General features: G+C 56.3%; 56 protein-coding genes and 2 pseudogenes (1 of these 58 running past the window's edge). 25 read left to right on the top strand and 33 right to left on the bottom strand.

Annotation, left to right across the window (positions count from 1 at the left end; genetic code table 11):
* The 9 genes from ACR0AP_RS17335 to ACR0AP_RS17295 all read left to right on the top strand — a co-directional run.
* A protein-coding gene (locus tag ACR0AP_RS17335) for a ParB/RepB/Spo0J family partition protein (protein ID WP_480508191.1) crosses the window boundary here: on the top strand, window positions 1-1,655 show its 3' portion. It extends 211 nt beyond the left edge of the window; 1,655 of the gene's 1,866 nt are visible here — the last part of the coding sequence; its start codon lies off the left edge, out of view; its stop codon occupies window positions 1,653-1,655.
* A gap of 114 nt (window positions 1,656-1,769) precedes the next feature.
* The gene (locus ACR0AP_RS17330; RefSeq protein ID WP_299664613.1) at window positions 1,770-2,063 is read left to right on the top strand and encodes a type II toxin-antitoxin system RelE/ParE family toxin; all 294 of its coding nucleotides are present in this window, start codon (window positions 1,770-1,772) and stop codon (window positions 2,061-2,063) included.
* A gap of 5 nt (window positions 2,064-2,068) precedes the next feature.
* Window positions 2,069-2,359 carry an addiction module antidote protein gene (locus ACR0AP_RS17325; protein WP_480508189.1) on the top strand — a complete coding sequence of 97 codons (291 nt, stop codon included), beginning with the start codon at window positions 2,069-2,071 and terminating at the stop codon, window positions 2,357-2,359.
* Between the two features lie 22 nt (window positions 2,360-2,381).
* Complete coding sequence (locus tag ACR0AP_RS17320) at window positions 2,382-2,924, top strand: hypothetical protein (protein ID WP_480508187.1); 543 nt, start codon at window positions 2,382-2,384, stop codon at window positions 2,922-2,924.
* Between the two features lie 246 nt (window positions 2,925-3,170).
* Window positions 3,171-3,773, top strand: coding sequence for a class I SAM-dependent DNA methyltransferase (locus tag ACR0AP_RS17315; protein ID WP_480508185.1), 603 nt, complete (start codon window positions 3,171-3,173; stop codon window positions 3,771-3,773).
* Window positions 3,774-4,499: 726 nt separating this feature from the next.
* Entirely contained in the window at window positions 4,500-4,700 is a 201-nt protein-coding gene (locus ACR0AP_RS17310) for a hypothetical protein (protein ID WP_480508183.1), read from the top strand.
* Between the two features lie 475 nt (window positions 4,701-5,175).
* Window positions 5,176-5,601: a hypothetical protein gene (locus ACR0AP_RS17305; protein WP_480508181.1), complete on the top strand. Its 426-nt coding sequence runs from the start codon at window positions 5,176-5,178 to the stop codon at window positions 5,599-5,601.
* On the top strand, window positions 5,598-7,433 hold the full coding sequence (locus tag ACR0AP_RS17300) for a relaxase/mobilization nuclease domain-containing protein (RefSeq protein WP_480508179.1): 1,836 nt from the start codon (window positions 5,598-5,600) through the stop codon (window positions 7,431-7,433). The genes ACR0AP_RS17305 and ACR0AP_RS17300 overlap by 4 nt, the downstream gene beginning before the upstream one ends.
* Window positions 7,434-7,520: 87 nt before the next feature.
* On the top strand, window positions 7,521-8,558 hold the full coding sequence (locus ACR0AP_RS17295; RefSeq protein ID WP_480508177.1) for a hypothetical protein: 1,038 nt from the start codon (window positions 7,521-7,523) through the stop codon (window positions 8,556-8,558).
* Window positions 8,559-8,755: 197 nt separating this feature from the next.
* Here ACR0AP_RS17295 and ACR0AP_RS17290 read toward each other — a convergent pair whose 3' ends face one another.
* Window positions 8,756-9,646, bottom strand: coding sequence for a LysR family transcriptional regulator (locus ACR0AP_RS17290; RefSeq protein ID WP_480508175.1), 891 nt, complete (start codon window positions 9,644-9,646; stop codon window positions 8,756-8,758).
* A gap of 129 nt (window positions 9,647-9,775) precedes the next feature.
* On the opposite strand from ACR0AP_RS17290, the gene ACR0AP_RS17285 reads away from it, so the two are divergent.
* The 3 genes from ACR0AP_RS17285 (at window position 9,776) to ACR0AP_RS17275 (ending at window position 13,135) form a co-directional block, all read left to right on the top strand.
* Window positions 9,776-11,386 carry a GMC family oxidoreductase gene (locus ACR0AP_RS17285; RefSeq protein WP_480508173.1) on the top strand — a complete coding sequence of 537 codons (1,611 nt, stop codon included), beginning with the start codon at window positions 9,776-9,778 and terminating at the stop codon, window positions 11,384-11,386.
* A 17-nt stretch (window positions 11,387-11,403) separates the two neighbouring features.
* On the top strand, window positions 11,404-12,612 hold the full coding sequence (locus ACR0AP_RS17280; protein WP_480508170.1) for a mandelate racemase/muconate lactonizing enzyme family protein: 1,209 nt from the start codon (window positions 11,404-11,406) through the stop codon (window positions 12,610-12,612).
* 229 nt (window positions 12,613-12,841) lie between these two features.
* Window positions 12,842-13,135, top strand: coding sequence for an anthrone oxygenase family protein (locus tag ACR0AP_RS17275; RefSeq protein WP_480508168.1), 294 nt, complete (start codon window positions 12,842-12,844; stop codon window positions 13,133-13,135).
* Here ACR0AP_RS17275 and ACR0AP_RS17270 read toward each other — a convergent pair.
* Window positions 13,082-13,978 (bottom strand): DMT family transporter, encoded by an 897-nt coding sequence (locus tag ACR0AP_RS17270; RefSeq protein ID WP_480508166.1) that lies wholly within the window; start codon window positions 13,976-13,978, stop codon window positions 13,082-13,084. The genes ACR0AP_RS17275 and ACR0AP_RS17270 overlap by 54 nt on opposite strands.
* Window positions 13,975-14,439: a hypothetical protein gene (locus ACR0AP_RS17265; RefSeq protein ID WP_480508164.1), complete on the bottom strand. Its 465-nt coding sequence runs from the start codon at window positions 14,437-14,439 to the stop codon at window positions 13,975-13,977. Before ACR0AP_RS17265 ends, ACR0AP_RS17270 begins: the two co-directional genes overlap by 4 nt.
* 92 nt (window positions 14,440-14,531) lie before the next feature.
* Between ACR0AP_RS17265 and ACR0AP_RS17260 the strand changes: the two genes are divergently transcribed.
* The gene (locus tag ACR0AP_RS17260) at window positions 14,532-15,221 is read left to right on the top strand and encodes an ArsR/SmtB family transcription factor (RefSeq protein WP_480508162.1); all 690 of its coding nucleotides are present in this window, start codon (window positions 14,532-14,534) and stop codon (window positions 15,219-15,221) included.
* Between the two features lie 32 nt (window positions 15,222-15,253).
* Here the strand turns inward: ACR0AP_RS17260 and ACR0AP_RS17255 are convergent, their stop codons facing one another.
* On the bottom strand, window positions 15,254-15,751 hold the full coding sequence (locus tag ACR0AP_RS17255; RefSeq protein WP_480508160.1) for a RidA family protein: 498 nt from the start codon (window positions 15,749-15,751) through the stop codon (window positions 15,254-15,256).
* A 28-nt stretch (window positions 15,752-15,779) separates the two neighbouring features.
* On the opposite strand from ACR0AP_RS17255, the gene ACR0AP_RS17250 reads away from it, so the two are divergent.
* The 3 genes from ACR0AP_RS17250 to ACR0AP_RS17240 all read left to right on the top strand — a co-directional run bounded on the left by ACR0AP_RS17250 (window position 15,780) and on the right by ACR0AP_RS17240 (window position 18,175).
* Entirely contained in the window at window positions 15,780-16,358 is a 579-nt protein-coding gene (locus tag ACR0AP_RS17250; RefSeq protein ID WP_480508158.1) for a TetR/AcrR family transcriptional regulator, read from the top strand.
* A gap of 35 nt (window positions 16,359-16,393) precedes the next feature.
* A complete protein-coding gene (locus ACR0AP_RS17245) occupies window positions 16,394-17,551 on the top strand; it encodes a YbfB/YjiJ family MFS transporter (RefSeq protein WP_480508156.1) in 1,158 nt (385 codons plus the stop codon).
* 291 nt (window positions 17,552-17,842) lie between these two features.
* Complete coding sequence (locus ACR0AP_RS17240; protein ID WP_480508154.1) at window positions 17,843-18,175, top strand: EamA family transporter; 333 nt, start codon at window positions 17,843-17,845, stop codon at window positions 18,173-18,175.
* Window positions 18,176-18,245: 70 nt separating this feature from the next.
* Here the strand turns inward: ACR0AP_RS17240 and ACR0AP_RS17235 are convergent, their stop codons facing one another.
* The 4 genes from ACR0AP_RS17235 to ACR0AP_RS17220 form a co-directional block, all read right to left on the bottom strand.
* Window positions 18,246-18,506, bottom strand: coding sequence for a hypothetical protein (locus ACR0AP_RS17235; protein WP_480508152.1), 261 nt, complete (start codon window positions 18,504-18,506; stop codon window positions 18,246-18,248).
* A gap of 215 nt (window positions 18,507-18,721) precedes the next feature.
* On the bottom strand, window positions 18,722-20,209 hold the full coding sequence (locus ACR0AP_RS17230; protein WP_480508150.1) for an aldehyde dehydrogenase family protein: 1,488 nt from the start codon (window positions 20,207-20,209) through the stop codon (window positions 18,722-18,724).
* On the bottom strand, window positions 20,206-21,378 hold the full coding sequence (locus ACR0AP_RS17225; RefSeq protein ID WP_480508148.1) for a mandelate racemase/muconate lactonizing enzyme family protein: 1,173 nt from the start codon (window positions 21,376-21,378) through the stop codon (window positions 20,206-20,208). Before ACR0AP_RS17225 ends, ACR0AP_RS17230 begins: the two co-directional genes overlap by 4 nt.
* Window positions 21,375-22,985, bottom strand: a complete 1,611-nt coding sequence (locus tag ACR0AP_RS17220; RefSeq protein ID WP_480508146.1) for a GMC family oxidoreductase — start codon at window positions 22,983-22,985, stop codon at window positions 21,375-21,377. Before ACR0AP_RS17220 ends, ACR0AP_RS17225 begins: the two co-directional genes overlap by 4 nt.
* A 108-nt stretch (window positions 22,986-23,093) precedes the next feature.
* Between ACR0AP_RS17220 and ACR0AP_RS17215 the strand changes: the two genes are divergently transcribed.
* The gene (locus tag ACR0AP_RS17215; protein ID WP_480508144.1) at window positions 23,094-23,978 is read left to right on the top strand and encodes a LysR substrate-binding domain-containing protein; all 885 of its coding nucleotides are present in this window, start codon (window positions 23,094-23,096) and stop codon (window positions 23,976-23,978) included.
* A 493-nt stretch (window positions 23,979-24,471) separates the two neighbouring features.
* Here the strand turns inward: ACR0AP_RS17215 and ACR0AP_RS17210 are convergent, their stop codons facing one another.
* From ACR0AP_RS17210 to ACR0AP_RS17135, 16 genes are all read right to left on the bottom strand, one after another.
* Window positions 24,472-26,364: a type IV secretory system conjugative DNA transfer family protein gene (locus tag ACR0AP_RS17210; RefSeq protein WP_480508142.1), complete on the bottom strand. Its 1,893-nt coding sequence runs from the start codon at window positions 26,362-26,364 to the stop codon at window positions 24,472-24,474.
* 64 nt (window positions 26,365-26,428) lie between these two features.
* Window positions 26,429-27,442, bottom strand: a complete 1,014-nt coding sequence (locus tag ACR0AP_RS17205) for an ATPase, T2SS/T4P/T4SS family (protein ID WP_480508140.1) — start codon at window positions 27,440-27,442, stop codon at window positions 26,429-26,431.
* A 205-nt stretch (window positions 27,443-27,647) separates the two neighbouring features.
* A complete protein-coding gene (locus tag ACR0AP_RS17200; RefSeq protein WP_480508138.1) occupies window positions 27,648-28,481 on the bottom strand; it encodes a TraB/TrbI/VirB10 family type IV secretion system protein in 834 nt (277 codons plus the stop codon).
* 11 nt (window positions 28,482-28,492) lie between these two features.
* Window positions 28,493-29,173, bottom strand: coding sequence for a hypothetical protein (locus ACR0AP_RS17195; RefSeq protein ID WP_480508136.1), 681 nt, complete (start codon window positions 29,171-29,173; stop codon window positions 28,493-28,495).
* On the bottom strand, window positions 29,173-29,988 hold the full coding sequence (locus ACR0AP_RS17190; protein WP_480508134.1) for a TrbG/VirB9 family P-type conjugative transfer protein: 816 nt from the start codon (window positions 29,986-29,988) through the stop codon (window positions 29,173-29,175). Before ACR0AP_RS17190 ends, ACR0AP_RS17195 begins: the two co-directional genes overlap by 1 nt.
* Complete coding sequence (locus ACR0AP_RS17185; RefSeq protein ID WP_480508132.1) at window positions 29,988-30,632, bottom strand: VirB8 family type IV secretion system protein; 645 nt, start codon at window positions 30,630-30,632, stop codon at window positions 29,988-29,990. The genes ACR0AP_RS17190 and ACR0AP_RS17185 overlap by 1 nt, the downstream gene beginning before the upstream one ends.
* Window positions 30,633-30,649: 17 nt before the next feature.
* On the bottom strand, window positions 30,650-31,702 hold the full coding sequence (locus ACR0AP_RS17180) for a TrbL/VirB6 family protein (protein ID WP_480508130.1): 1,053 nt from the start codon (window positions 31,700-31,702) through the stop codon (window positions 30,650-30,652).
* On the bottom strand, window positions 31,699-32,199 hold the full coding sequence (locus tag ACR0AP_RS17175; RefSeq protein WP_480508128.1) for a hypothetical protein: 501 nt from the start codon (window positions 32,197-32,199) through the stop codon (window positions 31,699-31,701). The genes ACR0AP_RS17180 and ACR0AP_RS17175 overlap by 4 nt, the downstream gene beginning before the upstream one ends.
* Window positions 32,196-32,942 (bottom strand): type IV secretion system protein, encoded by a 747-nt coding sequence (locus ACR0AP_RS17170; RefSeq protein ID WP_480508126.1) that lies wholly within the window; start codon window positions 32,940-32,942, stop codon window positions 32,196-32,198. The genes ACR0AP_RS17175 and ACR0AP_RS17170 overlap by 4 nt, the downstream gene beginning before the upstream one ends.
* Complete coding sequence (locus ACR0AP_RS17165) at window positions 32,942-33,079, bottom strand: hypothetical protein (protein WP_170417970.1); 138 nt, start codon at window positions 33,077-33,079, stop codon at window positions 32,942-32,944. Before ACR0AP_RS17165 ends, ACR0AP_RS17170 begins: the two co-directional genes overlap by 1 nt.
* Window positions 33,076-35,442, bottom strand: coding sequence for a VirB4 family type IV secretion/conjugal transfer ATPase (locus tag ACR0AP_RS17160; protein ID WP_480508123.1), 2,367 nt, complete (start codon window positions 35,440-35,442; stop codon window positions 33,076-33,078). Before ACR0AP_RS17160 ends, ACR0AP_RS17165 begins: the two co-directional genes overlap by 4 nt.
* Window positions 35,435-35,713, bottom strand: a complete 279-nt coding sequence (locus ACR0AP_RS17155; protein WP_480508121.1) for a VirB3 family type IV secretion system protein — start codon at window positions 35,711-35,713, stop codon at window positions 35,435-35,437. The genes ACR0AP_RS17160 and ACR0AP_RS17155 overlap by 8 nt, the downstream gene beginning before the upstream one ends.
* A gap of 3 nt (window positions 35,714-35,716) precedes the next feature.
* A complete protein-coding gene (locus ACR0AP_RS17150; RefSeq protein ID WP_480508119.1) occupies window positions 35,717-35,998 on the bottom strand; it encodes a hypothetical protein in 282 nt (93 codons plus the stop codon).
* On the bottom strand, window positions 35,995-36,816 hold the full coding sequence (locus ACR0AP_RS17145; protein ID WP_480508117.1) for a lytic transglycosylase domain-containing protein: 822 nt from the start codon (window positions 36,814-36,816) through the stop codon (window positions 35,995-35,997). The genes ACR0AP_RS17150 and ACR0AP_RS17145 overlap by 4 nt, the downstream gene beginning before the upstream one ends.
* Before the next feature lie 541 nt (window positions 36,817-37,357).
* Window positions 37,358-37,771, bottom strand: a complete 414-nt coding sequence (locus ACR0AP_RS17140) for a thermonuclease family protein (RefSeq protein ID WP_480508115.1) — start codon at window positions 37,769-37,771, stop codon at window positions 37,358-37,360.
* Window positions 37,772-37,819: 48 nt separating this feature from the next.
* Window positions 37,820-38,176: a hypothetical protein gene (locus ACR0AP_RS17135; protein WP_142638830.1), complete on the bottom strand. Its 357-nt coding sequence runs from the start codon at window positions 38,174-38,176 to the stop codon at window positions 37,820-37,822.
* A 383-nt stretch (window positions 38,177-38,559) separates the two neighbouring features.
* Here ACR0AP_RS17135 and ACR0AP_RS17130 point away from each other — a divergent pair, with 383 nt between their 5' ends.
* From ACR0AP_RS17130 to ACR0AP_RS17120, 3 genes are all read left to right on the top strand, one after another.
* Complete coding sequence (locus tag ACR0AP_RS17130; protein WP_480508113.1) at window positions 38,560-39,054, top strand: hypothetical protein; 495 nt, start codon at window positions 38,560-38,562, stop codon at window positions 39,052-39,054.
* 405 nt (window positions 39,055-39,459) lie between these two features.
* Window positions 39,460-40,707 carry a helix-turn-helix domain-containing protein gene (locus ACR0AP_RS17125; RefSeq protein ID WP_480508111.1) on the top strand — a complete coding sequence of 416 codons (1,248 nt, stop codon included), beginning with the start codon at window positions 39,460-39,462 and terminating at the stop codon, window positions 40,705-40,707.
* Between the two features lie 185 nt (window positions 40,708-40,892).
* Window positions 40,893-41,846, top strand: coding sequence for an autoinducer binding domain-containing protein (locus ACR0AP_RS17120; protein WP_480508109.1), 954 nt, complete (start codon window positions 40,893-40,895; stop codon window positions 41,844-41,846).
* Between the two features lie 172 nt (window positions 41,847-42,018).
* On the opposite strand, the gene ACR0AP_RS17115 is transcribed toward ACR0AP_RS17120, so the two are convergent.
* The 4 genes from ACR0AP_RS17115 to ACR0AP_RS17100 form a co-directional block, all read right to left on the bottom strand.
* The gene (locus tag ACR0AP_RS17115; RefSeq protein ID WP_171212849.1) at window positions 42,019-42,834 is read right to left on the bottom strand and encodes a hypothetical protein; all 816 of its coding nucleotides are present in this window, start codon (window positions 42,832-42,834) and stop codon (window positions 42,019-42,021) included.
* Between the two features lie 26 nt (window positions 42,835-42,860).
* A complete protein-coding gene (locus ACR0AP_RS17110; protein ID WP_480508107.1) occupies window positions 42,861-43,559 on the bottom strand; it encodes a hypothetical protein in 699 nt (232 codons plus the stop codon).
* A 114-nt stretch (window positions 43,560-43,673) separates the two neighbouring features.
* Window positions 43,674-45,314, bottom strand: a complete 1,641-nt coding sequence (locus ACR0AP_RS17105; RefSeq protein ID WP_480508105.1) for a sulfatase-like hydrolase/transferase — start codon at window positions 45,312-45,314, stop codon at window positions 43,674-43,676.
* 24 nt (window positions 45,315-45,338) lie between these two features.
* Window positions 45,339-45,569, bottom strand: coding sequence for a hypothetical protein (locus ACR0AP_RS17100; RefSeq protein ID WP_171212846.1), 231 nt, complete (start codon window positions 45,567-45,569; stop codon window positions 45,339-45,341).
* 129 nt (window positions 45,570-45,698) lie between these two features.
* Here ACR0AP_RS17100 and ACR0AP_RS17095 point away from each other — a divergent pair, with 129 nt between their 5' ends.
* From ACR0AP_RS17095 to ACR0AP_RS17080, 4 genes and pseudogenes are all read left to right on the top strand, one after another.
* A complete protein-coding gene (locus ACR0AP_RS17095) occupies window positions 45,699-47,063 on the top strand; it encodes a tetratricopeptide repeat protein (RefSeq protein WP_171212845.1) in 1,365 nt (454 codons plus the stop codon).
* 223 nt (window positions 47,064-47,286) lie between these two features.
* Complete coding sequence (locus ACR0AP_RS17090; protein ID WP_170336195.1) at window positions 47,287-48,330, top strand: IS110 family RNA-guided transposase; 1,044 nt, start codon at window positions 47,287-47,289, stop codon at window positions 48,328-48,330.
* A gap of 325 nt (window positions 48,331-48,655) precedes the next feature.
* Window positions 48,656-49,018 (top strand): annotated as a pseudogene (locus tag ACR0AP_RS17085) (IS6 family transposase); the annotation flags it as partial.
* Between the two features lie 79 nt (window positions 49,019-49,097).
* Window positions 49,098-49,822, top strand: a protein-coding gene (locus ACR0AP_RS17080; RefSeq protein WP_480508102.1) for an IS5 family transposase whose coding sequence is annotated in 2 segments (ribosomal slippage) — window positions 49,098-49,385 and window positions 49,388-49,822 — 723 coding nt in all. Because the reading frame shifts where the segments join, the coding sequence is not laid out codon by codon here.
* Between the two features lie 498 nt (window positions 49,823-50,320).
* Here ACR0AP_RS17080 and ACR0AP_RS17075 read toward each other — a convergent pair.
* From ACR0AP_RS17075 to istA, 5 genes and pseudogenes are all read right to left on the bottom strand, one after another.
* Window positions 50,321-51,256, bottom strand: a complete 936-nt coding sequence (locus ACR0AP_RS17075; protein WP_480508100.1) for a TniQ family protein — start codon at window positions 51,254-51,256, stop codon at window positions 50,321-50,323.
* A complete protein-coding gene (locus tag ACR0AP_RS17070; RefSeq protein WP_480508098.1) occupies window positions 51,256-52,110 on the bottom strand; it encodes a TniB family NTP-binding protein in 855 nt (284 codons plus the stop codon). Before ACR0AP_RS17070 ends, ACR0AP_RS17075 begins: the two co-directional genes overlap by 1 nt.
* Window positions 52,088-53,737, bottom strand: a complete 1,650-nt coding sequence (locus tag ACR0AP_RS17065) for a transposase (protein WP_480508096.1) — start codon at window positions 53,735-53,737, stop codon at window positions 52,088-52,090. The genes ACR0AP_RS17070 and ACR0AP_RS17065 overlap by 23 nt, the downstream gene beginning before the upstream one ends.
* A 161-nt stretch (window positions 53,738-53,898) precedes the next feature.
* Window positions 53,899-54,168, bottom strand: a pseudogene (locus ACR0AP_RS17060) (ATP-binding protein); the annotation flags it as partial.
* Window positions 54,101-55,666, bottom strand: coding sequence for an IS21 family transposase (gene istA, locus ACR0AP_RS17055; protein ID WP_480508094.1), 1,566 nt, complete (start codon window positions 55,664-55,666; stop codon window positions 54,101-54,103). The pseudogene ACR0AP_RS17060 and the gene istA, both read right to left, overlap by 68 nt.
* Between istA and ACR0AP_RS17050 the strand changes: the two genes are divergently transcribed.
* On the top strand, window positions 55,602-56,276 hold the full coding sequence (locus tag ACR0AP_RS17050; protein WP_480508092.1) for a helix-turn-helix transcriptional regulator: 675 nt from the start codon (window positions 55,602-55,604) through the stop codon (window positions 56,274-56,276). The two genes, istA and ACR0AP_RS17050, sit on opposite strands and share 65 nt — an antisense overlap.
* Window positions 56,277-56,543: the final 267 nt, after the last annotated feature.

Below are 56,543 nucleotides of genomic sequence, written 5' to 3'. Positions count from 1 at the left end.
GCCTGCGGGCTCTGAATATCGCCGTGACCGAGCGTGCTGATCTGGCACAGGTTCCAGTGAAGATAACAGACAACCCGTTTGTGGCCGAACAATGGGCCAATGCGGAAAACACGGCGCGTGAGGAACTGGACCCGGTGGACGAGGTCCGCGCCTATGGCAAGATGTCCGAGAAATCTCTGTCTGTTGCCAAGATCAGCAACGCGTTTGGCGTAACCGAAGCCCATGTGCGCCGTCGCCTAGCACTGGCTGGTCTGCCCGCCGCCGTTCTGGATGCGCTCAAGGCGGGTGAAATCAGCATGGGGCTGGCCAAGGCCATGACCGTTAGCACTGAAGAAGAGAAAATTCTGGACGTGCTGGAACAGGCCAAGGAATGCCGGTGGTTCAGTGAGCATGATGTGAAACAGGCCCTGACGTCGGAAGCTGTCAGAAGCAGCAATCGCAAGGCGGTGTTTGTCGGGCAGGAACCCTATGTTCAAGCAGGTGGCACCGTCACTGCTGATCTCTTTGCCGATGAGACTCTGTTCAATGATGGCGATGTATTGGATCGTCTATTTGCTGAAAAGCTGGCGGCAGAAGCAGAAAAGCTGCGCGAAGCGGAAGGCTGGGACTGGGTGGACACCCATGATGAAAGCTACATTCCCTATGGGTTCTCGGGCACCGCAGGTATGCACCGCCTGGATATGGTGAGCCGGGACTTCACCGAAGAACAGGCCGAGCGGTATGACGAACTAGGCGAACTCTATGAGGCTGAGGCTCTGGGCGCGGAGGGCGAAAAGGAGCTGGCCGCGCTCGAAGACTATGCCGCGCCGTTCTATTCCGACGATCAGCGTAAGCTGTCCGGCGTGTTTGTCTATGTCGGCAACAGTGGCGAAATCAAAACGTCATCGGCCTATGTCGCGGCGGAACATGTGCAGGTCGCTATTGAGGCTGGTGTTCTGGCCCCGATCAAAAGGCCGGAGACCGTAGAGACACCAAAACCCGCCTATTCGCAGAAGTTCATCGACGACATGGTGGCGATCCGGTTGGCAGCTGTTCAAACGGCCCTGCTGGACAAGCCGGATTATGTGCTAAGCCTGTTTGCCTTCTCCACAACCCCAGCCTCCGGTCTGACCAGCACCCTGTTTGGGTTTGGCTATGGTGGTGCCGAGCGAAACACGCCGGAGATAAATGACCAGTTCATCCTCGATCCGCGCCTTGGTGGAGAACGGGATGAGGCCGCAGAGGCAGCCTATGACCAATTCCAGGAGATGGCCGCGAAAGGCAGCGTGGAGGCGTTCAAAGCGTTTCGCGATCTGGGCAAGAAGACACGCAACGGTGAGATCACAGCGTTTCTGGCCCGGCGGTTCCTGACCCAACGCCCGGAGTTCATGGCGGAGATCGAGGCTGAGATTGGCGCTGACATGCGCGCGATCTGGACCCCGTCGGCTGAGAATTGCTTCAAGCGTCTGAAAGGCTGGCAGCTGGATGATCTCTACAAATACCTGCTGGACCTGCATGTCGACACCGACATGTTCAAGGCTTTCGCGAAATCCAAAAAAGGCGCGAAGAACGAGTCGATGCACAAGCTGTTCAACGACGATGAGCATCAGGTGGCACTGGGTGTGTCTGAGGCACAGAAAGCCCGGATCGATGCGTGGGTGCCCGAGTGCTTCTGAAACAATCGGGTAGGGCGCTTTGCGCCCTGCCTTCCAGCGATGTTGTTCTCTGTTAATTCAATGCTTTACGTTTCTTTCGCTTGAAAGGATGTAGCTTGTAGGCTACATTTAGGTATGATAGAAATTCGTAAGACTGCCCTGTTCGATAAATGGCTCAAGGGCTTGAAGGACCAAAGAGCGAGAGCCAGGATTTTGGTTCGCATCACGCGGCTGAGCCTGGGCAATCCCGGTGACGTGAAGCCGGTTGGTGAAGGTGTAAGTGAACTGCGTATTTCTGAGGGTAAGGGGTATCGCGTTTACTACGTGTCGCGCGGTGACGTTTTGATCATTTTGCTCTGCGGGGGAGACAAGTCATCCCAGCAAGCGGACATCAAAACCGCCAAAGCGATGGCAAAAGAGTTGGAGTGAAAAACATGGGTGTCAAAACAACGAAGTTTGAAGCGGCTGACTATCTGGACAGCCCCGAAGCCATTCAAGCCTATCTTGAAGCGGCTTTTGAAACCAGTGACACGGCCCTGATCGCATCAGCTCTTGGTGATGTTGCTAAGGCCAAAGGTATGTCGAGCGTAGCCGACAAATCTGGCCTGTCTCGGGAAAGTCTCTATCGTGCGCTTAGCGAAAACGGCAATCCCGAATTTGGTACCATCCTCAAAGTGCTGAGTGCTGTGGGTGTGACGCTCACCCCGAAATTGCACGTGAGTTAACCGTTTTAGAAGGCAACCCGCCATGTCTATCGATGCAGCTCTTTCAACAGCTGAAAAGACCATTCGCCGCGTTTGGAGATCCGCGCAGATGTTTGTCGGGTTTCATACGGATCAGAAGGGCAAGCCGCGCACGCAGCCAAAGCTCTGGCCGCCGAAGAACGGAAGTGCGTCTATCCATAACGACCCGACCGCGCAGGAAGCGATTGTTGTTGTCAAATCCGCTGACCCTGAGGTTGCACAGGACGTGCAGATCAAGCTGCACCCAAACCGTATCGTGGTGCGCCGCGATGCAGATATGTGGTGGCAGGGCGTGGCCGTGGATGAGCATTCCGTGACGGTTCGAATGGCAGACAACACGATCATCGAAATTCGGCATGACGGATCGGTGAAACGCCGCTCGGCGGAAGATGAAACCCATGTCGAAGCCGATGGCAGTATCTTCAAGTTCACCGAGTTTGCGGAAGCGCATATGACAGGGGACGGCGTTGAAATGACCCGCCGCACTGAGGATCGGATTGCGACGATCACAGCAGATGGTGTTGTCGATCGCGCGCGCAAGCGTTAGCCTGGTTTCAATACCTCGAGACTTTCCTTCGGTTAAACTTGTGGCCCGCTTCGGTGGGCCTCTTTCTTGCGGGAAAGACTGTCAGCAGAGGCTTGCCGAAGTCGCCTCTATTCCCTCCTCATGCCGTTCCAAATCCATGTTGACTGTTCTCGCCAACCTAGCCAATGTCGCGCGTTCGTATCGATGCGTCTGCCTCAGCGCAGATGTGTTGGAGCCGATGCAGACCCACAAGGAAACGCGAGCAACATGACTGATGACTGGAACGACTACGCCGATGGTTGGGACGACAATAGCGACGTCAGATATTACGCGAGTCGCGCTTTTGCCTCGCTCGACGAGCACCTGGACCTTTGTGGAAAGAACTGGAAATCGAAGCGTGTGCTCGACTTTGGATGTGGCACCGGATTGCTGGCGGAGAAAATCGCACTGCATGTGGCGGACGTTGTCGCGGTTGATACCTCGGAGAATATGATTGCGGTCCTGAAAGCAAAGAACCTGCCCAATGTCAGGGCCGTTCATGGAGATATGCTGGCGGGAAATGTTCGGGAGGTGGAGACCGGGGTCTCAGGTTTCGATTTGATCTGCGCTTCTTCCGTTTGTGCTTTTCTCCCAGACTACAGTGGGGCCGTGGCCCTACTGGCGGGATTGCTCAATAAGGGTGGGCAGTTCGTGCAGTGGGATTGGCAGGCGTCAGATGATGACGGCTTTGGATTGACGCTGCAACAAATGAAGACCGCGCTTGAGGCGGCACGGCTTGGCTCCATTCGGGTCGAACAGGTATTCGAAATAAATTCTGATGCGCGGACAATGCCCGTTTTGATGGGAGCGGGAATTTGCATTACGGAATGAATTTGAGTGTGGATACGGGAGCAACCAGTGCGTACGCTTAACCGACCATTGGCAATTTCGAATTGCGTTCAAGACTACTGGATGAACAGGTACCCTTTCCTTGGAAGCTCCGTGCTTCAGTTTGAACGGTGAGCCTGGATCGGGCAATCCTGCTTCTGGCAGCGAAGTTCAAGTTTGAGGGTTAGCGGCGGTTGCTTGGACCGACCCGGCCCCGTCAAATTGTGTCCGGCTGGTTACCTGATCCGCGCAAGCGCGGATCAGGGCCGGACCGTCCGATCTTTGGCTTCCGCCAATTGGAAAGGGCGGCTTGCACCGCTAGTGGTCCTCCATCCTTCAACACCAGGGTCGTACCGGCCTAGAAAGGCCACCCCATTCGGAACTGAGCACGCAGCCTGTGTCGGACCGAGGTGATGTTGCCGCCCAATATCGCATCGCATTGTTCAGATGTCCCGCGCGCACCGATCCCAGAATGCCTTGCCCTTCACCTGGGCTGACAGTTTCAACCTCGTTGCCGGAGATGATCCTCGGCTGCCGTGTTTCTGAAGGGATGAACATAAGCGGGAAGTCGGGGAAGACGCGCGGTGCCCGGTTCGGGCACCGCGCTTCAACAGGGAATTTCCCCTGCGCCTGCGGCGCATTCCGCGCGGATCAAATTCCCTGCTGACGTCCCCTTTTGTGCCCGCCTTTTCCATGTTCATCGAAACACGCCATAGCGAGGATCAAACAATGGCAACTCAAACTCTGAAACTGAACGTCAAGACCGGCGAAAAAGAAGGCAAGGTTTTCTGGGATCGGTGCGGAGTTCTCTTCGTAAACACCGATGAGACCGGCAACATCACCTCGATCCAGGTCCGGCACAGCATGTTCCCCGGCGTCGAAATGGTGGCCTTCCCGAAGCGCACCGATGACGAGCCGGTCACCGAATGACGAGAGGGCAGGGCGGCGCAAGCCGCCCTTTCTTCTGCTCCGGCCAGAGGCCGGACCACATATGCGACACGTGTAGCGCAAGGCCCAACGGCCGGGCAGGGAGGTAACCCACCGCAACGCGGCACCCCTCAACCCCGCCACACCCGCCGCACAAGCGGCGGGAAATGAGCGCGCTGAGGTGCGCGGAAAATGCCATAAAGAACTTGAACGTGCCGGTATGTGACGGGCGCTGTTCGGGCAGCTCACGCTTCGCGTGATTGCCCTGCACCAGTCCACCGGCACCCACGCCTGCTGGTTGGAAAAGGGGCGGGACCCTTTTCCCGGCGTGGAAATTGCCTCCAAGAGCAAAACTGTTCCGAGGGCGATTTGAGAAAATGCGGATTTCTAAAATCACCCCCGGTTTCCTCTTGGAGAGTATGACAGGATAAGGTAGTTGTGTTACAAATCACAAATACAACTAGAGATTGATTGCGATTTGGCCGAGAGCAAAACTTCTGACACCACCGTCTTTTCCGTACGTTTGCCGGTGGATGCCCTGGAGCGTTTGGAAGACGCTGTGGAGGCGCTGGGGTCTAAAAGCCGGAACCAGGTCATCCAGCGTCTGATCTATCGACTGGTTGGGTATCTCGATCCTGACCCCGCTTTAGTGGATCTCTGGCAGAAGCACTTGCGGCAGGTTCAGGGTGGATACACCAACCTCAACCAGCTCGCGAAATCGGCCAAGCGCGGCTCGGTGATCTGGACGGATGATGACCGCCGCGACGTCGAACATCTCCATCGCGCGATCATCCAGCACCGGCAAGACTTGAAGGCGATGATCATTGCCGCCCGTCGAAACCGAGAGCCGGAATCCGCCATTCGCCGGATCTTGCGCGACGACGATTGGACACCTGAAGAATGAATGCCGCTGCCCGTGATCTGACAGCGGGAGACTTGCTGGAGCTTGCGTTCCGCGAGGCTCAGAAAGGTGTCGATCGTACCAAGAAGATCACTCAGCAGCTGCAGACCGCCAAGCGCATGAAGTTCATGATCTCGCGGGCCTCATCCATCAAGGCGCGGCTTGGTGCCGTGGTTGGCAAGCCTGAGGCAGTTGTGAAACACGTCCGCAAAGGCGGCGTGAACAACGCGCATGAGCTGCGCCGCCAGATCAACTATCTGACCGTCAGGGCAGAGGGTGTGTTGGACATCCGAGACAATGGTGTGACCCCGCTCGATGCGGATCAGGTCAGTGATTTGATCGAGACCTGGGCCGAGGATTTCAACGGGAAAACCAACTACGGTTACACCCGTCACATGATCGTTTCGTTTCCCGAAGGCACCTATCCGGACGCCGCGCATGAGGCCGGATTGGAGTTCGCGGATCGCCTATTTGGCAGCGGTGATTTTGGCGACACATGGGACTATCTGACCGTGTTCCACAACGACACTGACAACCCCCATGTCCACATCGTTGTGAACAACCGAGGCGTCGAGCATGGTCAGTGGCTCGCTATGGGCATGACCAGCGAAATGAACATCGACGTTCAGCGCTCTATCCAGGTCGAGGTTGCTGAGGAATACGGAATTGAGCTGACCGCAACGACCCGCCTTGAGCGCGGTTTGCGGCAGGAAGTCGAGACCGATACGTGGAAAGTTCAGGCCGGAATGTCGGTTGTTGAAACCACTCCGGAAGTCGAAGTTACGGCCCCCGACATGGCCGCCGATGTGATGACCCTCTCCATCGCAAGAATGTCGGATCTGTTTGATGAGCGCGCCAACGCCGTCAAAGACCGGATCGAAGAGTACGCCATCATGCTCGTTGAAGGAGAGGAACCTATGGTATCGAGAATGGAACATCTACTGGACCAAGCCCATCATTTTGATGATTACGGTGAGCCGGGAGACCCGTCTTATGTGTCGCCCGAAGTCATGAGTAACTTGCGGCGGCACATCGAATTAGGTGGTTCTGAGGAAACAATCGCACCCGAGCTGAAGGCTCAGGTTGTTGCCCATATCAGCGACGTTCGGGACAACGAACAGAGCCATCCGTATCTGTCTGCCCTCGCTGATATTGTCGATGACAAGGAGTTCCAGGTGTCCGCAGATTATGCCCCGGCAGCACGCCGCTACGAGGTCTATATGCAGGACACCTTGGGCGAGGGGGCCTATGAGGACTTCCAGACTCAGACCAAAGAATTGCTGCAATCCATCGACAAGATGGAAGGGCTGGCCCGTGAGGTTGACGACCCTCATCTGCGTGTCGCAATGGACATTCAGATTGGCGAGCTGAAGGGCGACGTTGCGGATCTGCGCACCAACGATCCGGACCTTCAAGCCTTCATCATCGAGGACCGGCGCTATTCAACGATGATGGGAATGGGCACCGCTGAAATGGATACCCTCGACTATCCAGAGGCCGAACAGTGGGCAGCGATCCGCAAGGAAGTCACCGACACGGCCAGCAGCTACGGCCTCGATGGCGAGGCGTTCGTTGCTCGTTTTGACGATCATCACAACGTCACTTTGGGCACTACAATGGGATGGCGCAGCGACGACACTTCGACCGCCGCAGCCCACTTCCAGGCTCAGGGATTGTCGGACAGCCACGACCGCGCGGAGGCCGTTGTTGACGAACTGCACCAGCTTGCTTCTTCCAGGATCATCGCAATCTCAGAAGAACTCTCAGAGGTTCACGCCCACGCAACACACCCGCTCTTGCAAGGACGCGGTGACGATGACGGACACAGCCTATAAGGACTTCACCCGGCCTGCCTGATGAGCGCGCCAACGCCCCAGGCAGATCCATCACTGAGTTATCCATCAACTCGCAAAGGAAAAACTATGGTTTCGCGTACAGACTATCTATTGAACGAAGTCGAACACTTCGCACCCTATTCCCAATTTGATCAATCCGCCCCGCGCGAGGATCGCGTTTCAGAGCAGACCGACATTATCAAGAAAGAGCAGCAAGCGATGGGCTATGATCGTGCCGCCATCGCTTCAAAGAGCTTCGACATCGAGGACCAGGCCAACCGCCGTGTTGACGAACATACGGCGCAACAAGATCTGGTCGGAGAACTGAAAATCGAGTTAGAAGCAGCGGAGAGGTCAGGGGAGCCGGTAGATCTGAACGATATGCGGGCATTGGTTTCTCAGCACATGACCGATGCTCAGGAATACGATCGGTATCACCCTTACTATTCGTCGCTTGCGGATCTGTTCGGCGACAAAGGTTTTCAGGATTCTGACGACTACCAGTCGCCCGGTGATCGCTATGTTCAGTATATGCAATCCGCTCTGGGTCAGGCCGGTTTCGAGAATTACGAACAGCAGACCAAGGACATTGTGAACTCCATCGAGAACATGGAGGCTCTTGCACGAGAGGTCGAAGATCCGCATCTGCGTGCTGCAATGGACGTGCAGATCGGAGAGCTGAAGGGCGATGTTGCCGAGCTACGCCCATACGACTCCGACCTGCAGGCGTACACTGTTGCTGACGACAGTTACACCACATCCATGAATGCGGCCGAGTTGGACAACCTGGACCCGTCCGACGCCGAAAAATGGCTGGCAGTGCGTGACGACATTGTTGCAACCGCCAACAGCTTCGGACTCGATGGAAACAAGTTCCTGGCTCGCTACAACGATCATGACAGCGTTTCAGTCGGTGCAACGGCGACTTGGCGAGACGCGGACATTTCCACCGCTGCCGCCCACTTTGACAGCCAAGGTGTTCCGGACAGCTACGAGCGCGCCGAGGCCGTTGTCGGTGAGCTGCACCAAGTTTCATCCAGCAAGATTGCAGCCGTTGTGCAAGAGATTGCCCATACCCGCGAACAGGCCACCCACGTCCATGAGTATGATGGACACAGTCTGTAATTGCCGAGCAGAAGGTATTTATTGATGCAACAGGGCTAAATTCAGGCTCGGCGCAAAACAGGGCGGGATGGAATCTTCCGTACAGGATTTTTGGAAAACGACCCATCGCTGCCGTTGACGTGTGCGACCGCAACGCGGGACTTTGCTGCCCATGGAGAAGAAAAGGTCAATGCCCGCTTTGGCATTTTCGTGAGTATTCATCGTGATGGCAAATGATCATGCTCTTGTAGCCATTCATGAACTCTGCGGACCTCTTTCTTTTGGAGCGCGTTGTCGCCTGCAACTAAAAAGAAACTTCGCGGTAACAGCAATCTATAGTCCAGCGGCGAAATCAATGTCCCTTGCTCGATATGTCCACTAGAAAAGCTTTCCGCCACAATGGCCGCCCCGCTGCCGCCTGCAAGGATCTGAAGTGCAATCAGTGTTGAATCCGCTTTGGTCCCATTTATGACCGGCGGCAGCGCCAACCCGTAATGCGCGGCCATGAGTGACCAATCTGGTTCAGATCCGATGATCAAAACCGCATGTCTAGCCAGTGCTTCAAAGCAGAGTTCCGCACCAAATGAAGCCGCGAACTCAGGATGGCAGACTACATGGGCATAGCGGTTGCCCAAATGACAGATGTTCTGTTCCTGCCAGTCTCCATGTCCATATCGGATCTCAAGATCGTAGCTGTCGGTCGCGGACTGATCAGTCCAGACCGCGGTGGTAATATGGATTTCCAAATCCGGGTTGTTGCGATGAAACTCGGACAGGCGGGGGGCGAGGATCAGCGCCGCGTAACTGATCGAACAATGCACTCGTACGATCCGCTTGCGGTCAATATCAAACAACCCGTTTGTTGCGGTCTGCAAATCCGAAAAGGATTTGGCAACCGGTTGAGCATATGCATGCCCCGCATCCGTGAGCACGACGCCGCGCGGCTGCCGGATGAACAGGGGCGTCTTGAGATGCTGTTCCAACAGTTTGATCTGCTGGCTGACGGCAGCTGGTGTTAGGCCTAGCTCATCCGCCGCGGCAGCGAAACTGCTGTTACGTGCAGCCGCATCAAAAGTGCGCAGCCATGAGACTGGGGGCAACTTTGCCACGGGTAATCCTCTGTCTAACCTCCGACACTTGACGTAAGTAAACTATACCCTTTGAGGCAAAAACAATAAATTGAACTAATGCCATTCTTGCCTGCATTCTGTCCTCTGAAATGAGGAGCCAATCTGGCGATGGAGTTCGACTATATCATTATCGGGGCAGGATCTGCCGGCAGCGTTCTGGCCGACAGGCTGAGCAGGAACACATCCCTACGGGTTCTGGTTATTGAGGCAGGTGGGGCCGACAACAACCCCTGGATCAAGGTGCCGCTTGGCTATGCCTTCACTTTTACCAACCCAAGCGTGACCTGGCTGTATTACACGCAGGCAGATCACGGCCTGAACGGCCGCAGCATCTACTGGCCGCGCGGCCGCACTCTTGGCGGTTCCAGTTCGATCAACGCAATGGCCTATGTGCGTGGCCTGCCCCATGACTTTGACGACTGGGAAGCCGCCGGGGCAACGGGCTGGAACTGGGAAACTGCCCGCAAGACATTCGAACGTGTGGAAACCAGTGTGTCCCAGGGTCGTCAGACCGGCGACGGCCCCCTCTTTGTGTCAGATCTCTGTGACAGAATGCATCCCTTTGGGGAGTATTTCCTGAAGGCAGGGCAGGAGCTGGGCTGGCCCGTACACGAGGATATGAATGCCGCAACCGACGAAGGGCTTTCTTACTTCCGCAGCACGGTGCGCGGTGGTCGGCGCTGGTCAGCGGCAGATGCATTTCTGCGCCCAGCGATGAAACGCAGTAATGTGAAACTGGAAAAGAATGCCCTTGTGGAAGGGCTGACCTTTGACGGGCTGCGCGCAACCGGCGTCCGGTATAGCAAGGGGCAGCGGCATGTTGTTGCGACGGCCCGGCGAGAGGTGATCGTCAGCGCTGGGGCCACCAATTCTCCACAGCTGCTGCAGTTGTCTGGTCTCGGCCCGGCGGAGCTGCTGAGATCTCGTGGTATCCCTGTCGTTCAGGATCTTGGCCAGGTGGGACTGGGCCTGCAGGATCATCTGACAATCGGCCACTACTTTGAAGCCACCGAGCAGACGTTGAACACCACCTTGGGCTGGAAAATCGGTCAAGGGCTGGCCGGGTTGCAATATCTGCTGACCCGCAAGGGGCCACTTAGTGTGCCATTGAACAACGTCGGTGGTTTCGTGCGGTCTGGCAGCGACCAGCTCTTTCCCAACATGCAAATCTACTGCAACCCTGCCAAATACGAGATCTCGGGTGGCAAACGCCCCGTGATGAACCGCGACCCCGGTTTTCTGCTCTGCACACAACCTTGTCGACCGACAAGCCGCGGTTCTATTGCCATTACCTCGTCTGATCCCAATGACGCACCGCTGATCCAGCCGAATTCATTGGCAACCGAACAGGATCGCGCCGATGCCGTCCGCGCCGGGCGCCTGTTGCAGCGACTGGCACGGGCGCCGTCGATTGCGCGGGTCGCAAAGGCTCCGGTCGCGCCGGATATCGCGCCGATGGATGACGAAGCGCTGCTGGAGAATTTTCGTGCGCGCGCCACAACCAATTATCATCCTACCTGCACCTGCCGCATGGGCAATGACGCCTCGGATTCTGTCCTGGACGCCCGGCTGCGGGTGCATGGGGTGTCCGGCCTGCGGGTCGTGGATGCCTCGGCCTTTCCCAATATCACCTCCGGCAACACCAATGCGCCGACCATCATGTTGGCGATGCGCGCCGCTGACCTCATTCTCGAAGACGCAGGCTACACCTGCTCCTGAACCAAAGGGCTGATACTATGTATCTGGACAAAATCGAAACTTTCGTTGTTGGCAATCCTCCCCCGCGCCATGGTGGGCACTACTTTATCTTTGTGCGCCTGACCACCGCCTGCGGCATCACAGGTGTTGGTGAAGTCTACAACGCCACCTTCGGGCCTGATCTCTGCGCCGCAATGGCGGTGGATGCCTTTGAACGGCACTTCCAGGGCGAAGATCCGCATCATATCGAAAAGCTTTGGCGCCGCACGTATGGTGCGGGCTACACGATGAGACCGGATGTGACGGTCATGGGGGTTCTGAGCGGGCTGGAAATGGCCTGCTGGGATATCATCGGGAAAGCAGCGGACAAACCTGTTTATGAGCTGCTGGGCGGTAGGGTGCATGAACGTCTGCGCAGCTATACGTATCTGTATCCCACTTCAGGGGATGTTTACCCCGATCCATCAACCCCCAACGTCTATAATGATCCCGATATCGCCGCCGGGGTCGCGCTGGAAGCGGTGGAAAAAGGCTTCACTGCGATCAAATTTGATCCCGCAGGCCCCTATACGATTTATGATGGTCACCAACCCAGCTTGAAGGATCTGGACCGCTGCGAAGCCTTCTGCAGGATCCTACGTGAGGCTGTCGGTAACCGCGCTGACCTTCTATTCGGCACCCACGGTCAATTTACCGTATCCGGTGCCAAACGGATGGCGCGGCGACTGGAGAAATACGACCCCCTCTGGTTCGAGGAACCCACGACACCGGAAAACCCCACTGATATGGCAGAGATCGCCCGGTACACATCGATCCCCGTTTCAACTGGCGAACGCCTGTGTACCAAGCACGAGTTTGCACGTGTTCTTGAAGCGGGCGCTGCCTCTATCCTGCAGATGGATCTGGGGCGTGTCGGTGGTCTATTGGAAGCCAAGAAAATCGCTTCAATGGCCGAAACCCGTCAAGCCCAGATCGCACCGCATCTTTACAGCGGCCCGATTGTTGCGGCTGCAAATATCCAGATTTCTGCCTGCTCGCCAAACTTCCTGATCCAGGAAAGTATCGGCACATTTGACGGACCTTACATGTCCATTGTAAAGGCTGATTTCCGCTGGGAAGACGGGTATGTCATTCCGCCAAGCACACCAGGTCTGGGCATTGAAATCAATGACGAGGCCGTCGTCGCCAACCCATATTCCAGCTCTGAACTGCATCTGGACATGGTCAGAGAGCCGATTTGTGTGTGAAAGAACTGACATTCGTGCATGCCAAAGCACTTGCCAGACCGAGCTCTCTCCAGGTCTTCTCTGCTCTGATCATGAAGGACAGCTATTCCCTTAGCGTAGGATTCTGCCCCGTCCGGCATTCGACCCCGGGCTTGATCAAACTGAGCCCTTTGCCGCGATCATAGCAAATCAGGACATCGGACGCGCCACGCAGAAGTCCTTCTTCTTTGTCGCCTTGCTAGGCACGCCGGTGGCCTTGTTGCTCGCAATTGCCTCTTGCTGGAAACAGAACAAAGCCCGGAATTGGCTGTTCCTGAGTTTTCTTGGATGGCTCGCGATGATGGCAGTGACATTGACGCTCAACGTACCGCTCAACAATGTTCTGGACGGTCTCTCAATCACCTCCGATCAGGAAGGGCTTGCGGACCTTTGGGCTGACTACGCGGTCGATTGGCAGAAATGGAACTGGCTCAGAGTGCTCAGCAGCGGATTATCGCTCGTCTTCGTGTCCCTCGCATTGCGCGCAGCATCTCTGCAGGATTGACGCGTTCGCGGACAGCAGCACAGCTATGAGGACCAGCATACCCCCAATAACTGTGCGGTTATGCGGAATTTCCGATAAAACCAAGAACGCCAGCACCGGTGCTAAAGGAACTTCAAGCGTGCTCAGGAGCGCCGTCTGGCCGGATGGGACGCGCTTTGCTCCTTCTGCCAGGGTGACTGAGGCAATCGCGAAGACCAGACCAAATGCGCTTAGTATCAGTATTTCGGATATCGGAATGCCGAGTGGATCGCCCAGGACAATCGCTACCGGAACAAGCAGCAAAGACGACAAGGCTGCCGGCCCTGCCCCGGGTGTTGACGGGAACCTGCGATAAATCACCATCAGTAAAGCCATGGCAAAGGTCATACCGAGGGCGAGAAGATCACCACGAAGGTTGATCCGCCCCAATGAGCCCGAGACGATGATTGCGACACCCACAAGTGCGAGCAGCGAACCGGTAAGAACGGTTCTGGAGGCTTTTTCACCAATCCAAACCCAGCCCAATAGCGCCGCCAGCATCGGTGCCGCCGCATAAATCAGGGAAACGTTGGCGATCGTGGTCAGCTTGAAAGCGGCTATGAAAGCTGCCGTGCCAAGCGCACCCACAACTGCGACCGCGACCCCGCTGATCCCCATCTTTTGGAAATTGTCCCGAACTTGCCGGCGCTTCCAGACCCACAACACTGTAAAGCCGGCCGAAAACACGCCCCGCCAGAAGATGATATCCCATGGCGCTGCCTGTACACCTTTGGAAAACAGCCCGGCTGTGCTGAAGGTGATTGCAGAAACCACGACCAGCACGACACCATGCTGGTATTGAGAGCGCACTGCAGGCGCCGTCATTCCTTGTGCTTCTCTTCAGCAATAGCCGTCCCATGGATGGACTGCGCATCGGGGCGGTTCCAATACTTATTTGGATTGTCCTTGTCGCCTGCATAGTTGGATCGTGTGCCCCAGCACTCTCCAATGCGTATTGTTGGCTCTTCATGGACATGATTTGCAAAGATGATCGAGAGCGTTTGCTTAAGAAGCTCCTTATCCGGCGCGATGGAAATCGTGATATCCACGTCCGGTACGGACTGGATCGTTTGCTCCGCACCGGCATGTGACCCTTCCAAAGCGCGAAACTGTTGTTCCCCTGCCGCCGACACCTGCAGGCAGCAGTCATAGTGTCCCTGCTTCAGATCCACACCCTTACGTAAAGCTTCGAGCAAAGGCTCCTTACCCTGTACAGGCGTCTGGATCACCAGCACCCATTCCTTCTCCAGAAAGCAGTCTTTCAACTCAGCTTCAGCCAGTTCCATCGCGTGTTTCCCTCACTTTGTTTTCTTGGGTGTAGCAGTTGACGCGAGCGACATGCTTCGGTTAATTCCGAAATATGCATGATGAACCTCCCATGTCGCGCGTGGGCGCTCTGATCGGTTCCCCGGCACGCGCATTGATACTGACAGAGCTTTTTGACGGCCGGGCGCTGACGGCTACCGAACTCGCCAGTGTTGCGAATGTTTCCCCCGCAACAGCGAGCGAACATCTGGGCCTTTTGTTATCCGGTGGGTTAGTTGCACGAGAGAAGAGTGGTCGGCACAATTATTATCGCCTCGCGTCGCCCGAAATCGCAAACGCTCTCGAACAACTGGCCGTGCAAACAGCAAATATCGGCCCTGCGGTGAAATCCATCCGAAAAGCCCGAACGCCGATTCAGAATGCCCGAATGTGCTATGATCACATTGCAGGGCGTCTTGGGGTTTCGATGGCAGATGCTTTGGTGAAAAAAGGTGCCTTGGTCGCCCTGGACACGGATTATGAGCTTACCCCAAAGGGTGAAGCACTTTTTAGGTCCTGGGGTATCAATCCTACTGATCTGAGACGATCAAAGCGCGTTTTCGCTCGGCAATGCCTGGATTGGAGCGAACGCCGTCATCATGTCTCCGGTGCTGTCGGAGCTGCTCTTGCCAACCTCGCCTTCGACAAAGGCTGGATCGCACGAGCCAAAGAACGCCGGGTTCTGATCGTCACCCCGCTCGGGCGTCGAGAGTTGAAGACCCGTCTCGGCATTTCATACGACCAAGACGAAACAACGGCTTAGCTCGAACATTGCATAAGAGTAAGCCGTTTAATTCAATCCCGCAGTTCGAACACGGAATCGATGATGATCGGTAAATTGCCCCGAAGCGAGACGGCACCGAGAACGGAACGTGCGTGCACACCGTTTTCGCCAAAGACATCTGTCATAAGATCGGAGCATCCATCCAGGACCTGGGGATGTCTTTCGAATTCTTCGGTTGCATTCACAAATCCTTGAAGCTTGGCAACTGACTTGACCCGATCGAGAGTTCCCAATTCGAGCTTCACCGCCGCCAGGATATCCAGCCCCGTGACCCTGGCAAACTCGTACCCTTCCTCAACACCAAACTCACGGCCGAGTTTTCCTTTTGGCACTTCTGCTAATCCAGCCATGGGCCCTTTGCCGGATACAAACAACAGGTTCCCGACCCTCGCGCAATTCTTGTAGCTTCCCTGCGGGTCGCTCGCTTCGGGAAGCACAAGTCCAAGTTTTGCAATCCGTTCTTCAATCATTCCGTTGCCTTTCGTGCTGGTGCGATCGTCCTTGATCACGGAGCATTCCTAATATAGATAGACAGGTATGTCTATTGCAATTGACCGCTCTGAAAATCCGCGCGACCGCCTGGTCGAAACAGCCCGCCGTCTATTCTTGCGGCATGGTGTTCCGCATGTCGGCATAAACCGCGTGATAGCGGAAGCGGGTATCGCGCGGATGACCCTCTACAATCACTTTGCGTCCAAAGACGATCTCGTCCTTGCTGTCTTCGAACAGGAAGCTGAAACACGCAGAGCGGCTATCGCCGATACCCAGTCAACACTGGAAGGGCCATTTGAGAAAGTGCTAGCGCTTTTCACTGTGGCACTCGATCTGGCAGGCTTGGATGGTTTTCGGGGCTGCGCCTTTATCAACCTCGCAATCGAAACAGCGGCACCAGACAGCAACCTTCATGCGCTTGCCAGGCGCCACAAGGACTGGATTCGCGGCAATCTCCTATCTCATCTGCCATCGGAGACCTTTTCCGACCCAGAAACCTTGGCAGAGCAGATACTCGTCCTTTGGGACGGCGGCGTGGTGGGCGCTTACGTCAAGCAGTCAGAAGCACCGATCCAGGCGGCACGCGAAGCAGCCCGCAGCCTGATGCGTGGATCAGTCCTTTGACATCTCAGGGACGGACCTGCCCTTGGTGGATCGTTATGGGTCTCGCGCTTGGAGTGGCCGTTTCAAATGGATTTGCCCGTTTTGCTTACGGATTGATCCTGCCAGCGATGCAGGAGGATCAGGACTGGAGCTACGCCGAAGCAGGATGGATCAACACGGCTAATGCGCTCGGCTATCTTGCCGGGGCGCTGCTGACACTGGCCCTCATCAAACGCGTGTCGCCTGGCAAACTCTTCGGTATAGGAATGATCGGCACCACGGCTAGTCTGCTGCTGTCGGGCCTGACGGACAACTACGCGTTGCTTACGCTGTGGCGGATCACGGCTGGCCTCGCAGGCGCGCCGGTATTCATAGCGGGCGGTGCACTGGCTGCCGCCTTGTTTCCTGATCCCAATCGGACAGCTTTGGCCATTGCGCTATACTTCGGTGGTGGCGGCATCGGGATGATCCTGACGGGTGCTGCCCTGCCGACACTTTTTGCGAGCTATGGTCCTGCCGTTTGGCCATCCACATGGATAGGTCTGGGTGTCGCCAGCGCCCTGTTCACCCTTCTGTCGATCTGGGCGGTACGTCGGCTGAACAAGCCGGCGGACAATGCCCTTGCGTCACCAACCTCAGAACCTGCCGGACTGCCAATCGGGCGGATGGGCTTCGCATTGGTCGGCTACGGTCTCTTCGCGACCGGCTATATCGTCTATGTCACGTTTCTTGTGGCCTGGATGCGCAGCATTCCAGCCGGTCCTTTACTGGTGTCAGCCACATGGGTCACGATCGGACTGGGCATAGTTGCCTCGCCCTTCGCATGGCGGAGAGTACTGGCACGGTTCGACAATGGCGTGCCGCTTGCCCTCGCAACCGGAGTGACAGCCGCTGGCACATTGCTGCCTCTGGCGTTGCCGGGGGATATAGCGCTGATCGGATCCGGACTTCTCTTTGGCATCGCTGTCTTTATCGCGCCTGCATCAGTCACGGCATTCTCTCGCCGCAATCTCCCACCAGAGCTACAGGGGCGGGCCATCGCTCTCTTCACAACAGTGTTCGCAGGCGGGCAGACAATCGGACCCGTCGCGGCCGGTGCTCTCGGCGACGTATTTGGTTCAATTGATAGTGGCCTACTAGCTGCGGGTGTGGTGCTCACTGCAGGTGCGGTTGTTGCTTTAGGTCAACGCGCCCTCGGCGACCCATCGGAATAAATGCCCAATGTCAGAACTTGGACATGGACGTTCGTTTTACAGCTTGGCGAAAGTGCTGGAAAAGCCCCACCTTGGATCGATTCCGGTAGTGGGCAGGATCGTATCATAAGAGCGTCGTTGAGCATGACAAAACTTCACCGCACTACATTCCACGCATACCTCCTGTTTTCGCGTTTCACATAGATGGAACGGGCACAGATAAGGCTTGGCATTTGAGACTGCTAACCTGCCGTAGGGCCCACGGTTGCTAAAGGAGCAAGATGCGGGTCAAAGCTGCTGTCCGCTGCCATAATGGCGGCCTTCATCTTCGTCATGCCAATCGGCTTCCTGCAAGCGCTCGACGCCTTTGATGCGCCGTTGCTGGTGCTGGCCGGGATCGGTGTGGGTATCTGTTCGTCAGTGATCCCCTATGTCTGCGATCAGCTCGCGATGGCCCGCCTGCCACGAGCCAGCTTTGCGTTCCTGCTTGCCCTCCTGCCCGCGGCCGCCACCATCATTGGCATGATTGTCCTGCGCCAGATTCCGAGTGCTGTGGATGTCCTCGGCGTGGCCCTCGTCATGGTCGGTGTGGCCGTTCACAAACCCGCACCGATGCCAGGTCCGGTTGACAGAGACCTCCAGTAACGGCCATTCGCGGCACTCTGACGAATGAGCAGGATGGGCTCGTTGCCGTCATCAGAACAACCGCAGCATTTCATTGGAGGGCCCAGATCACGACGATGAAGTCGGCCCAATCCTGCCGTTCGACCTTAGTCCTGAATTCTGCGGTTGCAGCCCGCTTTCCGGACATTCGCCGCAAGCGCGAATTCCGGGCCTCGTCGAACTCACAGATTGCGGACAAAGCCGTCGCTCCCATCGCCCAGTACAATGACGGCAGGCAGCCCAAAGCGGTCTTTGGAACCGACTGCAGTTCCAGAGAGGCTGTAGGAGCAAGACTGACTGTTCGCTCCGTCAACAGCGGACTTCCATCTTGGCAATTTTGTAGGCATCAATGCTTCGGGCTGCTTCGAAGACCTCCAGGCACAGAAACAAATCTTTGAAAAGTATGCGCAGTTTCTCGAAAGCACGCACCGGTTCGAGTGGCATCGCCGAACCAAATCCCGAACTCCGTTATTGAGCGGTATGCAGCTCTATGTCCCTCGTCTTTGAGTTCTCGAGTCTTGCAATGCTTCACACTGCAAGCGTGATAGATTTTGAACGGGTATAGGCGTCGAGGCCTTCCAACCCTTTTTCGCGACCGAAACCGGACTTCCGGTTGCCGCCAAAGGGCAGTTCGATTCCGCCGGCCCAATAATCGTTGACGGTGACCTGCCCCGCATCCACCCGCTGCGCCATGCGCAAGGCAATAGACATGTCGCGGGTGTAGATCCCGGCCGCCAGAGCAAAATCGGTACCATTGGCAAGCGCCAGTGCTTCTTCTTCACTTTCGAAGGTTTGTACGGCAAGAACAGGACCAAAGATTTCCTGGGTCACCGCATCGTCGCTAGCGCAAAGATTGTCGAGGATGGTCGGTTCAAAGAACCAGCCCTTGCCGGTTTCCGGATCAGTTGCGATGTTGCCACCGGTGGCGATTTCCACCCCGCGCGCGCGGGCACGCTCCACGTGGCCCGCAATCTGCGCCAAATGCCGTTCTGAGTTCACCGCACCCATATCAGGATTGCGCAGCCCGTGACCGAAGCGCAGGCCTTGTGCTTTTCTGACCAGCCGCTCCAGCACCTCGGCGTGCAGATCGCGATGGATCACGAGTCGGGAACCAGCCGAGCAAATCTGCCCGGAGTTGGAAAAAATGGCCCACAGCGCGCCCTCCGCCACCGCCTCAGCATCAGCGTCGGCAAAGGCGATCAGCGGCGACTTGCCGCCCAGTTCCAGGGTAAGACCGGTCACATTGGGTGCCACATTCTGCATTACCCCGACACCGGTTGCCACCGAGCCGGTGAAGGTCACATGCCGCACACGGGGATCGGTAACCAGCGGTGCGCCGGCCTCGGTGCCGGTGCCGGTGACCACATTGACCGCGCCCGCAGGCACGCCTGCACGCACCAGAAGCTCAGCGATCATCAGCGCGGTAAAGGGCGTGGTCTCCGCCGGTTTCACAACTGCCGAACATCCCGCCGCCAGAGCCGGCGCAATACCGCGCACAAAGGTCGATGTTGGGTAGTTCCATGGCACGATATGGGCGGTCAGGCCCACCGGCTCGCGCAGGGTGAAGGCGGCGTTGCCGTTGCCGAGGTTGACGCTGCGCCCGTCCAGCTTGTCAGCGGCACCTGCGTAGTATTCGAACAGGCGCGCCGAACCCGCGACATCGCCCTTCGCCTCAGCCAGAGTCTTGCCGCTGTCGAGACTTTCGACCACTGCCAGCCTGTCCGCTTCGGCGCGCATCAGACGCGCCGCCTCGTTCAGAATGGCGCAGCGGCGGGCGGGCGGTGTGTTGCGCCAGACCTCGAAACCCTTGGCGGCGCTGGTCACGGCACGGTCCACATCGGCCGCGGTGCCAGCGGCGAAATCGGAAAAGGCCTCGCCGGTGCCGGCATCAAAGCTTTCCATGCGGTTGCCGCTGTCGGCGGCAACGAACGCGCCATCAATGAAGTGATCGCACGGCAGATCCGGCAGCGTGCCGGTTTCGAAATAGGTGGAAATCATCTGGTCGGAGGTCATCATGTATGCTCGCTGCATTTGTAGGTGGATTTGGCCAGCCACTCGGGGTTGATCTCAACGCCCCAGCCCGGGGCATCGGTCACGACCGCCTGGCCGTCCGTGATTGTGAAAGGATCATCCAGGAACAAGTCACGCTGCCACGGATAGTAGTCGTCGCCCTCGATCGAGAATTCCAGGTAGCGGCCCGGATTGGGCACCGCCCGCAACAGATGCATGGCGAACAGCGTCACCAGCGACAGGTTGGCCGCATGCGGGGTGCAGGGCAGCCCGGCGGCATGGCCCATGCGGGCCACCTCCATGCTGCGCACCATGCCGCCCAGATACAGAATATCGGGCTGGATGATATCCACCGCGCGCATCGCGACGATCCGCTTCCACTGTTGCAGATCCCAGTCCTGCTCGCCGCCGGCCACGTCGATGGACAGCTTGCCGGTGACCTCGGCGGTCTGTTCTAGCTCCCAATAGGGACAGGGCTCCTCGAAGTGCTCGTAGCCGTTGGCCTCCAGCATCCGCCCGACCTCGATCGCGCGGGCGGGACCAAAGCCCGAGTTGCCATCCACCAGCAGCGCCGCATCCGGCCCCATGGCTTTGCGGATGGCGGGGATGATTGCCTCGGTGCGGCCGTCCCATTCGTCCTGGTCCTGGCCGCATTCGGCACCGACACGCACCTTGAAGGCGTCAAAGCCGTAGTCATCGCGCAGGCATTGCATGCGCGCCGCCTCGTCCCCGGGCGTGATGTCACGCCGCATGGAGGAGGCATAGGCCCGCAGCGGCCCTGCCGAGCCGCCCAGAAGCTCGGCCACGGGCTTTTTCGCAGCCTTACCGCGCCAGTCCCAGACCGCAGTATCCAGACCTGCCATGGCCCGGCGCAGATAGGTGCCGGGGAACTTGTGCTCGCGCAGTGGGATCTCAGCGATCACATCCTCCAGCGCGCTCATGCCGCGCCCCAGTGCCCAGGGCGCCACCTGGCGGTGCAGGATCTCGCAGGTCAGGTCGCTGCTGTAGGTGGACACCTGCCCCCAGCCCGTGCTGCCGTCCTCTGCGGTGACCCGCACGAAGCCGACCAGCGGCGTGCAGAAGGTCTCGATCCGGCGGATCCGCGGCCCGGTGTCGTCCCTGCCGCGGGCGTTAGCAACCGGCACCGCGCCGGACATGGAATAAGGCGTGCTCATGCGTCCTCCAGAATGAGATCAGCGGCGCGGTGCGCCAGCATCATGGTCGGGGCATTGGTGTTGCCCGAGGTCAGGTTGGGGAAAACCGAGGCATCGACGACGCGCAGCCCTTGCACCCCATGCACCTTCAGCCTCGGACTGACCACCGAGTCCTGCGTGCCCCGCCCCATGCGGCAGGTGCCGACCGGGTGAAAGACGGTGCCGCAGCGTTCGCGGAAATCGGCCAGGATCCGGTCGTCGTCCATGCGACGCAGATCCGGATCCATCGCCGAGTCCACAAGCCCGTCCAGTGCCGCAGTATTGATCAGCCGCTGGCACAGGCGGCCGCCCGCCACGACCTGTGCGCGATCCTCTTCGGTAGCCAGCGAATTGGGGCGGATCCGGGGCGGAGCCGCTGGGTCGGCAGCGCTAATGTCGATACGGCCGCAGCTGGTGGGGCGGGCCGGCTGAAAGCCGATGATGAAGCCTGGAAACGGGTCGGGTTGCACCACCGTGCGCGTGCCGTTCGGCGTGGTGGTATATGTGACCGGGTTGAAATACAGCTGCTGGTCAGGGTGGACCTGATCCGGGCCGGAGCGGAAATAGCCGCCGCACTGGTTCACTGACAGGGCCAGCGGCCCGCGCCAGGTCAGCGCATATTGCAGCGCCGCGCGCACTTTCCCGGCAAACGGGCGCAGCACGTTGTTCAGCGTTGGCTCAGTGGCGCGGAAGTAATAGTTGATGCCCAGATGATCCTGCAGGTTGCCGCCCACATGCGCCGCATCCAGCAGCGGCGTGATGCCGTGGGATTTTAACAGCTCCGCCGGACCGATACCCGATAGCTGCAGAAGCCGCGGCGAAGTCACGGCACCGGCCGACAGGATGATTTCGCGGCCGGCTCGCAGGGTTTGCCTCCTGCCCTCACGCACCACCTGCAGGGCAGCGGCCCGCGTGCCCTCAAAGATGATCCGCTCGGCCTGCACCCTGGTCATCAGGGTGACGTTGGCCCGCTTCAGCGCGGGCTTCAAAAACGCCCGCGCTGAATGCATCCGGCGGCCGCCGCTGGTGTTGATCCGGTAGGCCGCCGCGCCCTCGCAGGCGTGGCCGTTGATATCCTCGGTGCGCGGCAGCCCCAGTTCCTCGGCCGCGGCAAAAAAGTGCCGGTTCACCGGGTGGATCTGATCCGAGACATCCTGCACATGCAGCGGCCCGGCACCATCGCACCCGCCATCGGTGCCAATGCGGCTCTCCATTGCCTCATAGGTCTGCCGCACAGTCTCCCAGTTCCATCCGTCCGCTCCGGCGGACGCCCAGTCGTCGAAGTCGCGTGGTAGCCCGCGCGCATAGACCAGAGCGTTTATCGCGGCCGACCCGCCCACCACCTTGCCGCGCGGCCAGTAGCCCGAGCGTCCCGCCAGGGCTTCTTCAGGCTCGGTCTGGTATTTCCAGTTTACCTTCGGGTCGAAGAAGGTCTTGCCGTAGCCAAGCGGCAGCGCAATCCAGGGCGACCAGCCTCGCCCGCCGGCCTCCAGCACCAGCACCTTGTGTCGCCCGGAAGCGCTCAGCCGCTCTGCAAGAACGCAGCCCGCAGAACCCGCCCCCACTATGATGTAGTCGAAGTTTTCCATGCCGCCCTCTGCAGTCTGTCGGAGTGTTTTGGCATGAGGCGCTGGCATTCTATAAACAAATAATTATTTGTTATAGATGTGGAAAAGTTTGCAATGTAGACGCTGCTCATGAACGACATGCCTCCCTTGCCCTGGTTGCGCGCTTTTGAGGCTGCCTCGCGAAACGGTAATTTCTCCAGCGCCGGTGAGGAACTCGGGCTTACGCCGGCTGCTGTCAGCCATCAGGTGCGGTCGCTCGAAGAGCATTTGGGCTATCAGTTGTTTTCCCGCAAAAAACGGCCCATGGAGCTGACCACAATGGGGGAGCTTTATCTGCCCTGGGTCATCAAAGCTTTCGAAACTCTTCGGCTGGGTACGCGGGATGTTTTCGGCACTAGGCACATGCGCCCGTTGAGGATCCGTTGCCTGCCGACCTTCGCGCAGCTCTGGCTTTTAAAGCAGTTGCCTGATTTCCGGGTGCGATATCCGGAGGTCAATATGCAATTGCATATGGGTACTTGGGCTAGCGCGATCCAATCAAGCCAACTTGATATCGAAATTCGATTCGGGAACGGGGATTGGCCAGGGCAGCGCGCAACGCTGCTAGGTCGTCCGCCCGTAGTTCCAGTCTGCCACCCAAGCCTGCAGCCAAGTAGCGAAACGCTTGAAGCGTTGCGAGACTCTCCTTTGATCGAGATCATCGGTGTGGCCGACAATTGGCACCAATTTTTCCGTCAGGAGAACCTAGCGCCCCCCGGACATATCCCGGCGCTCAATGTGGATCAGAGCATTGCAGCCCTGGAACTTGCCGCAAATGGGATGGGACATGCGCTGGTGTCAGAGCTTTTCGCAATTCCCTATCTGCAAGACGGGCGTCTGGTGCGCTCTTTGCCCCTCGAAAAACACACAGACCAGGCGATCTATGTCACCTGCCCGGAGGGTCCCGTCAGCTACGGGTGTCAAATGTTTCTGGATTGGATTGTCGAGCAGTCTTCTCCGATGCGCCAAGTGTGACTAAATTCAAAGTGCTTTGCTGCGCAGGACGCAATCGTTTGCCATTTCACGTCTGATTGCACGCATCCAAAGTGCCGAATTGAAAACGGCGACTGCTCACTACGCCCGGTCCCTGGGCATACGATACAAAGTTCATGCTGCTCCCACTACTAACGGCAGCTGTTCATCGCAGCGGCGCTGCCAAAGTCAAAGCTGGATCTGACGAAGGGGTGGGTTTCAAATGACGCTTTATGCTCTACTCTGCCGCTCGTGCCTGGCGCAACATTCGAAACTTGGGCTCTTTTCCCCTCTTCGCCGCGATCTGCACGAACGGCTGCAGTCCGATTTAGACCCCATCAGGTATTTAAGGCCGTCGAGACGAGCGTCTGAATAACCTGGGAAACCGAGCCATGAACTGCAAGGAGCTAATTTGAGGTGGCCTTTCTTGTGCAGTTCAAAATTGCGTGGCTGATCACCGTGTTTTCACACGCGGATTGCTGAAACAGCACCCCCGTCAAGCGGAGGCACTACCTTCTGGCCGTTTGGCTCTCATTTTCTCCATCGCCATATCTTTCGCTGACCGGCTTTTCCGCTTTGCGACCGTGCGCTGTGCATCAAATGCCGCCTGAAGTTCCTGATCTTTTTCCGAAACCTCTCTCTTCGGGGCAGGGGCCGGTTTCGCCTCAGCCAGAGCCTTCGCTGTGTCCTTGGCCTGTTCGTCAGCGAGATCCCGATGTGTGCCTTTAATTTTCGGTACATCACCCCCAAGGAACTGCATGAAATACGGATCTTCGAAGTATCGGATCTTGTTTGCAATCACTGGCATCTTGCCTTCACGGATCAGCACAACCTCATTTTCTGGCAGTCGGCCTACATGTTCCGGACGCAGCAGACGAATGCCTTCTTCTCGCTCTGATATGCTGCCCATTTCCATTTTGCCGAGCGCCCGAGACTTCGACTTGCTCATTACTGTTTTGTCACCGATGGACCTGGACACATGTTCGCGTACCTCTGAATCTTCAGACGCCGCAAACATTTGCGTGCCAGCGTTTGCCAGCATCGCCCGAACGCCTTCATGCCCATAGATGCCCTGCAGGCGCGACAGCGTTTGCGAAATCACCACGAGCCGGCCGCCGAACGATCGCATGGTGTCATAGGCTTCAACGACACGGTCAAGGTGGCCGAGGCGCTGAAACTCATCGAGCAGGATCAGAACCTTGAACGGCTCATCTTCGCCCGGCTCAACGGTTTCGATGGTGTTCACCAGATCGAGGAAGAACAGGCGAATGAGCGTCCGGAACTCTTTGACCTTCTTCCCTGGCACAGAAAAGTAGATCGAGGTGGGGCGCCGACGCAGATCCTCAAAGTTGATGTCATTGCCCTGCGTGGCTCTTGCCACTGACGGGTTACGCCAGAGCTGAAGGCCGGAGTTCAGCATAACCGAAATCGTTGACCGCAGGATTTTGGTCTCTTCGGCTGCAAGATTCAGGAACTCATCTGCAGCTCGCGCATATCCAACTTCTTCAGCCATTTTCTCATAGTCTTTTTGCTTGGTCGTTTTGACCAGGCGCAGGACTTCGGAAATGTATGGCCGCTTTCTTTTGGTCGCCAACATCGCCATTGCGCAAAACATGCCTTCGACGCCACCCATAAAGCCCTGTGCGGACGAGCTGGGCGTGTCGAACATCTGGGTTGCAACCTGAATCACTTCTTCCCACCGCCGGTCCAGATTGTCGGCACGTGCTGCGCGGCGCAGAGGGTTGTAGCTGTGGCTTTTGTCGGGGTTCTCGGGATCGAACACAAAAACCTCATCGCCCATTGCTACCCGACGCGCACCCGTGGTCTGGAAAATCTCGCCCTTGATGTCCAGGACGACGCAAGAACCATTGAAATGCAGGACGTTCGGGATCACAAAGCCGCTGGTTTTGCCCGAACCTGACGGGGCAATGAACATCGCGTGTGGCTTTTGGACACCGGGGCCGGGCTTATAGTAGATCGCGTTCTTGTCCTTTGGCTCACCAAATTTGGCAAACACGATTTCACTATCCAGTTGGCCTTTGAGCTTCAACACCGAAGCATAGCCCTCCTGGACGAGCTGAGGGGCCTTTGCAAAACTCGCGTCACCGTATTTCGTTGAGGGACCACGCAGCGCAGCCGCCACGAATGCAAAGGTCAAAACCCCCACCGCGATCACCGCCACCAGACCCATGATCTGCTGCGTCTCCGCAGGCTGTGCCATGAACTTCTCTGGGATCGCCCAGATGTCCAGCCCGCGAAAGCCCCTAGTGTTGATGTATTCGAGAGCCAGTCCAACCACCAACACCGCGCACGCCGAAGTGGCGATAAAGCCCATTGTACCGGCGATCACGACCTTCTTGCCTTTGGGGAGCTCCTGAAACTCAGCCATCGGTCAGCTCGCGCCTGAAGAAATGCACGTTTCGATACTCGAATTGCTTCATCTTTGTACTCCTTCAGATAAGTTGTTCAGCAGTCATCAGAGGCGGAAAAATCACGCCGTTGACCTTCCGTTCGTCCCCGATTTTCTTCATGTGAACGATCATGTGTATGGTGGCCCGGATGTCATCGACCACCTCTGACTTTTGGACGGTCGGAGATCCCCGCCGCACCATTTTGCTCATGCGTCCAATGGCATCGACGGGCGAATTTGCGTGCATGGTGCAGACAGATCCATCGTGGCCGGTGTTCACCAGTTCCAGGAACATATTCGCGTCGTCGCCCCGGATTTCACCACAAACGAGCCGGTCAGGCCGGAGGCGAAGCGCCGATTCAAGCAGCTTTGTTGGTGATCGAGGCCCGTTTTCTTCTGAACGATCAGCAAGCAAGCCCACGAAGTTTGGTTGCTCGATGTCCAGTTCTGCCACTTCTTCAATCGTCACGATCCGTTCGCCTGGATCGACGCGCTTCAACATAGCATTCAGAACAGTGGTTTTGCCCGACGATGTACCGCCCGCAATAATCACGTTCCATTTGCTCAGCATCGCAAGGTCGGCCAGTTCGTCAAAGTTCATTGTTCCGGCAGCGAGAGCAGCCCGAGCATTTTCGAGAGCACTGTGATCGTTGCTTTCCGCCAATGCGGCCTCTTTGCTAGCAAAGCTGAAAGCGCCCAGGTCAACGGTTTTCACGCGGAGCAGACGGATCGCCACGGACCCCACGCCGGTTGTCGCAGGTGGAATGACAACCTGCACCCGTGCCTTGCCCTCTTTTGTCGGGACATTTGCCGTTGCAATGGGTTTCTTTTCTCCGAACGTCACGTCGCTGAAACCGGCCACACAACGCCCGATATTCTCTACATCGTCTCTGTTCAGAGTGATGTCTGTCCTGTTCATGTGCGTTGTGCCAATTTCTTCGACCCAGACCGATCCGTCAGGATTCACAGAAATTTCGCTCAGGCTTTCATCGTGCAACAGATGCTCGATCTTGCCTGTAAAGTATTCCAGAAGGCTATTCCCGTTCCGCCCACTCATGTTTTTGTCCTTGGTAGAGCACTTTTGGGAACAGTGGAGGTTGCCTTCGCTGCCTCTCGGCTTTGCCTCGAACGCGAACGCACCCACACAAGATTCATCAATTCCAAAAAGTGTTGAATTTGCTTCAAAAAAGGCCGCTACCGCACTCGATCATGCTGGCAGCGGCCGGAAAGACAGCTGAGGCGATCGGCTCATTGGCTCGCGCTCAGAAGCTATCGAACACAACGTCGCGCTGCAGGATCGCGTTGATACGACTGCCCTGATCGACAAAGATTGTCGGAGTGATGCGCAGGTATTCATCAAGCGCCGCCGCCGTGGCATTTTGCAGGTTAGACCCCACTTGCGTTGCCAGATCAGTGCGAACCGAGTTGTTGCTATCGTTGTCAGACACAAGCGCAACAGGCGCAATCCCGATGATGGACAACAGCGCAGCAGTTCCGAACCGCTTCCCAAAGTGTGTATTCACCCTGCCGGTCGCACCAGTCCGGCCTTGACCGTCCGTACCAGCCGAACCGATCTGAGCGGACAGGCCGTCAGGCGTGATGACACGGCTCCAAACAATCATGATGCGCGTTTGCGCCAATGTTGTATCCGCTCGATACTCGCCATAGAGCTTCGATCCGCGAGGCAAAAGCAAACGCGTGCCGTCCATCGAGTAGACGCCGCGTGTGATCGTTGCCACGACACTACCGGGCAGTTCCGAGCTGACCGCGCCACCGAACACAGCCGACAAAACCGTGCCTTGCGTTAAGGTGCGCGACGGATCGTCAATGGTCGAGGCCCCCACGATAGGGGGATATTCTTCGACCAGATTGTTTTGCCACGTCGTGTTTTGGTTTTCCTGATAGCCGCGCTGTTCTTCGGGCAGGCGGGTGTCATCCGGTTGTACCTGGACTGGCTGCGGGGCAGGGGGATAGGCCTGGAATATCACCGGCTGCGATCCGCTGTTGATCGGTTCGTAGTTTTGCCCGGTGCCATCCTGCGCAAACGCGCTTGAGGCCAACGCGATCAGGGCGAGGGTAAGTGCTGTTCTGTTCATCGTCAGCTCCATCAGTTTCTACGAAGTGGGTTTTCATCGAACACAATGCCGTCCGACTGGTTCTGTCGCTGGCGCATCTTCTTCAGTTCTTCGAGTCTGCGCCGCTCGTCATCGGTCAGACCTTGCGCCTGAAGGTGGCTTACGCTGGCAAGTGCCCGGGCCTCCGCATCTGCGATGGCCTGGGCAAGTTCCGTCTGGAACTTCTTCTCTCGCTCATCATATCTGACCTGAAGGCGTTCATTGGTCAGGTTCAGCGTTGCGATTTCACCGTCTTTTTCTGACAGCGAAACTTTGGCGTCCGTCAGCTCGTCTTGCAGTTCAGAAATCCGACCGTTCTGTTGCTCGATGGTTTTCAAGGCTTGTTTCAGACCTTCGGAATCGACCTGTGGCACGGCTGCTGGTGTCGCTACCGCTATTGTCTCAGGCAAGGCTTCGGGTTCCGGTTCATCGACCTCTGGCCCTCGTGCCGTCAAAAGCCCGTAACGCTCACCACCACTCTGTTGCAGAGCGTCAACGCGAACGCCTGTGTTTGAGCCTTTGTTTTCATCGCCCAAAACGAACCAAGCGAAACCCACGAAAAACGCCCCACCTACGGCAACGACAAAGAGCTTCTTAGGGTCGAACTTCTTCCGGGCACGTTGCGACGGCTGTTCAGCCGCCGCTCGTGCTGCAATTGTCTGATCGCGGTTCATTACTTGCTGCCCCCCGGTTTAACTGTCTGTGAAGTAACGGGCCTACCGCTCACGCTTGCTTGCTGAAACTCGTCGCCATCGTTTCGTACACAGATCGAAGTGTCCTCGATGCGCAGTGTCCAAAGGTCGGAAAGGCCCTGCACCTGAATAATGCCGCGCTCTTTGACTGTGGTGTTCACCATCAGCTCGCGGCCATCAGGCAGGACACGGAAGATACCCGGCAGCTCTGCATCCTGTGGGATCTGCATATAGGTGTGTACGCCATCATCCCAAACGGCGGTGGGCGCAAACTCCGCTTTGCCCGAGCGCGAGTAATTTTGGTTGACGAAGCGGCCTGTTGGCTTCGGCTCGCTGCGAGCAACTGTGCCACGGCGCGTTGTGGTCCCGCCGCTGTTGTTTTTGTTGTAGAACGTGACCCGGAACGGTACTCGCTTACGTTCGGCGGCGCTCTCGGCTGGAACCAGATAGAAGCTGTATGTCCCGCGATTGGTCAGGACGGTCAGGTTTGAATCCGAATTCAGGATTTCCGGCTTGAACGCAATAACGCGACCTTCCTGCAGGCGGGTGATCTGATAACTTTCAGTGTCGCCCGCACCAATGCTGCGGACGGTTTCGCCCTGCGGAAAGTGAACATAGGTAATCAGGCGTTCACCCACGGGGATGCGATACACTTGGTTCTCGACGTAGTGGAAATGCGTGATGCGGTGATCCGCGTTTTTTCCGTCTGGCGTCGGTGTGATTTCAGAGAGCAGAGGCGCAGAGAATGCCAAAACTGCTGCTGCGGCGGCGGTGAGTGTTTTGAAAAAACTCTGCATCAGATGTCTCCAGTTGCGTCTACGCGGTAGTTGGTGACGACGAAGCCGAATGGGTTTTCCAGAAGCTCATCCATCGATGTCACGATTTTTTCCTCAAACCCGTAGGTCACAGTGACCACGTAGCGGGCTGAGGCCGTTGCTTGGTTTGGCACGATCAGGGACTTGCGGATCTCGACCTGTACCGTCTCATCGTTGACCGGCGAGACGCCCAGAATTTCGGTCTGCACCTTTGTTTTGGGCGTATAGATTTCGTCTGGATGGTTCTCGTTCGACCCGTCCCAAAGTTCGCGGTAGGAGGTTTCGGCAAGTTCATCAGAGCGACGCAGCACCGATTTCAGGCGCTCGTTGTTGTCCTGGACATCATAGGTTTCCCGGTCGCGCACATAATTTGCGACTTCACGGAAGGCCATCGCTTCAGATGGTTCCAGTTCTTCGACCTTTTCAGTCAGCAGCACCGGCAGCTTTGTGTCCGGATCAATGGAGAATGGCACCGCGCGGACTTCCTTCAAAGGAAGGAGCAGCGCCCAGCCAATCATAGAGACCACGCCCATTGCCATTCCGACCATACCGAACACCTGCCATTTGAAGGCATCGCGCCGAGCGCCCAGAAAAAGTTCTTTTTCGTGATCTGTCACGTGTGACATTTGCTCTGTACCTCGATTTATGAAGATTTTTCTCGGGCAGCTCGAATGCTCTGCCGATAACGATCAGCGGCGTAGCTCTGACGAGCCGCCCCATCCTGATTGCGGGCTCTATGTGCAATGTCCCGACGCGCCCGCATCGCGCGCGAGGCACTATCACGAACCCCTGTCCCGTCGCGGGCTGCGGAGGCCATAGCAGCGGCAGTTTTCCCACCGGCCACTGCACCCCTTGCACCGTCGCTTGCAGTGCCCAATGCACTTCTTGCGGCAGCGACGGCACCGGTTGCCACGGCAAGACCCGAGGATGCCGAAACGATTGCACCCGACATTCCCCCAGCGAGCGACGGGATCTGCGTGAGCATCACGATTGACACAATGCAGATCGCCAAAAACCGGCCACTGGCCTCCATGTTGTTCACATCCTCAACAGCGGTCAGTTCGGAGCTGAAAAGGGCCTGAATAAGAGAAACGATGCCTGTCAGAACGACGATGACCATGATCAGGCCAACAGTCGTTTTCGCCCAGGCTGCGAAGATATTGGCTGTCGCCGAACTGAGCAGCGTTGCTATGAAAACTGGCGCTAGACCCAGCAGGACCGCCAGACCGCCTTTTGCGATGAGTGCCATGCCAGTGCCAAAAGCAACGATGACAGCCCCAACAACCCAGAGAATAGCCCCGGTGATGCTCAAGCCCCAGGTTGCGTTTTCAATGGCCTGTTGGCCCATCAAGAAACACTGAAGCGCAATGTCATCGAGTGCTTCCCAGACATTTGTTGTGCCGGTCAATTCTCCGGCAATCGTGTCTGGGAGGCTCGAAATGCCCTGATAAATGGGTTGAAAGAAGCTCCAGCTAGAAGCCATACCAATGATGATCGTCGCCCGAATGATCCAGCCGACATAGCCACCAAACCCGATTTCCCGGATTTGAAGCACACCGTTGATCAGCATTGCCACGAAGATCAGCGCGGCTATTGCCCAGAGGGCGGATGCTAGATCCGCCGCCAGGCTGTTGTATGCTTGCTGCGAGAAGTTATGAAGCGCAGCCTCAATCGAGCTGACGAAATCTTGGATCACGGCCCACAAGCCTCCTCAATTGCAGGGCGCAGAGCTTCCAGACGGGTCCGTTGCTCTTTTTTCAGCGCGGCAAGATTGTCGGACGGTTGGGTCCAAAACTCGTCTTGGTCAGCTCCGACCTTTTGGGCGGCGTCCTCACGGCTCAAACCACCCAGCGGACATTCGGTGCTGAAGGTCTCGCCAGATTTGCGCAGATTGCATTGCTCGATGGTGGCCTCGTGCGCAGCGATGACCTGTTCATTCATGATCACCACCGACCAGTTGGTCACAAGAGGTTGCTTGTCTGCGGATTGGCCCGCTTCGGCCATGCGCGCTTGATCGTCTTTGACGAATTGACGACCGTACTCACGCGCGCCCGAGTACCCAAGGCACTTACGATATTCACCGAACGGCATATCGACCTTGGGTGATGGGCGCAGCTTCACCTGTGCGGATGCAGCCCCCGACATAACGGCGGCGGCTGCAATGGTCAGGATGAGAGTTGAGCGGAGTTTCATTGTGAGGTTCCTCGTACATAGTTGCTGAGTGTCGAAAGATCGGCAGCGGTTGCAGCCAGATCTGTGCCTGAGGCCAGAGCATTAGCCGAGGTTGCGCGCAAGATTTCAATTTCAACTTGCAGGAGTTTCAGGAGAACCGCCGTGTTATAGTCGATTGCATCCTTCAGATCTTCTTGCTGACCGATTTCACCGCGCAGCTTTTCGGCGTCTTCGGAGAGTTTGCCCGCCATGTCATAGCCCTGTTCGCCCAGAGCGGACGCCATCAAGCCAGCGCCACCTCGCTCCGAGAGAATGCGCCGGGCTGGCACGTCTGACGTGCTGAACTCCTTTAGGATGCCATTATTCAGCCCCAGGCTGATTGATCGACGTTCCATCGCCAGCCCCGCAACGCCTGGAAGATCACCGATCGTATCCTCGGTCGCGTCCAGGGCGTAGCCGAGCGTGTCAGCAGCGGTCGCCAGCTTCAAAAAGCTGCGGCTGTTGAACTCGTCCAAGTCTGTCAGTCCAGAAATGGCCTTGAAAGAGTTCTCCAGCATGGCGCGCTGCTGCTCGAGCTTCTCATATTGTTGCATCAGTTGTTCGTATTGGCGTACCATTTCCGCGACTTCGCGGGCCGAATTGGCGGCGTCCTGTGCAATGGCTGTGGCGTCGATGGTCGGAACACCTTGGGCCGGCGCCATGTCGGGTAGGGCGGCCAGAACCGAAACAGCAATGGTTGTCCGCAATTTCTTTGAAATATTCATCAGACAAGCTCCAAGTTTTCAGGGGGGGTCATGCGCTCAAAGTCGCAGGCGCATTTGCTGCGATAGCCCGAATAGGTGCTGGTGCAGGCCGAGACAGCGGCCAGAACTACAAGGGCGATTACAAGGCGGGTTTTCATGTGATTTCCTTCCAGAAGTTGGGGTTTTTTCGCCAGTCAGGATCAGGGAACGATTTTCCGTCTGATCCGCTCAGAACACGAAGAAGCGGGCCGAGCGCGCCGACATCGACATCGAGCCAAACACTCTCATCACCCTTTTTCATGAGCATTACGCGGTCGCCAAAATGCGCTCTCAGCGCGCCAAGCTCTGAATCGTTCAATCCGATTGCCCGGTAATCCGCTTCATTGCCGGATCGAGAGGGGAACAAGAGCTGTGTGCTGGTGTTTTCCAGGATCGACTTGCTTGCCGCTGACGACAGGATGTGATCGGGTATCTGCGTCATCATCATCATCATGACGTTCAGCTTCCGATACGTGGTGTAAGCGTTCTTGAGGATTTCCGCGCCGTAGGGGTTGCCTGCGATCACCCAGGCTTCATCAATCACAAAGACAGTGGGCACTTTCGCGGCACAACGGCGCTCGATCTGGCGCATGACGTAGCTGATCCATGCCAACCGCACCAACTCGTCATCCAGAACCTCAGAAATATCGAACACAAGATGCCGATCGTCAGAGGCAAAAGGATCTGTGCCACCCTCGCCAAACATCCACGACAAACGCCCGTCGCCCGCCCATTCACTCGCGCGCTTGAAGAGGTTCTTACCATCATCAAAGGCTCTGAACCGCTCCACCAGTGAATCGAAGTTCTGCAGTTGCGGCGGCAACGTCGCGTTTGCCTGACACGCCTGGGTAATCTCGTCTTTCTGTTCGGCTGTCAGTTTTTCGTCGTAGCTCATCAAAGCCGTGACCCAATTTGCCAGCCAGCTTTGCCCCGCTTCATCCGTTTCAGTTTGAAATGGGTTCATGCCAGTGGGCTCGCCAACCCGAACGCGCGTGTACTGTGCGCCGAGTGCACGCATGGGGGCTTCCATCGCCCGGTCTTTGTCAAACGCAATGATCCGCGCGCCCTGAGCGACAGCGCATGTCGCCAGCAGCATCGCGATCACAGTTTTACCCGAGCCGTTCGGTCCAAGAACGATCGTATGCCCGGAGGGCAGGTTTTCAGGGTCGTTACTGGTCTTGGGAAGGTGCAGCGATACATCATAGCTGTCCCCGTGTGTCGTCGGGAAAGTCGCCAATGGCCCCGGCCAAGGCAGCTTTTCCGCATCCAAGCCTTTGGGGCGCATGTGGAACGCAACCATATCCGCAAAGTTCTGGTCCGTGATCAGTTCTTCACGGGCGCGGAATGCGAAATTGCCGGGGTGCTGCGCGAAATACACCGCCCTCGCCGACATCGCTTCGCGCTTCACTGTGCCACCCGAAATCTGAATTTCACCGATGATATGTTTTTCGGCGGTTTTCAGATCTTCCTCTCTCCCGAACACGCAGATCGACAGATGGTGCTTGCCGAGTGACATGGTGCCGGAGGCAATGCCGTCCGCCAGAATAGACAAATCCTCTTCGAGAGACTTTGCCTTGTCGCCTGCCGAGCGCATTTGTCCCGACTTGCGGCGTTCCATTTCCTGCGCCTGGGCACGGCTGATCGGCAGGAAGGATTGCGAAATTACGACATCAACCGGCAGGTCCAGACCGTCGAAAATACCGGGGAACGAAGCCATCGGGTAATTCTTCAGGGAATAGACCCGTATGGAGCGTTCCTGATCGTCGCCCGTAACCAGTTTGCCAGTCTTGCCCTGAAACAGCACATCCTCTTGCGGCATGTTGAAGGCGATGGGTTCTGCAATGTTCGTGTGAATGATCGGCTGATACCGACCGTTCAACAGCATTCCATAATAACCGAGCCAACGCCCCTCGCTGAGCTTCAGCCGGCGCACACGGGCCTCGCCCAGCGTGCCCGCCAGTGTTGTGAACACACCGTCGAGCTGTTCGATCATTTCGCGGCGTTCCTCGTCTATCGTTCCAGACGACATGCCGAACATCTGTCTTGCCCGCTCATCCTGCCGCTTTTGGAGAATGGCGCTGATGATGATCTTGCGTTCTTTCAGCTCTGCATCGACGGACGCTGAGCGCATGGCCTGCGCCACTGCACCGGCAAAGCCGGTTGGATCTGTGATGACATGACCAGTCTCAGCCGGGACGGTCAGTCGATGAATGTAGAATGCCACCTCAATGGGTGTTGTGCGCAACACACGCTCAAACCGTTCGGCCAGGAACTCGAACTCGTTTTCGTCCAGCGTGTTTGCGTTGATTCCGGTGATTTCTGCAGCGGCGATAAGGCCACCGTTGCGTGTGGAAATGACCTCATCGTCCACGACATAGCCATACGGCAACATCTGAAAGAGGCTCATTTCATCCTTGCGCCAGCGCGGCTCAATCAACGAGCGGGCGAGGGTCCACATTTCCCGGGCAGCAGGCTTAGGCACTGTAGTAATCTCCCCCATGATGCTGACGGTTTTTGGTACCAGGCGTTTTGGAAAGGGTTACGGACAGGACGCGGAAGAAAGCCGGTTCCCATTCGTAAAAGAGGCGAAGCCCGGTGTAGAAAACAAAACCCGCAATGATTGCTGGCGCTATCCCGAACATGAAGAACGAAAGCATGGTCATCCCGAGGATCACCAGCAGATAGATCACGGGAAGGCCGCCCCATTCAGCAGGGCGGTTCAGGCCGCGAAAGACCGTATTCCGGCGAGGCATCAATCAGGCTCCGATGAAGGTATCAGCGAGACCAATGACGGCACCAACAACGATTGCGACCACCGGGCCTTTCAGTGAACCCCAGCCGAACACATAGGCGAGACAGCCCCAGATGAAGCCGACAGCGGCAAGGCTGACGCCAACGACTTTGGAGTCGGCCAGCGTTTCGTTGATGAAATCGCCAATGGCATCTTGCAGCCAGCCAGCGGAGGCGGGCGCTGCGGTGATGATGAACGCTGTGATCGCGAAAAACGCCATCTGCTGGTAGAAGTGGGTTTTTTTCATGAGGAAGTGCTCACTTTGCTTAGGATGGTCCGCACGTAGTTGCGGGTTTCGGTGAAGGGGGGGACGCCGCCATATTCGACGACGCGGTGAGGCCCGGCGTTGTAGGCGGCAAGCGCCAGCTTCCAGGTTCCGAACGCGCGGTACTGCGTCGCCAAATAGCGGGCACCACCGTCGAGGTTTTCTGCAGGGTTCTTTGGGTTCACGCCCAGGTCTTTCGCCGTTCCGGGCATGAGCTGTGCGAAGCCATAGGCACCCTTGGGCGACAGAGCATCAGCCTGATACCGGCTTTCCTGCCAGACCAGCGCCATGAACAACTCTGCCGGAATGTCATGGCGTTCCGCCGCTGCGTGGATTTCTTTGACGATCCGCTCCTGCGACCAGCCGCCCGAGGATCTGCGAGGCCGCGGTGCCTTGCCCGCAATCTCAATCTTTTTCTGTGGCGTGGCCTTCGGAGCTTCCGGTTTTTCATCGAGAGTGTACTCGCGCATCCGGATTGGACGGACGATGCCATTGACGATTTCTGCCCGCGCACCGTTCAGGAACACGCTGCCATCGGGTTCGTACTCAATGACCTGGGCAAGAGCGGGGTTTGTCGCCGCAAACCACAGCAAGAAAGCCAAAGTGGAGCGACTGAAAAGCGTCCTAAGGAGTTGGTTAACAAATCCGTGATCGGATTTGATTTCGCGTTGTTTTGAAAAGATTGGCTTGGGTAGTTTTGATGGTGCCGCTCCGCTTTGATTGGCGGAGTCGGATAGGTGGTGGGCACAGCCCCATCTGGAGCTCACCACGTTCTCTCTTCGGTGTAGCACCACATGCATCGAAGAGAGTTCCCCGCGGAGAACACCACTCGTTGTTATACAGTTCAGCCAAGTCTTGAAGGCCAAGGCGATACCCTTTCCGTTCTTCCAAATAGGTCAGTAGTTTTTACATAATTACTATTATGGGGTTGAGGTTCCGATCATCTGAACAGCAGGAAATTCGATGCCGGGGCACAGCACTGAGCCCTTCGCGGGCTTCGTAGACAGCCAGCGTTCAGCTTGAATCAATCAGCCTGAAGGTCTGACCAAAGTGTCGGGGATGTCCTGCTCTGCGCTGTGGCCGGTCAGTGCTGTGCGGCCGAAAGCTCAGGCACGTTGTCTGGGTCCGCACCCATTGACTCTGGCGCGGCGCTGTCCAATCTAGGATCGGCATCTAGGGTTACTGTTTTTACCATAGTACAGTTCTCTCTTGATGTTGGAGGAATGCCCGGATGGATTTGGGGCGTTTCTTGTCCTGTCGATTGTTGGCGCAATCGACAGGACGGCTCACTTCTCATTAGTTTCGTTTTTTGGTCATCAAGTCGTTGTTTGATCCTTTCCTTCAGCCGCACCAGGACTGGCGTTTGCCGCCGTGGTATGGTCGGGCGAGACCTTCGGAAATCAGGATGGCCCCGACGTCCTGCCCAGCCACACGCCCAACCGCTAGGAAGCGGTCATGCACGTCCAGATCTGGTTGGATGACCAGCTCTATCTGGTCCGCCGTCTGGATGAGCTCTGTCAGCCTTGCTTTCGCTTCCAATCCCAGAGTCTTTTCCGCACGGCATTGCGGCCGGTAGGTCTCAGGCGTATCGAAGCCAACGAGCCGGTAGCGGTCGTCGCCGTGGTCGATCGTGTCACCATCAATGGCAATCACCTCGGACGCGCTCTGAGTCTTTGTTTGTTTTGATGGTTCAATCCAGACCGCAGCAAAGAACAAGGACGCGAGTGTAGCGCTGAGAAACAAGAGCCGTTTCATGTGCCCTGCCCCAGTATTTTGATGAGCCAGGTTCTCGAACGTGACCGATCAGGTTTTGGATTTCGCGTCCAGGGCCTGAGCTGCTTCGAGACCCTCTGGGGTAATCGACTCGATCGTGTAATCTGATTTGACGCAGAGAATGCGACCGTCGCCAAATTCCTGGTGATGCTTAAAAAGCCCCGGCCAAAGATCGAACTCTCTGGGCTCAGCGCCCGCTCGAGAAATCTTCGACTTGCACAAGGCTCCGACATAGTTCGGCGAGCTGTAAATGCAGTGGTACTTAGGTCGTCCAAGGGAAGCGAGTCCGATAAATTCGTAGCGGCATGTAAAGGGAACCTGATCTTCTTTCAGGCCCCGGACCATCTCGATGGTTACCACAGTGTATTGTCTCTTGTTGTCCGCCATGACGACCCCCTATGGACCGTCTTCTACATCCAAAAGTTGTGGACTAAAACACAATCTACGTCAATATAAGAAAGTACGCCAATATACGATATTGGATTGTCAGAAATATATTGGCCGGATATTGCTTAGGCGATTCGCAAGCAGGAGAGACCATCTTGAAACACTCAAAATCCGGAAATCGAACTCGCGCAAAGGCCCTTGCAATTGCACTCGCTGCACTGCCGGCCACGCAGGCCAGTGCCTATCCAATTGACTGTGCCATATTCCTTTGCCTCGCCGGAGGTTGGCCAGGTTCGCCTGATTGCGTCGCTGCCAAGGCGGAGTTCATTCGGCGCATCACACCCTACCCGGTCGAACCGCCGCTCCAACTCTGGCGTTGTCCAATGAACGCGTCACTCAACTCCTCAGGTCAGGGTCCAATGGAAAGGCTGGAAACAATCAAGCGCAACAGTGCCAGTCCTGTTCCAGAGCTTCCATCTGACAGTGCTTTTGAGCCAAGGGTGGTGGACGTTTCAATTTCTTCGGAAGCTGCCCGAGCCGTCTACGGGCAAAGCAATACGACGTCGCAAGTTACTCCGATCAGCGTCGATCTTTCCTCACCAGATTTCGACGTTGTCAGGTCCATCAGAGTTTGGGATGTGCGCCACTATAGCTATCGCCGTCGTTCGCGAGAGGGCGATTGTGAGCGCTCGCTTGATCTTGTGGTTGGCAGCTATGACGACAACGTAAGCTTTCAATGGTCCGATCACGCTCCCGCGCCAATCCCAGCCTGGCTGCCCCTTGGCAATCGCTGTGTACCTCCCAGCTACTTCCGCGGCGTTGGTGTCGAGTGGACCGACATATTCGGGTTCAGCGATTACGAACTCATTCGATACTGACGTGCCGGCTCGCGGGTGAACACTTTGCTCCTGCAAAGGCCAGTGGACTTGCCAGCGGTATAGGCAACCAGCCCGTTTGGCCTAGAGGACAACCTAGCCCCAGAAACAAAAAAACCCCGCAAGGCGGGGCCTCAGCGGGGATCTTCTTAAGTCACGTTTGATCACCTGATTTATAGGAAGTTCCCTAAAATCTGACAAGCATAAACGCATTCGTGCGAACGGTTTTTCTTTGTCTTTCGCTGAGGTTCGACCCGCCTTGCTTCCTCAATGAGAAGCACACAATGAAACCAATGAACCATACCGAGTGTTCCGCCCCGCGAAGCTGCGACAACAACTCTTACCTTTGCCAGGTGAGGTCGAAACCATGAGCTTCCGGCAAATCTCATCCGCCCGAAATCACCAAAAATGCGCTTCCACGACGGTCTTCCCGAGGGCTGGAACCGTGACAGGTTTCGGCAGCTCTGCGTGAGTTATGCCCAGATCAGAGGCGTATCCGCCCAGTGTATTCGCACTTTTGAGATCATCATCGACATGATCTCACCAAGTGCATTCCGCGACCCGTCCCAAGAACCCTTTTGCTACGCGCGCCAGGAAACTCTCATTGCCGGGCGCGGCGTGACAGATCGGACAATCCACAACCATGAACGCGAACTGGAAGCCATTGGATTGATCGAACGCAGGCTTGGCGCAAATGGGTCGCGATGTAAGCGTAAGGGACTTGGCCTGTTCCTGACCCCCGCCCTGAACCTCATTTCTGAAATGCTCGACGCGGAGGTGCAAAGCAAGGCTGAGAAGAAAGAGCATGATGAGTTGCGCGGTGATCGATCACGGCTTTATCAATATGTGAAACACAGCCTGGCGGTGCTTGCGTCACTCCCCTGCCCGCCTGACGGCGCCAGTGACATGATGGATGAGTTTGGGTCCTGGCCCCGTGCCGACAAACTGAAATACCTGTCGTTGGATGAGCTCAGGGCACATGTTCAGGCAGCTCACGACCTTTGGAAAAGGATCGAAGGGCACGTCGCTAAACGAGGTGAAATTTCGGGTGAACCCGAAGCCAGTTTCGGGTGCCATATACAAGATCAAATTGAAGAAAAAATTCTGTCCTGTAACGCCGGTGGCGAAGTGATAATGCCCTCGGCCAATGCCTCGGACCCAGATTGTTCTGGCTCCGGGCCTAACGGCCCTGCGCATTGCTTAGAAAGCAATCATCCGACGGAAACTGAACCGCACAAGGCCCAAAAACTGCCTCGGGTGAACAATCGCATCCTGTATGAATTGGCATCCCCCGATCTGCGCATGCATATCGATAGTGCTGGAGACGGTGAACAGAATCCCAACCCTACCCTCTGTGCGATCGAGACCGGCGTTTGCTCCCGGCTCTCGGAAATCGGCACCAATATCTCCGGCTGGCATGCAGCTATCGATCGGTTGACCATAATGGGGGCGATACTGGCTGGAGTGATCACGGATGCAAGGCTGAGTGACCCAAAGCTACCGCCGGTGGTTAATCCGGGTGGATATCTCCGGGGCATGGTTAAGGCCGATGAACGAGGTGAACTGAACCTGATTTCCAGTTTCATGGGGCTGCTGGCACGAAGAGCCCGAGAGGAGGAGGACGGGCTTCCGCAGGATCACAAGAACCGGATTTAGCCGTGTCGGATTATGCCCGCCAGCTGCTCAATTTACGCGTCTCATCAGCAAGTTTCCGCTCTGTTTCCGTCTCCGGGACAGAACTGTATTCAAATCTGTGATTGGCTACGGGAATTCCCGAGTAGTTTGTTCAGCTTTAGGTTGCTAAGCGGCCTCGACGGCAACGCGGAACAGAAAGACGATCTATGAAAATTGCGGATATTGGCAATTCTGAACTGGATTTCAGGCAAACAGGCGAAGCGCGCCTCCAGGAAATTTGCTCCAGGTTTGGATTGGAGAATGCGTCCTACGCCCATATCGATAAGCATCAAAACGTTGTCCACGGCTGCACCACGTTTCCAGAGGAGTGGGTCAGGTATTACGTCGACAACAATCTGGTTCTGGCCGATCCCCTCATTCGGTTCGGCGCCACCATGATTGCACCAATCGACTGGGCAGTGTTCGACAGCCAGCAGGAACACGCGCCGCTGTTTGATGCCGCCAGAAAATTTGGAGTGGGTCAGCACGGTCTTTCCATTCCGGTTATCAACCCTTTTGGCGAGCGCGGCGTGTTTACCGTCACGTCCAATGCGCCTCGTACAGAATGGGATGCTATGATCGCGAAAATGCTCCCTGCCCTACGTCATGAAGCACAGGTTCTGCATCTGCTCGCCCTTGATGTCATTGAAACCGTGTTCAACTTTCCGTCGGATTCCCTCTCTGGTGATGAGTTGGATGTGTTGAAGATGCTCGCGTCGGGTTTGATACCGTCTGTCATTGCCAGGCAATTGGGGCACGCTTCCCGAACGGTCGATGCGCTGACTGCTTCGATCACCACCAAGCTCAAAAGCCGGACGATCGAACAGGCGGTTGCGCGGGCAGTCAGTACCGGTTTTCTTAAGTGGAGTGATTTCTTTGCCGACCCGGTGGCCGAACTGGTCAATATGGAAAGTCAGCGGCTTTGCGGTGGGATCGTCCGTTGGGGTGGCAGGTCCCACGAGTTGATCAACTTTGAAGACGGCAGACTGGTTCGAAACACTGATAGTTTTCAGCCGGTCCAGATCACGAAGCTCGCGAGAGAATTCAACTTGAGTGCAAACGAGGTGGTCGAGGAACTTGGGTGTAACCGTGATCAAAGATTGTGGATCAGGTATCTCTGAATTCGGCTAAAACGCACTGCTTCGTCTTTGAAAAGACCGAAGGCGCAATTTTCACATAATTTCGCTTACGCTGCATAATACAGTCGTCGGGTAGATTCACTAGTGAACTCCTTTTCCCAGCACCAGATTCAAAACGAGTTTCTTTCACAGTCGTCTAGTTTCATACCCGCCCTTAGAAGAAATACTTGATGCCAAAGTATGGCCCGTGCTGTTCGACGTCATAGGCGAATTCTCCGGAACTCAGCGTATCGCTATAGTCGACGCTGAAGTAGCGGTATCCAAATGTGAGTGCCGTTTTCTCCCAGGGTTGGTAATCGAATCCGATATTCACACCGACCTGAAGGTCATTCCCACCGGCGCCAAAACCGCCAAGCTCCAAAGAAGCAATTCCGGTCCACTGCTCATTTAGGCGCCACATACCGCGCGCGCCGATTACAGGTTCGATCCAATCCTGATCGCCACCTAAAACAGGTGGATTTCCCGGGCCCGGTGTGGTTATACCGATCTCCTGACGAATAGAGTTGTATCTAACGCCCCCCTGAAGATCGATCGTATAGCGCTGATCATCGGCTCCGTATACAGAGTCTACAATGCGGTAAGCACCCAGAATACCAAACCATTTTTGGCGCACGTCGACATTGAGATCGGAACCCAAAGGGCCAGGCAGCGAGGTATCTTGTTCGATGCCAACATAGTTCGCGTCGACGATTATTCCAAAATCCCCATTCCATGCCTCATACCGTCCGGCCGCTGCGAAATCGAGCACGTCCAGCACGTCACCGAGATCCAGATCCAGGTCAGCGGATTGTCCAGCCACGGTCGATGTCCCTGTGGTTCTTAGGGGTGTGAACAGATAGAACGCTGCACCATGACGCCAGCCGGTTTCGTCCTGATCCGGCGCGGGCAGTGATTGAGCACCGGCAAGTGTCGGCAGCGTAAGAAGGCCGGTCGCAAGCGTGATTGCGCCGAGTAGTGAGAGGTGAGACATAGCTTTGTCCTTGGAGTTCGTGAAACTTAGTAGTTGAATCTGAGGCCGATTCCGGCGCCTTGGTCATAGGGGCGATCAGCGCCAATCCCGATCAGCACATCTGCGTAGAGGGCAATTCCGGGGCTGAGGTTTTTGCCAATTTGAAGCTCAATGGTCGCGGGCCAGGTGTCGTTTTCCCAATCATAGGGAGCCTTGATATCCGCCTTGGCCCAATACCCATCGCCAAACGGCTGAAGCGCAATCAGGCGCATTGCAGTTTGGCTGACATCGGTCGGGCCATTATAGGACGAAAAGTGCTGAACCAGAGGGATTAGCGTCAACCCGGTGTTATTGTTTGCAAAGGCGAAACCGCCGAACGGGGCTATCTGATCAGATCCGGTGCCGATACCTTCATTGGGGTCGCCAAAATCAAGAATCCACTCCAGCCCAAGTGCGGATTTGACGGCCCAGGTGTCATTCAGAGGTTTCTGTGACGGGAAATAGATCAGCTTGAAGCTGGTCTTTTCAAACCCGTTGAACCTCTTCCCGGTCGCATTCGTCGAATTGTAATGGAGCTCATATTTCAATTTCAGATCAGGTCGCAGCATGTATGCGCCATCAATGAATGCATCCTGACGGTCTGCGCCGCCCTCCAGATCAAAATACTGATAGCGAATGTCCGTGTTGTTGACCGCAGCCAATGGGTTAGACGCGTTTTCCTCTGCTCCGGCAGCGATACCCGCCATCATAAACGCGGACGTCAATATTGATTGGATAATGAAATGACTGGCCATCATGTACCTGAAAAGAACTCGTGCGATTGATGAGACGGTGGCTTTTCCACCACCGTCCCAGGTTCGTTATTGCCAGCTAGAAAAGACTTCCCTGGTCAGTTCGCTTTCCGGGCGAAGGTTCTCGATTCCTTCATAGGGAACACCCTTTCCAAGTGGCAGATGCGGGTGTTTGGCAATGGTTTTCTGATGGCGCTTGACCATGTCCTGAAAAGACGCCCCGGACCATAGGGAGTACCCGATAAGCGGATGTTCCTCGCGTGGGTCTCGGTAGACATTGAACACAGGAGCTGCTGCGCCCGGCTGGCCCGGTGCAGGCAGATGCATTTTGAATTCCTGTTTGACCACCGAGCGCAAGACCGGCCCTTCGTACACATAGACGTAGTCGCGACGCGAATTGCCTTCGCCTTCAAGCAGCAGCGCGGTCTGGTCAATCCCGTCAATCACACGGTCACGCGGAATGCGGTCGGTTGCCCCTGCGATCCGGGCAAAGGTAGTGAACAGATCCGAGACATGCACGATATCACCAGCCGCGCTGCCGGGCTCGATTACTCCGGGCCACCGGATAAATGCATCAGTACGCACGCCGCCTTCAAGATGCTGCGTCTTGCCGCCACGGTAAATCAGCTGGTTCAGGCCGGAAGTCCCCTCGTAATGATACATCAGGCCATTGTCGGCCATTATCATGACGATGGTATTGTCTGCCTTTCCGGTTTCATCCAGCTTGGCCAGCACCTCGCCGATCCAACCGTCCAGGATCTGCAACTTGTCGGCATGGAAGCCCCCGTTGCGGGAAACGGCCTCATCAGGATAGGCAAAGTTTAGCGGATAGAGCGGCCAGTACTGCATGAAGAACGGATCGTCCTGCGAAGCCAGCTTCTCCAGCTGTTCCAATGCCTGACGCTGATAGCGCAGGTTCATTTCTTCGTATTTCGCCTGCGTCCATTCCTCGCCCGGTGCCATATCGACTTCGCGGGCAAGACCACCAGCTTCACCTTCAACGCCAGTTACCAGACCGTAGGGTTTGAACCGTTGATCCAACTGAAACTGGTTGGACTGACCCGACGCATGGTAGCCAAGCATGTTGTTGGCGACCATTGCGTCCCGTATCATCAGACTCAGTTGAACTTGCTGGTGCAAAGGAAAGGCCGCCCAGTCAAACCCCTGATTGTGCGGATAGGATTGTTCAATATCGCCCTGATGCCATTTCCCGACATGCGCGGTGTTGTACCCTTCCTCCTTCAGGATTTCGGCAATCGTGACTTCTTCGGCCGCAAGACCTTCACCGACTAGCGCAACCTTGACCTCTTCCACGCCCGCGCGCGCCGGATGACGACCTGTCAACATCGCTGTTCGTGTTGGCGTGCAGGATGGCTCGGTATACATCCTCATCAAGGACATGCCTTCGGTGGCAAAATCGTTGATGTTGGGCGTATCGAAACCGGTGACATAGTTCATCGTCCGGTTGCCCATCTGACCGAAGCTGACATCGTCGATCAGAATGTAGAGAATATTAGGGGGCTTGCCGTCATTGGCGTCACGGATTTCTGCAAGCTTTGCGTCGATTTCCGTATCCTGAGCATCCCATTGATCGCCAAATTGTGCGCGGAGAAACTGGAACTCTCCGTCATGAATGATGGGCGCATCCTGAGCAAAGCTCGCGCCAGCCATCAGCACCATGGCCGAGGCATGTTTAAATATTGATCTCATCGGTATCCCTTCCCCATTTTCGAATTACATCTTACCTGCGCGCCGCAGTGACTGGGCGATTTCATCCCGAAGACCATCCAGGGTTTCGCGGATATCGCAGGCAAACTGGTACGATTGGCTTGCCGGCTCATCATTCATGGAGAGATACTCGTCGCTGAGAAGCTGGTAGTCCCGGCAAATCTCATCGAATACCGTGTCCGCGCGCCGTAAGTCTGCAATTGCGGCTTGGTGGTTCGGAAACAGGGTATCAAGCACGTAACCTTTCAAATTCGACGCTCGTTCGACTAATCAACAGATTCCCCGAATTGTTGGCCGAATTCACTTCTCACAAAAGGTTTATCGGGGCATAATACGGTATAATCAGAGATGTAACTTGCTGAAAAAATGGAATTATCCAAAAGCACATCGACTAGTATTAGTGGTGGTAGAACGCCTGACGCCAAAGATGTGCGGGTCGCGCTTCAGCGACTTGTCGGATCCCAGACATTCGCTGGATCACAGCGACTGCAGGACTTTCTTATCTACGTCGTCGAGGAATCAATCAGCGGTCGAGCCGATGACATCCGTGCCAAAACAATCGCCATGGATGTCTACGGCGCGACCATGTCCGAGATGGCGCGAAGAGAAAATGTGGTGCGGGTGGACGCCGGTCGCCTGCGTCGCAAGCTGGCCGAATATTATGTCGAAGATGGCCGCGATGAAGTCACTGTTTTCGATCTGCCAAAAGGCGGGTACGCACCTGAGATATCGATTAAATCGCCCGGGACGGATCAGCCCGAAATACCTGAGACGGAAACCAAGACTTACACCTGGCCGCGCCCGTTCATTGGGATTGCAGGGGTTTTCCTTATAATCTGTGTTGCTGTGGCAATTGCGTTAATGTCGACAAATCGTGGGGTTCCAGTCAGCCTGCCAGTCGATAGCCTGAGCCAAGATGAGCGCAGCGCGATATTTGATGCATCCCCCATGCGGCTTCAGGCCGTGAACCTGGCCAATTCGGGCCGCGATTTGATCTTTCCGGCCTTGGAGCCCGCGCGACTGAACGGAGCCCTGACGATATTCAAGGGGGCAATCGAAAACGACGACAGCTATTTCGGAGGCCATGCAGGAGCCGCGCAGGTTGCAGCAACGATAGTGCTGGTTACACCGGACGCTGATCCAACCGGCGACTTGCTGCGTTACGCGGACACACAGGCCAGCCGGGCGATTGAATTGGCACCCGAAATGGGGTGGAGCCAATCTGCAAAGGCCTGGGTCGAATTTACCAAGGGTAATTGGCCTGAAGCTATGGAGTTCTCGTACAGGGCGCAGCGGTTGGCACCAAACGACGTGCACGTGCTGGAGTTCGTGTCATTGATCCTGTTGTACTCAGGTGAGTTCGAAAAAGTCGTGGCGATCAGCGAAGACGCACTGTCGAAAATAGATTTGGACCGAGGTTATGTGTTTCAGAACGCGATGGGGTCTGCAAAGTTCCATCTGAAGGATTTCGAAGGTGCCGTTTCCGCCTTTGAGCAGGTGACCCAAAAGGGTGGCCCAGTCGGCCCTGTTTCTGTCGCCTATCTGATGGCGGCTCATCAGATGCTGGGGAACGAAAGTGAAGCTCAAGCTATGTCAGATAAACTCTCGCGTGAATGGCCTGACAGTAGGGTGGATATTTTGTTTCAAAGACTATTTGCGAATCCAGAATACGGGGTGGAACTTGGCGACGCTATGAAACAAGCCAATTGGAAGCCAAAAGTTAATGAATGAAGTTCGTGTCTGGGCTATCGAGGCCATTCCAGTGCGAACTGGCCACAGTAGTTGTTTATTCATGCATCATTCCTTGCCGCGGGGCGGTATTGGCCCCTTCTCCATTGCCGCTGGATTTCGGAGACGGCCCTTTCCGGACGTTCATCGGTTGTGATGGAATGGACATCCCCTGATCTCTCATCTGGTAGGTTTTGGAGATGGAAACCATCAGGAGGTTAGCAAAATGGCGGATTTGGACCTTGTCGGCATCGATCTTGCGAAGAATGTGTTTCAACTTCATGGTTGCAGCTCCACGGGCGAGGTGGTGTTTCGCAAACAACTCAGACGCAACAAGCTTCTATCGTTCATTGCGGAACTGCCAGCGTGCACCATTGCGATGGAGGCTTGCTCCGGGAGCCATTATTGGGGCCGAGAATTTGAAGCACTCGGACACACGGTTCGTTTGATCGCGCCCAAATATGTCAAACCGTTTGTGAAACGCAGCAAGAGTGATTTGATCGACGCTGAAGCCATTTGCGAGGCAGCCCTGCGACCAACTATGCGGTTTGTGCAGGTCCGCAGCGAGGACAATCAGGCTGCAGCCCTGGCTTTCAAAGCGCGGGATCTGTTGGTCCGGCAACGCACGCAGATTATCAATGCCTTGCGCGGCCACCTATCCGAATTCGGATTTGTTGTTGCGAAAGGCCCAACACACGTACGTAAGCTTGTTTCTGCGGTCGAAGACGGGAGCATTGAACTGCCGGAGATGTCCCGCCCTCTCTTGAGCATCTTTGTCGATACGCTTGAAGTTTTGAATGTCCGTATCAGACAGTTGGAGGCGCAAATCGCACAGCGTGCGAGGGAAGATGAAACATGTCAGAGGTTGACCGCGATACCAGGCGTTGGCCCGATTATTGCGACAGCGATTGCTGCACTTGCGCCACCACCTTCGACCTTTAGACGGGGGCGCGATTTTGCGGCATGGGTAGGCTTAACCCCACTCCAGCATTCGACTGGCGGTAAGCAGCGCCTGGGGCGCACGTCAAAGATGGGCAACCGGACGTTGCGGCGCCTCCTCATTATTGGAGCCAGCGCCGTGGTTAGATGGGCCGAGCAAAAAGGAGCCGTCCCGGGATCCTGGCTCGCAAGGATGCTGGAGCGCAAGCCACCCATGTTGGTCAGGGTAGCACTGGCTAACAAAATGGCACGGATTGTCTGGGCGTTGATGGCACATGGCGAAGCATACCGGGATCAATCGTTACACGTTAGAGCCGTGCAAACGATCTGATCCCGGAGGCGTGGGAAGGTCAAACGGAAGGTAAGGCGCAACAGTCGATGAGACCGGGTCGGGAAAACCAGCTTGCGACACAGTGCTTCGAGCACGTGGTTCTGAATTGGACCTGATCTGAGAACTCCATACGGGCCCGCGGCATGTGAAGGCCGCACTATGAGGCCGCATACATGTCAGCACCCGACGACGCGAATTACCGGCCAAAGATTCTTCTTGCCCAAAGGGGGATGTCCATACATGTCGCAAATTTTGAACTGAGATTGACGAGCACTCAGGTTTCGCAGTCTCTTCCTGTCGAATAGTTTTCGAACAGGTTTTAAGTATGATCTCTCTGAAAGGCTGCCACTTTCCCAAGGATGCAGTTCTTTACGCTGTATATTTCTATTTGCGGTACACAGTGTCGTACCGTGATTTGGAAGAGATCATGGCCGAACGCGGCGTGCGGGTGGACCACGCTACTCTCAACAGGTGGGTTGTTAAGTATTCGTCGATGATCGCCGCGAGCGCGCAATCGAAGAAGCGACCAACGCTGAGTTCCTGGCGCATGGACGAAACCTATCTCCGTGTGCGCGGCAAGTGGATGTATCTTTATCGAGCAGTCGACAAAGCAGGAAACACCCTTGATTTCATGCTGTCTGAGCGACGAAATCGTCCAGCAGCAACCAAGTTCTTTGCCAAAGCACTGTCGTCTGTCTGACGTCAGCACCTGTGGGCCTGATTGAGGGATTTGCACAACGGAGGGTTTCTGGCTGACCGACGAGCAGATGGCGCGGCTTCAGCCTTACTTTCCAAAGAGCCATGGCAAGCCGAGAGTTGATGATCGTCGTGTACTGAGCGGGATTATATTCATCAACCGCAATGGGTTACGTTGGTCCGATGCGCCACGTGAATATGGACCACCAAAGACACTGTACAACCGTTGGAAGCGGTGGAGCGATATGGGTGTGTTCGCTCGGATCATGACCGGGCTGGCTGCGGAGGGAACCGATCATAAGACCATCATGATTGACGCTACATACCTCAAAGCGCACCGCACAGCCTCCAGCCTGCGGTTGAAAAAGGGGGGCGCGGCAGGCTGATCGGGCGTACCAAGGGTGGCATGAATACGAAACTGCACGCTGTTGCTGACAGCCTCGGACGCCCCATCCGCTTCTTCATATCCGCGGGCCAGGTCAGCGATTACACGGGCGCCAAGGCTCTGGTGAACAGTCTGCCATCGGCTGACTGGCTGCTGGGAGATCGAGGCTATGACGCAGACTGGTTCCGCGAAGCCCTTAATGACAGGGGAATTAGGCCTTGCATCCCCGGTCGACAATCACGCGACAAGCCTGTCCGATACGACAAGCGCCGCTACAAACGACGCAACCGCATCGAGATCATGTTCGGACGCCTGAAGGATTGGCGGCGCGTCGCCACCCGATATGACAGATGCCCAAAGGTATTCCTTTCGGCCATCGCTCTAGCAACTACCGTGCTGTTCTGGCTGTAAATCAATGAGTCTGGAGCCTTCTGTATCTCGAGTTTGCTAACTTAACCCCCGTCAGCCACCTTTGCCGAGGTTACTGACGGGGCGGTGTATGGCGTCTGAGCCTTGTGGCATGACCACGTTTCCTAGCGAGCCAGCACCGTCTCTCTTCATCGTCTCGAACAGTTGAATGCGGCCGGTCTGGACCGCGGAGCAGAAGGAAGAGGGTATGAACAAAGTATCACACGAACAGATCATCGGCATAGACGTCAGCCGCGATTGGCTTGACGTTCATTGTCTGCCGGACATTCGTAGGTTGCGGCTCCCGAACAGCGATGAGGGCCACGCGCAGCTTGTTGGTCTGGCACAATCAACGCACGCGCTTGTTTGTTTCGAGGCGACTGGAGGGCAGGAATGGCGTCTGTGGACCGCGCTTGTCACTGTGCCCTTAATTACTGGACGCAGAAACATTGCCGTACATTTGACCCGGTTTTGTGCCCTTAATTCTCGGATATCCACAGGCTAACGGCGACTTTTTTCGAGGGTGCGATCCGCACATCGGAGCAACTCCGCACGGTCCGCATTCACACCGAGTTGTTCGATTGCTATTTTCGCCGCTGCCAGAAAATCGGGTTTAGTTGTGTTGTCGGATTTTCGTGCCGGGAACCAGGCCTTCTGAATTTTGCGATCATCTTTCGCCGGGGCTGGCGAACTGCATGAAAAGTGAACGAGTTGATCCAATAAATTGCGTTGACCAGGGAATGCCATGCGTAGCCTATCTCGTGCTGAAGGATCACGACGCATCGCAATAGATACGGCCACCAATGGTCGCGTCATCAATAGGTGAACAGCAGCGAGCATAGCATACCGGTCATGGCGGGATTTGGAGCAGAGCCCCGCGTGACGAAGTTCTGGCGCAAGTACCCGTACAACCTGTAGCGCCAAGTCTAATTGCCGAACAACATGCTGACTTCCGCGCCAATACAGTTGCTCCAACCACGCTGCGCCCTTCAAAGCTCGGACTTCCAACCGTAAGGGAACTTGAAACTCTGCACCTGGCGTCGTGCCGAGAGGTAACAGGCCAGTACCGCAGGAATTGCAGATCATAGACCAAGCATAACGCCAGTGCCGCAGGGAAACTCCAGGCACTTTCCGCGTACATGTCGGACAGTACTGAAAGTCTGAACAGGGCACACATTCGACTGGAAATCCTGCGCGACGCTTGAGCAACATGCTCTGTATGTCACTCGACGGCAGATGAGCCAGAGTACCGAACCGTTCGATATTTGCGCCTCGCAGATCGTGACTGGTCTCCGGCGGCTTATCACCCGAAAACCCGAGATAGCCAAGCAATTCAGGAACAGAGCAATAGTTGGCAGCAGCAAGTCGGCTGACCCAACTTGATAACAATTCGTCTTGTAGCGGTGGTGGACGCCTCGGCAACGGAGAAGGAGGCACTAAAACGCTGGAACTGGCTGTCTTCGGATGTTCCAGCTGTGCTTAGCCCAGATTGGTTGCCAGGCTTGAACAGCCTCATCCGTGATACGCTCCTCGCCTGTCTCGATAGCGTCTATCGCAAGCGCCTTGACCATCGTGAATACCCGCGACGTAACACCGCCAGTCACACCCAGAATGGTCCGAAGCGAATGCACACTGAGGCTGGATCCGCGCTCCAATTTCATCGCGGCGATCAGCGTCTGGATGAGACGAGAGAACTCGATATCGTCCTCCCAGAGAGGCAAGAAATGCTCGTCCAGTCGTCGGGCCAGTTGTTCGTCGCCGCGAATGGCGTCGACCGCTTCATTCACACCAAAGACGACGAGAGATGCACAGAGATCATTGGCGAGGAACCGCAGCATGTTCAGGAAACGCCGTTGCTCACGATAGCTGCCCGCCAGCAAGTTGTGGACTTCGTCGATCATGATCATCTTCAGGTCCATGTCGCGCAAATGGCTGAGGGCGCGCACCTCCAGTTCGGATACGGTATGCCGGCCCCACATGGGCGCGCCGATCGATGCCAGAATGTGCTGATAAAAGCGCCTCTCATCAGGTGCTGGTGGCGCCTGCAGTAATAGGATCGGTGTTCGGGTGACACCAATATCTGCTTCGTATTGGGTTGGGTACAGGCTTTCCATACGCTTAGCGATCATGGTCTTTCCTATCCCTGAACTGCCGTAAACCATGAGGCCCGGCATCCGGGACTGTTTTGGCATCTCCATGAGGGAAGTGAGCCTGTTGAGAACAATATTTGCACGGTCGAATGCGATCCACCGGTCACTGCGGACTAAATCAAGTCTTTCGTTTGTTTCCATGAATGTCATCTATCGGGTAAGTAGGAAGATCCGGATTACTGGTATCGATCGCGAACATCTCGCGGGATGGATCGCGTTTGGCTTTGTCGTTAGGAAGTCGCGCTTGACGTTCTCCCTCCAGCCGCACTGCCAGGGTTTTCTGCTTGGCCGCGTGCGCGATGCGCCTTTGTTCTTCAATAATCTGAAACAGCATCGCCTCCGGGATCGTCCCGCCGTGGCGTTCGTGAAATATCGCACGCGCACGCCGCGACTCCCAAAGCGAAATCCGTGGCCGCGACAGATTCTTGTAGCGCGCTACTATGGTCCGTCCTTCGTCATTTACAGCCCAAATCTGGGACATATCGCGAGGGTCGTACTTGACAGTAACCTTCCCAACGCCACGACCGATCATTGGGCCGAATGCGTCGCTCCAATAGCCGACAGAAAACAGTTTGATCCCGGTTCGAGCGAGCTGTCGATGTTCGGAAGGAAGAAAGCTGATGCGAAACGCCTCGGTATCGACAACCTTTCTGCTTGCGCCATCGCCACCGAGGTCTGCCCAAGCCGCGAGCGGTGCTCTCCCCAATCCGCTGTGACGCGTGTTGTGATAGCGACATATCTCTAAGTGCAGCCAATCCTCGAACTCCTCCAATGTCATTGCCGCATTGTCAGAGCTGTCGTAATCCCCCCTGTTCTTGGGGGATGATTGCGTTGTTCCCGGAAGTACATGAACTGCGCCCATGGTTGTCCCTATCAGACGTTCGATGTGGCCGCCATAATGCGCGCGACCTGGTGGCCTGTACTCGATTGAGATTCCCCAATCTGCACAGGCCGACTGGAAGGCGTCGCTTCGGAAATCCCGTCCGTTGTCAACATGAACGGCTTGCGGAATCCCAGCAGCAGGCCAATACAACTCCTCCAGTATCTCTGGCGCGCGGATCGACTTCGTTCGCACGCAATGGTGCAGACACAAACTGATGGACAAGACGGACGGCGTATCGAAACTCACATACGCACCCAGAACAACGCGGGTCGCGACATCGATTGCGAGAGTCAGCCAAGGTCGCCCCAAAGGCTTACGCTCGAATTGATCGACGAGAATGATGTCAGCCAGAGTGTGATCGATTTGGACTACTTCCAAGGGGCGCTCCACGTCCACGCCCCCTACCCTCGGTTCGAAAGCTTGCCTCGCCGCCTTTGCGCCTTTTCGTTTCCGCATCACTTCGCGTTGATCCATAGCGTCGACACGCGACTTGATCGTACGCCGAGTGGGAGGACGATAGCCTCTCGCTGCGCACTCCGCCCGGATCTCGTTGACGATCCTCAGAAAACTTGGTGGTTCTGGAACGAGGTAGTGTTTACGTAGAACGCGCTCAATTGTGCTTTCTACATCCGGTTCCAAGCGTCGTGAACCATACTTCGGACCGCGTCGTTTAGGGAGTAAGGAGCTCGCGCGCCCATCATTTATCTTGAGGCGACGGTAATAATCCCATGCGGTGCTTCTCGAAACGCCCATCTTCTGGGCCGCTTCCAATAGTAACGGTCCAATATCCTGCCCTGACTCCTCAAGTTCCAGTATCGGACGCAACGCATTGGCCCGTTCAACTGCGAGCGCTCTTTCTTCTGAGTTCTCTACTTCATTAGACAAGATCATCCCCACGCGACTTATCCACAGGACACTCCGTCCGGGAATTAAGGGCACAGTCCGGTAATTAATGATACAGTTTGGAAATTAAAGGCACAATCAAGCACTGATTTTACTCAACTTTCTCAAGCTAACGTCCAGCAATTAAGGGCACAGTGACAGGTGGCCAGGTCGCGGATCAGGGTCTCGTTCGCCTCGGCGGTCTCGAAGTCGAACTCTTCCAGTTCCTTTGCCAGGGGCAGTTTGGCGATAGTCATTTGGTATTTGACAGACCGCGCCTGCTTCTCGCGGATCTCGGCGGTCAGCAGGTCACCGATGATCTGCTGCGGCTCGTGCTGCCGTTTGACGGCGGTCGTCAGAACCTCGTCATAGGCGGCTCTCATTCCGTAGAGCTTTAGCTTTCCCATCGCGTCGATCACGTCTGATCGTTCCATTTGTCCGTCTCCTCAAGCTGTCATATCGGTTGCAGTCGGCAATTGGCTCGCTGGCCAGCTTCAACGCATCTGGCGTCGCAATTGTCAGGGGCGGTGGCGGTTCGCGGTGTCGAGCCAGGATGTTCAGGACAACACCGGCGGAATGAACGTTGTGCGATAACGCCTCGGCGCAGGCCGCCTCTACCGCTTCGATCCCATCTGTCAGCACAGCACTCAGGATATCGACCATCTGCCGATCCCCGCCAGGCTGGCGTTCGAGCTTGCGCCGCACGCGGCGGATCGCAATCGGCAGGTCCCACTCCTTGAACGGTGCACCATTACGCAATGCCCCCGGCTTGCGGGCGAGAACTGGTATGTAATGCAGGGGATCGTAGACTGTGTGGTCGCGCCCGAAGGTACGCTCGTGTTGGCCGACAATCCGTCCATCCTGCCAGCATTCCAGCCGATCAGCATAGGCGCGGATCTCGACAGGTCGGCCGACCGCACGCGCATCGACCGAGTATCTGTTCTTGTCGAAGCGCACGAGGCAGGTCTTGGAGACGGAGGCCGGAACCGCGTGGAATCCATCGAACGGGCCGACATAAGGAACGAGGCTGGGACGCTCCTCTTTGAACACCTCCCAGATGGTCTTGTCGCGCATCTCCGGGTGTTTGTTTGCCTTGGCATAGGCCAGGCACCGGTCCTCCAGCCAAGCATTCAGCTCGGTGTAGGATTTGAACTTTGGGCGCGGCACGAAGAAGCGCCGCCGGATCACGCCCACCTGGTTCTCGACCTGTCCCTTCTCCCAGCCTGAAGCCGGGGTGCAGGCGACCGGATCGACCAGGTAATGACCGCACATCTGCTGGAACCGCCGGTTATAGGCCCGGTCCTTGCCGACAAAGATCGCATCCACCGCAGTCTTCATGTTGTCATAGATGCCCCGCGCACAGGCCCCGCCGAAGAAGGCGAAGGCCTTGTCATGGGCATCAAAGACCATCTCTTGTGTCTCTCTGGGATAGGCCCGCACAAACGGCATCCGGCTGTGGCTCAGGCGGACATGCGCAACCTTCACCGTCACGGTCGCGCCGTCGAGTATGACAATCTCATGGCTCCAGTCGAACTGATAAGCTTCGCCGGGATCGAAGCTGAGCGGCACATAGGCCGCCGCAGACGCTTCCCGCGTTGCCTTCGACCAACGGGCCGCATAGCGCCGCACCGCATCATAGCTGCCATCATAACCGCGGTTGCGCAGGTCCTCGTAAATCCGAACAAGGGTCAGACGTTGGCGTTTCGGTTGCCGGGCGTTCTCGGCCAAGATCTCATCCAGATCGGAACGCCAGGGATCAATCTTGGGGCGGGGCTGCGTGGACCGGTCATAACTGAATTCCGTCGCTCCGGATCGCACCACTTTGCGCACCGTATTCCGCGATACCCGAAGCTCTCGGCTAATCTGCTTGATCGACTTCCTCTGGATGAAATACGCCCGCCTGATCTTCGCAATCGTCTCCACAACCAACATCCCCAAATCGCTCCCTCAAATCTGCGAGGAAGCTAACGAAACCAAATACCAGGGGGGTCAACTTTGGACGCCGATTACCCCAGTACAGGGGTCAATTTTGCATGCCGGTTCACACCTTTTGGCTCTGGATGTAATCGACATTACCCTCGATTTCCCGACAGATTCTCTGTCTGTAGACGAACGAGATGTCTTAAGGATGTTGGCGGCTGGTTTGTCTCCAAAGAGTATCGCCGGAGAAGTTAGCTTTTCGTCCGGCCTTGTCGACATTCTTATGGACTCCATTAGGACCAAGTTCAGGAGCAACACGATCGAGCAAGCCGTCGGACGCGCTGTGGGTGTTGGAACACTTCGGTGGACTGACTTCTTCGCAAATCCGGTGTTAGAAGTCGTCGATCGGGATCAACGTGTTCTACTTGGTGGGATAGTGTATTGGACGCGCAATAACTATGAGATCATTTCTTTTGATCGAGGTCGGAAGGTTCGGGATCTTATTAGTTTTGTACCGGTCGAAGCCGCAAGCTTGTCAGAGCGGTTTCATATTTCTACCGAGGCCATAACTGCCGCGTTTGGCGAAGATGTTGATCGAAAAATTTGGGTTCGAAACCTATGAGTACATTTAGCGGGCTTCGATCAAAATTTCTTCAACCGCTCGGCATTGGAAGTATGGACCTACTTTCGAGCACCGTACTTACTTGCTGGATTGCAGGTCACGGCTACGCGGTGGGAACTCCATCTGGACTTCACTGCGCGCTCTCTTCGATGCAGCGTAAGCGGTGGCTGAAGACCGCTGGGCTTTCAGCTTGACTGCTTAAAGTTCCACGGGAGCAGGTCGTCGATCTGATTTTTTGAGTGTCCGGCAGCGATGGCTTCGAGTGTG

This window comes from Ruegeria sp. AF7 (assembly GCF_056541885.1).
This window is presented reverse-complemented; position numbering and strand designations above follow the sequence as displayed.

Coding starts and splice junctions, on each gene's coding strand:
- ACR0AP_RS17330 (WP_299664613.1), top strand. CDS start 1,770: ATGATAGAAATTCGTAAGACTGCCCTGTTCGATAAATGGCTCAAGGGC.
- ACR0AP_RS17325 (WP_480508189.1), top strand. CDS start 2,069: ATGGGTGTCAAAACAACGAAGTTTGAAGCGGCTGACTATCTGGACAGC.
- ACR0AP_RS17320 (WP_480508187.1), top strand. CDS start 2,382: ATGTCTATCGATGCAGCTCTTTCAACAGCTGAAAAGACCATTCGCCGC.
- ACR0AP_RS17315 (WP_480508185.1), top strand. CDS start 3,171: ATGACTGATGACTGGAACGACTACGCCGATGGTTGGGACGACAATAGC.
- ACR0AP_RS17310 (WP_480508183.1), top strand. CDS start 4,500: ATGGCAACTCAAACTCTGAAACTGAACGTCAAGACCGGCGAAAAAGAA.
- ACR0AP_RS17300 (WP_480508179.1), top strand. CDS start 5,598: ATGAATGCCGCTGCCCGTGATCTGACAGCGGGAGACTTGCTGGAGCTT.
- ACR0AP_RS17295 (WP_480508177.1), top strand. CDS start 7,521: ATGGTTTCGCGTACAGACTATCTATTGAACGAAGTCGAACACTTCGCA.
- ACR0AP_RS17285 (WP_480508173.1), top strand. CDS start 9,776: ATGGAGTTCGACTATATCATTATCGGGGCAGGATCTGCCGGCAGCGTT.
- ACR0AP_RS17280 (WP_480508170.1), top strand. CDS start 11,404: ATGTATCTGGACAAAATCGAAACTTTCGTTGTTGGCAATCCTCCCCCG.
- ACR0AP_RS17270 (WP_480508166.1), bottom strand. CDS start 13,978: ATGACGGCGCCTGCAGTGCGCTCTCAATACCAGCATGGTGTCGTGCTG.
- ACR0AP_RS17265 (WP_480508164.1), bottom strand. CDS start 14,439: ATGGAACTGGCTGAAGCTGAGTTGAAAGACTGCTTTCTGGAGAAGGAA.
- ACR0AP_RS17260 (WP_480508162.1), top strand. CDS start 14,532: ATGTCGCGCGTGGGCGCTCTGATCGGTTCCCCGGCACGCGCATTGATA.
- ACR0AP_RS17250 (WP_480508158.1), top strand. CDS start 15,780: ATGTCTATTGCAATTGACCGCTCTGAAAATCCGCGCGACCGCCTGGTC.
- ACR0AP_RS17245 (WP_480508156.1), top strand. CDS start 16,394: ATGGGTCTCGCGCTTGGAGTGGCCGTTTCAAATGGATTTGCCCGTTTT.
- ACR0AP_RS17240 (WP_480508154.1), top strand. CDS start 17,843: ATGGCGGCCTTCATCTTCGTCATGCCAATCGGCTTCCTGCAAGCGCTC.
- ACR0AP_RS17230 (WP_480508150.1), bottom strand. CDS start 20,209: ATGATGACCTCCGACCAGATGATTTCCACCTATTTCGAAACCGGCACG.
- ACR0AP_RS17225 (WP_480508148.1), bottom strand. CDS start 21,378: ATGAGCACGCCTTATTCCATGTCCGGCGCGGTGCCGGTTGCTAACGCC.
- ACR0AP_RS17220 (WP_480508146.1), bottom strand. CDS start 22,985: ATGGAAAACTTCGACTACATCATAGTGGGGGCGGGTTCTGCGGGCTGC.
- ACR0AP_RS17215 (WP_480508144.1), top strand. CDS start 23,094: ATGAACGACATGCCTCCCTTGCCCTGGTTGCGCGCTTTTGAGGCTGCC.
- ACR0AP_RS17210 (WP_480508142.1), bottom strand. CDS start 26,364: ATGGCTGAGTTTCAGGAGCTCCCCAAAGGCAAGAAGGTCGTGATCGCC.
- ACR0AP_RS17205 (WP_480508140.1), bottom strand. CDS start 27,442: ATGAGTGGGCGGAACGGGAATAGCCTTCTGGAATACTTTACAGGCAAG.
- ACR0AP_RS17200 (WP_480508138.1), bottom strand. CDS start 28,481: ATGAACAGAACAGCACTTACCCTCGCCCTGATCGCGTTGGCCTCAAGC.
- ACR0AP_RS17195 (WP_480508136.1), bottom strand. CDS start 29,173: ATGAACCGCGATCAGACAATTGCAGCACGAGCGGCGGCTGAACAGCCG.
- ACR0AP_RS17190 (WP_480508134.1), bottom strand. CDS start 29,988: ATGCAGAGTTTTTTCAAAACACTCACCGCCGCCGCAGCAGCAGTTTTG.
- ACR0AP_RS17185 (WP_480508132.1), bottom strand. CDS start 30,632: ATGTCACACGTGACAGATCACGAAAAAGAACTTTTTCTGGGCGCTCGG.
- ACR0AP_RS17175 (WP_480508128.1), bottom strand. CDS start 32,199: ATGAAACTCCGCTCAACTCTCATCCTGACCATTGCAGCCGCCGCCGTT.
- ACR0AP_RS17170 (WP_480508126.1), bottom strand. CDS start 32,942: ATGAATATTTCAAAGAAATTGCGGACAACCATTGCTGTTTCGGTTCTG.
- ACR0AP_RS17165 (WP_170417970.1), bottom strand. CDS start 33,079: ATGAAAACCCGCCTTGTAATCGCCCTTGTAGTTCTGGCCGCTGTCTCG.
- ACR0AP_RS17155 (WP_480508121.1), bottom strand. CDS start 35,713: ATGCCTCGCCGGAATACGGTCTTTCGCGGCCTGAACCGCCCTGCTGAA.
- ACR0AP_RS17150 (WP_480508119.1), bottom strand. CDS start 35,998: ATGAAAAAAACCCACTTCTACCAGCAGATGGCGTTTTTCGCGATCACA.
- ACR0AP_RS17145 (WP_480508117.1), bottom strand. CDS start 36,816: ATGCATGTGGTGCTACACCGAAGAGAGAACGTGGTGAGCTCCAGATGG.
- ACR0AP_RS17140 (WP_480508115.1), bottom strand. CDS start 37,771: ATGAAACGGCTCTTGTTTCTCAGCGCTACACTCGCGTCCTTGTTCTTT.
- ACR0AP_RS17135 (WP_142638830.1), bottom strand. CDS start 38,176: ATGGCGGACAACAAGAGACAATACACTGTGGTAACCATCGAGATGGTC.
- ACR0AP_RS17130 (WP_480508113.1), top strand. CDS start 38,560: ATGAACGCGTCACTCAACTCCTCAGGTCAGGGTCCAATGGAAAGGCTG.
- ACR0AP_RS17125 (WP_480508111.1), top strand. CDS start 39,460: ATGCGCTTCCACGACGGTCTTCCCGAGGGCTGGAACCGTGACAGGTTT.
- ACR0AP_RS17120 (WP_480508109.1), top strand. CDS start 40,893: ATGAAAATTGCGGATATTGGCAATTCTGAACTGGATTTCAGGCAAACA.
- ACR0AP_RS17115 (WP_171212849.1), bottom strand. CDS start 42,834: ATGTCTCACCTCTCACTACTCGGCGCAATCACGCTTGCGACCGGCCTT.
- ACR0AP_RS17110 (WP_480508107.1), bottom strand. CDS start 43,559: ATGGCGGGTATCGCTGCCGGAGCAGAGGAAAACGCGTCTAACCCATTG.
- ACR0AP_RS17105 (WP_480508105.1), bottom strand. CDS start 45,314: ATGAGATCAATATTTAAACATGCCTCGGCCATGGTGCTGATGGCTGGC.
- ACR0AP_RS17095 (WP_171212845.1), top strand. CDS start 45,699: ATGGAATTATCCAAAAGCACATCGACTAGTATTAGTGGTGGTAGAACG.
- ACR0AP_RS17090 (WP_170336195.1), top strand. CDS start 47,287: ATGGCGGATTTGGACCTTGTCGGCATCGATCTTGCGAAGAATGTGTTT.
- ACR0AP_RS17070 (WP_480508098.1), bottom strand. CDS start 52,110: ATGGAAACAAACGAAAGACTTGATTTAGTCCGCAGTGACCGGTGGATC.
- istA (WP_480508094.1), bottom strand. CDS start 55,666: ATGTTGGTTGTGGAGACGATTGCGAAGATCAGGCGGGCGTATTTCATC.